Origin of the sequence: Mucilaginibacter sp., assembly GCF_039207105.1 — a bacterium.
Taxonomy (GTDB): domain Bacteria; phylum Bacteroidota; class Bacteroidia; order Sphingobacteriales; family Sphingobacteriaceae; genus Mucilaginibacter.
In genome coordinates this window covers 1-57671 of the sequence record NZ_JBCECK010000009.1, presented here as the reverse complement: position 1 = coordinate 57671, position 57671 = coordinate 1, and the positions used below count along the sequence as shown (strand labels likewise).

The following is a 57671-nucleotide window of genomic DNA, read 5'->3' as shown; positions in this document are numbered from 1 at the left end:
ATAAAAGGCACCAAAAGCGGCATATCCTGCCAGGCTTGTAATTCCCTTGGTAGGGTCGTGCGCCAAAATGATAAAAGAACTTCCTCCTAATACGGATTGGGCTCCACTGATGATCATAGGCCATTGCCCGCCTAAAGTTTTCCGGCGGCGTAACCCTAATATTAATTGAATTAGCCCAGTTCCAATTGCCCAGATACCAAAAACTATCAAAGCCTCAGGAACGCCTTGCTGTAAAGCGAAGCCTACCGCTATGGTAGTGATGCCGCTAATTACAGCATTTACATATTGAGGTGTTTTAGAAGAGCTGTTTTTATTAGCACGAATGTCCAGGAAAGTGCCCACTACATCCCAGGCCGGGTAAATGATGAGCAAAACAGTGGCAATGGTTATAGATGTTTTTGAAAGGAGCGCGATAAGAATAACCCAGGCTACAGAAAATGTGGCGCGTATGAAATATAGTTTGCGTAATGATGTGGCAGTTTCAACGGCTTGTTCGTTTACTGATGCGTAAAGTTGAGTGCTTGATGTTGATGTCATGATTTTGTTGCTTTTGTTAATCCAAAGGTCTGAGGTATTGGTTGATAGGTTTTTAACTTAAGTTAAAATGCAAATGAAGATTACATTTCAATTGCATTAGTATGGCTCATAAAAAAAATATGATTATTAAACACTTCCTTTTAACTTAAGTTAAAATTTAGCATATCGTTAATGCCGAACTTTACCAAGTTTGAACTGTATGTTTATAATTATTGTATAATTAATTGATGATCAAATGGCCGAGAGTAGCAATATTGTATTTGAGTATCTTAAGAGTTTTGCCCCGCTGAACGATAAAGATATTAACGATAGCCAACCATTTTGGAAAGCGCGGAAAATGAATAAAGGAGATTTTTTTAATATGCAAAGCATGGTTTGCAATGATCTCGGCTTAATTGTTAAAGGCATATTCCGGATATATTATCGTGATCCTGAAACCAAAGAAGATAAGAACATATTCTTTTTCTCAGAGAATCAGTTTGTCGTTTCGTTCAGAAGCTTTGTATCACGCAACGCCTGCTGGTATTTCATTGAGGCGATGGAAGATTCAGAAATCTTTTTCATCTCATATCAGGATCTGAATAGCCTTTATGAAACCCATCCCAACTGGGGAAAATTTGGCAGGCTGCTGGCCGAGACGTTTTTTTTCGCTGCGCAAACACGTACCGAAGAATTTATATTTTTCTCGCATGAACAACGTTATATCAGGTTGCTGGAAGCACATCCGGATATTGTTAACCGTATACCCGCATACCATATCTCGTCTTATTTGGGTATTACCAATCCTTCATTAAGCCGTATCAGGAAGCGTATTGAAAGCAAAAAAGCTCAGTAGGTTATTTGGGCGATGTTGTTTTGAAACATCAGGTGCCGGCATTGTTTTTCTTACGATAATTAGAAGGCGATAAGCCCATCAGCCGGGTAAATATGCGCGAGAAATAGTACTGATCGGTAATGCCCAAACTCAGCGCTATTTCCTTTACCGGCATTTGGGTGAAGGACAGGAACTGGCACGACTTCTGGATTTTTAAATGGTTAAAATACTCAATAGGCGAATAGCCGGTTTCGGCTTTGAAAATGGCCGAAAAATGGGAGACAGATAAATTGGAAGCTTTGGCAAAATCGCTTAGTTTTATCACTTCATCAACCTTTTCCTGCATCAGACGTATGCTTGATGATACCACGTTTTTCTCCCGCTGCGGTGCGGTATCATTAAACTTTTCTTCATATATGAGCGAGGATAAAAAGTGTGAAAATATCATATTCACATACCGTAGTACATCCGTACTGTAGCCCCGCTCCAGGTTTTTATAAATATTATCAAACAACCGGATCCGGTGATCGCTGTATGACAGGTTGGGTTTGTATCCATCCGAATTATTCAAAATAAGTTCAGAAATATAGGCCGAAAGCTCGCCTTTAAAATGCACCCAGTAAATGGTCCAGGGTTTATCGTTCCCGGCTCCATACCTGTGGGGTACGTTTGCGGGTATAATGATAAACTCAGATGGAACTACAGTTATCTTACGTTTATTGATCTCGAGCCAGCCTGTGCCTTCAGTACAATAAATGATAATATATTGGCTGATGCCAGCGGGCCTTTCCGCGTAATGAAAAGCCGCTTTGGGGTAATAGCCAATGTCGGTAATGTAGATCTGCCGTGTTACGGGATCTTTGGTCAAAAAATCGGCAATAACCTTTTTGGGCAGTACAATAAGTTTTTGTCCTTCAAAGCCCTCTCTTTTCCTTAAGCCTTTATCTTTCATGTTTTCTAAAATCTAACAATCAGAAAATAATCCATCATTTCCATAAAATAAACCATTTTTTATGAACCGGAAATCTTGAAATTTTACGACAACCAATTCACGCCGATCATAAATTATTAAAAACTGAATGCCTTGTGGGTAAATATAGGAAATTACTAAACTGAGAATTATCAAAATTTTAAAATCAGGGCATTTTAATAATGCCGGAATTTGATAGATGTACTCAATAAACTATGGTCTTAATTTAAGAATATAGTCTATTTATAAGTATAACCTTGACACCTCGCTGCGGAAAGCATTCAGGAAAAAATAACCAGAAGTATAATTAAACCAACTATAAAAATGAGAAAACTGTTACTATCATTAATTATACCGCTAACATTTATGGCCCAGGCACTTGCCCAGCAAAAGCAGGTGAAAGGGGTTGTAAAAGATGCGGTTTCACACCAATCGCTGCCGCTGGCAACTATTACGGTGAAAAGCGGCGGAACTATTAAAGCCCGCGCGGCTGCTGATGTTGATGGAAAATTCAGCATCAATGCCACCGTTGGTTCAGTGCTAACGGCCACATATGGTGGTTATAAACCTAAAAACGTTACTATAACCGGTAGCGAAACCGAATTGGTGATCAGTATGGAACGTGGAAGCACCGACCTGAACGAAGTGGTAGTTATTGGCTATGGTAAAGAAAAACGTACCGACCTTACCAGTTCGGTATCAACCATATCATCCAAAGAAATAGGGGAGCTTCCAATAACCAACCTCGCCAGCGCTTTAGCTTCTCGGGTACCTGGTTTGGAGGTGCATGGTACAGGTTATGCACCTGGTTCCGGTTCGGTAGTTAATACCCGCGGGTTAAATTCCATCACGCAAAGTGAGGGTCCTCTGTTCGTTGTTGATGGTGTGGCGCTGGTTGGCGATATCCGTTCTATCAACCCGAACGATATTGAATCTATCGAAGTTTTAAAGGATGCGGCTGCTGCCGGTATTTACGGCTCAAGGGCTGCTAACGGTGTAATCATCGTTACCACCAAAAAAGCTAAGGCAGGTGTATCTACCATTGATTTCAATGCCTATTTCGGTGTGCAAAAACCGGTATCAGTTTATAAAATGCTGAATGGTCAGCAATATGCCAAACTCAAACAAGACGCCTTTTTTGATGCCGATCCCGGTATGTTTCCACCAGATTCCATCAAAAAAGTATTTAATAGTTATGAGCTGGAAAGCATCAATAATGGTTACAAAACTTATGATTGGCAAAAGGCCATCATGAACCAGAATGCACCTACCCAAAATTACTCGTTGTCCGTATCTAACGGTACAGCAAAAAACAGGGTGTATTTTAGCGGTAATTACTTAAACCAGAGTGGTATACTGATTAATACCGGATATAAAAAATACAATGCTTATTTCAGCGAAGAATCTACCCTGTCAAACATCATCAAATTGGGCGGAAGCGCAAATATTACTTATGATAGAACGCAGAGCCCAAGCCCGTCAGAGTATCAGCAGGCGCTTACGCAAAGTCCGCTGATGCCAATTTACGGTGCTGATGGTCAGCCACTGGTGATCACCGATCAAACCACCGGAACGCTCACCATCCGTAACCCTTTAACTTCGGCATTGTACTCGGTTCATAATAACAGTACTACCAGAACTATTGGCAATGTTTTCCTGGAAGTTACACCGGTTAAGAGCCTGACCTTGCGTTCAAGCATCGGGGCCGATATTTACAACGGAGAAACAGATACTTACTACCCGCGTAACACCGGCGAAGGCTTTTCTTCAAATGGCCAGGCCGAGATATACAACTACAAATCAACCGATATACTTTGGGAAAATACAGCTACCTACAACCTGGTTACCAAAGATCATGAATTGAACCTGTTAGGTGGGTTTAGTTATGAGCGCCATCAGAACGTGGCTATGGATATGCAGGGTACACAGTTCCCGACCGACTTACTTACCTATAAAAACATAGGTAGCGCGGGTATCAAAACTCAGGATAACTCTAATTACGATGGCTGGTCTGTACGCTCATTGCTGGCCAGGGCTATTTATAAATACAAAGGCCGCTATATCCTTAACGCAACAGCACGTCAGGATGGTTCTTCACGTTTTGGACCGAACAGCAAATTTGGTTTCTTCCCTTCGGTGAGCGGTGCCTGGAGAATCATTGATGAGCCTTTTATCGGCGCAAAATTCCGCAGTGTAGTAAACGACTTGAAGTTGCGTGCCAGCTACGGACTTATCGGTAACCAAAACCTGCCTTACGATGCCATATATACCCGTTATAACCAGTCGCAATATCCGTTTAATGGCACATCCAGCACCAGCGGCTACCAGGTTGGCGGCACAGCGGGCAACCCCGATCTGCAATGGGAGCGCCAGCACCAAACTAATATTGGTGCGGATATAGCACTGTTCAGTAATAAGGTACAATTCTCTGCCGATGTGTATAACAAAGATATCAGCAGCCTGTTGTTACCATTCACTCTTGCGCCATCATCAGGCTTTGATAACGAGCAGATCAACGTAGCTGCCATGAACACTAAGGGCATCGATCTTACCTTAAAGGTAACCCCGGTTCAGAATAAGCACTTTACCTGGCAAACCTCACTTAACTGGTCAAAATACCAGAGCCGGATCACCAAACTTTTCCCGGGACGCGATTCTATAGGTCTTACCTTAAGGGTGGGCCTGCCACCAAGTGGAACATTTGCCAATTATGTATATAATGGCCTGTATCAAAAAGGCGATGATTTTACCCTTAACCCTAATGGCAAACCAGGTGACATCAAAATAAAAGATGTGAACGGAGATGGTAAAATTACCCCGCTGGATCAGGTTGTGGTAGGCTCCAGTATCCCGAAAGGCTGGGGCGGTTTCTGGAACTATTTCAGGTGCGATGCCTTCTCGATGACGGTTTTCACCACCTACGAATACGGCCAGCAACTGAATAACCTTACTTATACCAACCTCACTTATTATAACGCCACATACGGCAACACAGGTAACGTGACCCAGGCAGGGGGTAATTACTGGACACCAACCAATACTAACACCAACATCCCGAGGCCTAACTCGTTCGGAACGTCGTTAAAAACCCTGCCCGCAGGTCCCGGCCCCAATCAGGATGGCAGCGGAGGTTCAAGTTATTCTATACAGAACGCGTCATACGTACGCATCAAGAATATTACCCTCGGGTATGATTTTCCATCCAAATTGCTGCAGCATATCAACGTCAGAAGCCTGAATGTGTATGTACAGGCCATTGAGCCCTTCCTTTTTTCTAAATATAAAGGCCTTGACCCGGATGTTGCAGGCAGCTACGGTGTTAACGAAACATACCCAAGATACAGAACCTTCCTGTTTGGCGTAAAATTAGGTTTATAACAATCAAAAATATTGAATATGCAATTCATCAATAAACTCAAAATATTCCGGGCAGTTGCCTTTATGCTGGTGGCGCTGGCGCTGGGAAGCTGCAGAAAGCAACTTGACTATACACCGGAGGTTTTTCTTTCGGCCCAGCAGGTATATAAAGACCAGGCTGGCGCTACTGCCGGTGTAACCGGTATTTACCGTCAGTTACAAATTCTTAAACAATCAGATTACGCTTTAATAGGTATTATTGGTACCGATGAGGCACGGTGCACCTACCAAAGCCAGGGTTATGGTGCTTATTGGGCGGGTGTAACCGGGCTTGATGTTTATGATATACAATTTAATAGCCAAAATGCCGATATTAAGGGCTATTGGACTGTTAGTTATCAAGGTATCGTGAACGCAAATAATGCCATACAATACATCCCTGAGATCAAGAGCTTTTCTGATGCCACCATACAGCAGCGTTTGTTGGGCGAAGCTCATTTTATGCGTGCGTTATTTTACTTTCAGTTAGTACAGCTTTTTGGTGATATTCCGTTGCGTTTAGAAAATATGTCGGTTTCTAACGGCGTACCGCGTTCTCCTCAGTCCAAAATTTATGAGCAGGTTATCGCCGATCTGAAATTCGCGATAGCCAACTGCTGGATCAAAAGTAAAAATCCTGATCCGGGCAGGGCAAGCGTTGAGGCTGCCAAAGCTTTGCTGGGTAAAGTGTATTTAACACAGCACGACTATCAAAATGCCAAAACTACGTTAGAGGATTTGATACAAACAGGTAATCCAACCCTGCTAACCAATTATGCCGACCTATTTGACGGCAAGCATGAAAACAATGCCGAATCGCTTTTTGAGATCCAGTATGCAACTGATGCCGGAAACTCTCAAAGCTTACAAAATTTGTTTGGCTCTTATGCGGGTGCCCCTATAGCCGGAGAAACTTTTGATAAGCACACACCGGGCTATGGCGGTACTGTGGTAATGGCTACCTCTTTTTACTCAGATAGTGTATTTAACAAAACTACGGATAAACGATATTTAGCATCTATTAATCATGACCGTTACGACAGCAACGGCGCCACAATGGGTTGGTGGATTGACCCGGGATTGCCAACTGTTAAGAAATATGATATTTCAAATGCCGATGTTGATGCCTATACTTCGGGTAAAAACCTGTACGTACTGCGCTCGGCCGATGTGTTCCTGATGTATGCCGAGGTATTGAACGAACTGAACCAAACAAGCGCGGCGCTGGTACCGCTTAACAAAGTCCGCAACAGGGCCGGTTTATCAAACCTGGAAACAGCGCTTGGTGGTGTACCAGATCAAACCGCTATGCGCAACGAGTTATTGAACGAACGCAGCAGGGAATTAGGTGCCGAAGGCTGGCGCTGGTTTGATTTGAAAAGAACCAATACGCTGGTGCAACGGGTAATGAGATACAATAACCCGAAAGCTGATTTTATGAAGTTAAACAATTCAACCACCGATCCGCACCCGGCCCAGAACGTAACGCAGAAAAACAACCTGTACCCTATACCATTGAGTGAATTACAAAACAATCAGGCGCTGAACCTGAATAGTCAAAACCCGGGATATTAATAAAGAATATATGAACCTGATTGCCCGTTTGCTTCGTGTTAGTTTCATTATTGCACTTTTACCGGTATGCTCTTCTAATGCACAACAGGTAACCAAAAGCAATGATAGTTTGGTGGTGAGCACCGCCACATCTTCCGTGACCGTTAATTTTAAAAGTGGCCATGTTTCCTATCGCTTTACTAATGGTGTTATGTTGAATAATACCATCGCTTATATCAACGAATTGAATGCCGGTTACCTGTCAACCGCAGATTGCTCGGTACATCAGGCCGCGACAGACGCGTTTGATAATAGCTTTGGAAAAGGTGTGCGCATAGTGATCAAACACTCAGGCAATAGTAAAGGGATTACGCTGGTACAACAAATCACTCTTTATCAAAATCATGCTTATTTATTGACCAATCTGGAAGCGCTGGGAACCGCACCCTTGGAGTCTCGCGATGTTTGCGCTTTAGCTGTACTGCCGTCACAAAAAGCGAACCTCATACAGCCTGGTGCAGAACCACGGTTTTTGGACGTGCCCTTTGATAATGACGATTGGGTTAATGTGCTGGAACGCAAATGGGAGGGAAACGGCAAACCGGCATTCAGTGGGATAGGCTATGAGTACGCAGCCATTTATGACAACGCCAAAAATTCCGGGTTGGTGATGGGTAGCTTATCCCATGATTTCTGGAAAACGGGGATTGTTTACCATGCCGGAAAGCAAACGGGCATCATTGACTCCTTAAAGATATATGACGGCGCGGCAACGGCAGATGACCCGTCGCTCCCTCATGATTACGGAGGACAAGATGGAACACATGACCAGGCGCCTCATGGCACTATGAAAGGTAAAGTGATCAGCTCGTCGGTCATATACTTATGCGGCTCTGCTGATGTGCGCAAAGCCTTTGTTGATTATGGTAATGCGAACGTATTGTTCAACGGTCGTTCTGACTGGAAAGGAACTGCTCCCGTTTACTGGAACAGCTTTGGCGTTGAGGGTGTGTTGGGTTACGAGAAAGTAATGATGCCCCCAGGTGTATTAAAAATCGTTGATTTTATTCAAACGCTTGATAATTTCAATAAGTACAGCAAACCGGTGCTGAGTATCGACTCTTATGATCAGAATATTTACAACACCGAGATGCTGGCATCTTTAGGTCGGTACGCTAAAAAGAAAAACCAGCAAATGGGGTTCTATTTTATTCCCTTTGCCATGTGGACCTGGAAAAACAATGTGAACAATACCAAAATTGCCGGCTCAGATTATCCGATAGGAGATGTGCTGTTGCACGATAAGAACGGCCAGCCGATTGCTTATAAAGATGGTGATTGGGGTGCTTTTGCGATGGACCCCACCCACCCGGCAGTGCGTTTGTATGTTATTAATCAATTAGAGAAAGCCAAAGCTATTGAGGCTAAATTTTTGAAAATAGATTTCCTGACAGCCGGTGCGCTGGAATCAACCCGGCGTTATAATCCCGAGATCAGATCTGGCCTGCAAGCTTATAACTACGGCATGAAAATGCTGCGTACCCTGGCCGATTCTATCCTGGGGAAAGATATTTTTATTACTCAGGCTATATCGCCTATGTTCCCGAGCCAGTACGCGCATACCCGTTTTATCTCTACCGATGTTTACTCGCACCTGCGCGACGACCAAAAAGGTTTCCCGCATTACGGTAGTACAGAGGCCTCACTGGCAACGGGATCTCATAACTGGTGGGTACAGGGAACGCTTTGGCCTTATACTAACCTGGATGTGAGCATCATGAAAAACTTCCAGAAAAATCCAGATCTGACGGAAAAGGAAGTAAAGGTGCGTTTGTTCGCCTTAATGTCAATGGGCAGCATTTTGGGCGATGGCTCCGATTTCAGGAGTAAATTGGCCTCCGATCGTGCAAAAACTTATCTCAATAATAAAAATCTGTGCGCTTTTTTTAGCGATCCGAAAGCATTTACACCGCTCAAATTTGCCGATGGCGAATCGCTTGATCAACAGCTGGCTTTTTACCTGCCGGGCACTTCGCCGCTGTTATCCCTGTTCAATTTTGATAAGCAAAAGGTATACGGCGAACAATGGCACCGAAAGGATATTGGCCTTGATGATAAGGCATACCTGATCAAGGATTTCCTGACAGATGCTATCATTGGTAAAATAGCCAAAGGGCAGGATACATTTTCGTTGCAGGTAGGTACCGAGGATGCGCAGATGGTAAGATTGGTACCGGTAAATTAAGATCAGTTAAAGGAAGAAAAGAAATCAATAAAATATAATATCAACTATGAAAGTTACAGCCTGGATAGAAAAGATTAGCATCCCTACCTACAAAACAGGAACACCCGAGAAAAATCCGATGTTTATGGAAAAACGGGTTTATCAGGGAAGCAGCGGGGTAGTGTATCCGCATCCTGTCATAGAACAGATAGCCGACGAAAAAACTGAACAGGATTATACCGCGGTATTCCTTGAAAATGATTATCTGAAGATCATGATATTGCCCGAGCTGGGTGGCCGTATCCAGCGTGCATATGATAAAGTACAACAACGCGATTTTGTGTATTATAACCAAGTAGTAAAACCGGCGCTGGTAGGTTTAGCCGGGCCCTGGATATCTGGGGGAATTGAGTTTAACTGGCCGCAGCACCATCGCCCCAGCACTTTTTCGCCTATTGATTTTGCTATTGAGGAAAATGAGGACGGCAGTAAAACCGTATGGGTTAACGAGATCGAGGTGATGTTCCGTACAAAGGGCCGTGCAGGTTTCACACTCTTTCCGGATAAAGCTTACCTGGAGATCAAAGGAAAGCTGTTTAACCGTACGCCATTTCCGCAAACCTTTTTGTGGTGGGCCAACCCGGCGGTAAAAGTGAATGAACATTACCAATCAGTATTTCCGCCTGATGTATACGCCGTGTTTGATCATGGCAAAAGAGATGTTTCTGATTTTCCTATTGCTACAGGAACCTATTATAAAGTAAACTACGCGCCGGGTACCGATATATCCAGGTATGATACCATACCTGTGCCTACATCATATATGGCCATCCGCTCAAACTATGATTTTATGGGCTGTTATGAACATGATACACAAGCCGGTATGCTGCACGTGGCAGATCATCACCTATCACCAGGTAAAAAACAATGGACCTGGGGTAACGGTGAGTTCGGCTATGCCTGGGACAGGAACCTCACCGAAGAGGACGGCCCTTACATTGAGCTGATGACCGGTGTATTCACTGATAATCAGCCTGATTTTTCATGGCTGCAGCCTAACGAAGAGAAAACATTTGAACAATACTTTATGCCCTATGCCCGAATAGGTGTAGTAAAAAATGCCACCAAAGAGGCCATGCTGAACCTGGAGGTTGAAGATAAGCGCATTGCGTTGAAAGTTTACGCTACCTCAATTTATCAAAATGCAAAAATCGCGCTTTGGTATAACGGCAGCCTGCTCAAGGAATATATCGCGACTATTGCTCCTGATGCCATTTTTGAGGAAGTATATGAAGCGGGTGAACAACTGATAGCCGATAAACTACACATGGTAGTTATTGATAGCGAAGGACGGGAACTGGTAGCTTACCGCCCGGAAAAAAATGAAAATAAGGAGATCCCTTCGCCAGCTTCTGCGGCACTTGCACCAGCTGAAATTGAGCAGGTAGAGGACCTGTTCCTGAATGGTCTGCACCTGGAACAATACCGCCATGCTACCTATAATCCCATTGACTATTATGAGGAAGGACTGGAAAGGAGCCCGGGCGATATCCGTTGCAATAATGCTATGGGCTTGCTGCTACTTAGAAGAGGCCAGTTTAAACAGGCCGAACCTTACTTCCGGACTGCTATACAAACCTTAATTAAACGCAACCCTAATCCGTACGATGGTGAACCTTATTATAACCTTGGCTTATCTTTAAAGCTACAGGGCAGGCATAACGAAGCCTATGAAGCCTTTTTCAAATCAACCTGGAATGATGCCTTTCAGCATAGCGGCTTTTTATCGCTGGCAAGGATAGCTTCGTTGCAAAATAAATGGACGAGCGCCTTACAGCTTGCAGAAAAATCATTGGTGCGCAACGCACACAACCATACCGCGCGCCATTTAAAAACAGTGCTGCTTCGCAAAAACGGCAAACTGGAAGAAAGCCTGACTTTTGCTGATAGTTCATTGGCGATAGACCTTTTTAACTTTGGTTGCCTGTTTGAAAAGTATCTTGCTTACAAACAGTTAAATAACGAAGCATTGGCCGCAGATACGCTGGCTCAATTAAAAAACCTGATGCGTGATGACCTGAATAATTTCCTGGAATTAGCGCTGGATTACGCGCAGGGAGGTTTATATACCGAAGCACATGAAATATTGACCATCTATAAAACCGGCAAAAATGAAGTTTCGCCGCTGGTTTATTATTACATGGCCTGGTTTGCATCTGAATTGGGTAAAGAAGAGGAGGCGCTTGATTTGTGTAAATCAGGTGCTGCACAATCGCCAGACAGGTGTTTCCCGAACAAAATTGAAGAGATTATTATCCTGCAAAATGCCATCCGGTTAAACCCGGCAGATGCTAAGGCACCCTATTACCTTGGTAATTTGTGGTATGATAAGCGTCAATACGCTGATGCCATTGCCTGCTGGGAGCTTTCGGCAAGTATTGATCAGACTTTCCCTACGGTATACCGCAACTTGTCATTGGCTTATTTCAATAAGTTAAATGATCAGGATAGGGCGCTTGAGGCTATGGAGAAAGCATTTGGTTTGGATGAAACCGATGCCCGCATTTTAATGGAGCTGGATCAGTTGTATAAAATTACGGGGAAGGATGCCCAAAGCCGGCTTGATTTCCTGAATAAATATCCTAACCTGGTAACACAGCGCGATGACTTGTATCTGGAAACCATTACCCTTTATAACAACCTGCAGGATTTTGAAGCCGCCAAAAAATTATTGTCAGAAAGGAAGTTCCATCCCTGGGAAGGCGGCGAAGGTAAGGTAGTTGGTCAATTCTTATTATCACATATTTCCCTGGCCAAAAAGGCTCTTGAAAATGATGATTTTAATACCGCATTGGAGCTGTTGACCGCCGTTCAAACCTATCCTGAAAACCTGGGCGAGGGTAAACTTTACGGTACCCCTGAAAATGACGTAGATTATTTAATAGGTTGTGCTTATGAAGGTTTAGGCTTAAGCGATAAAGTGCGGGAGAAATTTACTGATGCCACCAAAGGAAACAGTAAACCGGTGCAGGCTATTTACTACAACGATCCGCAGCCGGATAAGATCTTTTACCAGGCGCTTGCTTTACGTAAATTGGGCGCTTTTGCCCATGCCGATGCGATATTTAAAGATTTCCTGGAATTTGGAGAAAAACAAAAAGAGGTTGCGGTAAAGATAGACTACTTCGCCGTATCACTTCCGGATATGCTTGTTTTTGAAATAGATATCAATAAAAGAAATGAGATTTTCTGTAAATACCTGATCGGTTTGGGTTACATTGGTCTGGGTGATTACCAGTTGGGTCAGGAATACCTGAGCGCTGTGTTAGCTATGGATAAAAACCACCAGGGAGCCGCAAGCCACCTGAGGATGATACCTACGCTGCAACAAATGAAAGGTAAATATGCAGGAAGTTAATCAAGGTAATTTATCTGTATCCTGCGCTATTCAGGAGCATTGGGCCGAAGGGGTGGTTTATTTGATCACCCTGAAAAACGGCAACATGTCTGTTTCGATTACCAATTACGGTTGTATCATAACCGCTATCTATACGCCATCAAGGGATGGTGACCTGAAAAATATCGTAGCCGGATACCCGTCGTTGGATGGGTACCGGCAAAACGAGCATTATTTTGGTTGCCTGCTTGGCAGGTACGCAAACCGTATTGCAGGGGCACAATTTAAGCTGGGTACTGAGGTTTATCAACTTTCGCAAAACGACGGAAGCAACCATTTGCATGGTGGTTTTGCAGGTTTTAATAAAAAGCTGTTCGGGCTGAGCAGTCTGATACAAGAAGAGCAGGAAGCAGGTGTTATATTTGAATACCAAAGTTTTGATGGTGAAGAAGGTTACCCGGGGAATCTCAGCATTAAAATAAAATATGTGCTGAATAAAAATAACCAGCTGGTAATGAGTTATGAGGCGGTTACCGATAAGCCTACGCCTGTTAACCTGGCCAATCATTCGTATTTTAACCTCACAGGTTTTGAAACGCCTGATATTTTGAGTCATACATTACAGATCAACGCGCAAAGCTACACCGAAACAGATCAGGATATTCCTACCGGAAAAAGCCTGAAGCTTGCCGGAACGCGTTACGATTTTTCGGCTCCCCGTAAGATCAGAAATCCTGAAACCACTTCACAGGATTACAACCAAAATTTTATTATTGATGGCTTTATTCCAGGCAAAATAAAAAAGGCGGCTACAATGAGCGATCCTGGGTCAGGGCGATACGTAACCGTTTATACCGACCAGCCGGGCTTGCAGGTGTACAATGCAACTATCTGGGATGGTACAATCCTGGGTTCGCAGGGGAAGTATTACCAGCAGTATGGTGCTATAGCGCTTGAAGCTCAAAACTTTCCTGATGCACCTAATCATCCCGGCTTTCCTAACCCGATACTTTACCCGGCAGATACCTACCGGGCAACAACCATTTATGAGTTTGGTAATGAATAACAGCACACAAAATAATCATAGCATCAACAAAAAATAATGATCAATTCATCTTTTAACAAATTCTATATCCTCGGTATCTCGCTCATCTCGGCATTGGGAGGCTACCTGTTTGGTTTTGATTTCGCGGTTATTTCCGGTGCGCTGCCATTTTTGCAAAAGCAATTCGCGCTGAATGCTTATTGGGAGGGTTTAGCTACAGGTAGTCTGGCCCTGGGGGCTATAGCGGGTTGCCTGGTGGCCGGTAAGGTTGCCGATAAGTATGGCCGCAGGCCGGGGCTCATGTTAGCCGCAAGCCTGTTCGCGTTGTCATCGCTAGCAATGGCGCTGTCGCCCAACCGGGATATATTTATAGTGGCTCGTTTTGCGGCTGGTATTGGTGTCGGTATGGCCTCTATGCTATCGCCCATGTATATTGCTGAGGTATCGCCTGCGCATTTGCGGGGCCGTATGGTGGCTGTTAATCAATTAACGGTTGTTATTGGCATCCTGGTTACCAATTTAGTAAACTATACCCTCCGCAATTCGGGCGATGACGCCTGGCGATGGATGTTTAGCCTGGGTATGATACCGTCGGGCCTGTTTCTTATTGGGGCTTATTTCCTGCCAGAGAGCCCCCGTTGGTTGATGAAGGATGGTAAAGATGAAAAAGCGAAACAGATCCTCCACAAAATTGGCGGGCAGGACTTTGTTGACGAGTCTGTTGTGAGTATCAAAAAATCATTAGAGGGAGTTACCCGCACCAATTATGCAGATGCTTTTAAGGCGGCGGTGCTCCCTGCTGTAATTATAGGTATTGGTTTGGCTGTTTTTCAGCAGTTTTGTGGTATCAATACGGTATTTAATTATGCGCCAAAAATATTTGAACGCATTGGCTCAACCAAAGATGATCAATTGCTTCAAACCGTTTTCATCGGAGGGGTGAACCTCGTATTTACAGTTCTTGCCATGACGTTGGTTGACAAGTTAGGGCGCAAACCGCTGATGCTGATCGGTGCCGGCGGATTAGCGGTGCTTTACATTATTGTGGTGAGATTGCTGGCAATTAACTCGGCCGAGGTTTCTTGGTTTTTACTCGCGGCCATTGGGGTTTACGCGCTGTCTATAGCGCCTGTAACCTGGGTACTCATCTCTGAAATATTCCCGACCAAGGTACGTGGGGCCGCTATATCTATTGCGGTGATCAGCCTTTGGGCGGCTTATTTCATTTTGGTGTTCACCTTTCCGATGCTTTTTGAACGGTTTAAGGAAAATACCTTTTACATCTACGCGGCTATTTGCACCGCCGGCTTTTTGTTTATCTGGCTAAAGGTTAAAGAAACCAAAGGAAAAACACTGGAAGAAGTTGAAATGACCATGATGGGCCATTAAATAAAGAAGGAAATAAGATAATAAAAAAGCGCTATCTGGCAAAACCGGATAGCGCTTTTTTATTATTAGCGATTTACTGTTTAATCATCATCGCCATCTTTTTCAACAGCTTTTACAAAGGCGGCACGTACAGGGGTAGGTACTTTAGCATTTTCGCCTTTGACAGCCTTCCAGATCATGGTGTTCATGATCTGGTCTGGTACGCGGTCAACGGCGGTAAAATCAAGTCCTTTAGATAGCGCGCCCAATCTGGTGCCTTTAGGGTTAAGCTCATTAATATTGATGTTTGCCGGTAAGCACTTAAACGGTGTGGCATCCGGCGTTTTGGTAAAACAACGCCACATAGAGGCGGCCGAAGCATCATACTGGGTCATTGGCGGCATACCTAAAATCAACTCAATAGTGCGCAGTACCGATGAGGTAGAGTACATGGTATGATCAACAAAATTGCGCTTTACAAAGCCGCCTGCAATATAAGCTGGCGAACGGTGGGCATCTACATGGTCGGGACCGTTTTGGGCGTCATCTTCCAGAATAAATATCACGCTGTTTTCCCATATCGGGCTTTTAGCAATGTGTTCAACCAGGCGGCCAACGGCAAGGTCGTTATCGGCCACATGGGCGAATGGTGTAGGCCTTCCGGGAGTGGTACCCTCGGTATGGTCAGACAGCATGCGCATGGTGCTTAACCTTGGTACGGCATTGTTACGTACCAATGAGTCAAAATCATGTTCCCAGGCCGTGTAGCGCAGGGTATCCGGATCGCGGAGGTCATGTGTTGGGTATGCTTTGGCAAAATGATCTTTTAATACCGATATCTGGGGGGTATTATCAGCGTTGATAAACTCGCCATAGGTGCGGTAAGATACGTTGGAACGCTTGGCCTGATCCCAGATGTACAGTTTGTTTTTAGCTGTTGGGCCAACGGCGCCGGGGCCGCGGTTGCCATAGCTGGTAGGCCAGTTTTTTTCTTCATAATCGGTAGCGTAGGCACCCAGGCTCCAGTTATGCCCATCGGCACTTACCTCGCCATCTACATAAAAATTGTCCAGCAGTACAAAGTTTTCGGCCAAAGCATGGTGATTAGGTGTAATGTGTTTGCCGAATAGCAGCAGGCTGGTATCGCCATTACCTTTAGGCATGTCAGAAAGTACCTGGTCATATGTCCTGTTTTCCTGAATAACATAGAAAACATATTTAATAGGCGATGTACCGCCTACTTTAGCCGGGATAGGGTTGCCTGCTTCACCATCAGCCATTTTTTCCTGCTCACGGTGGTATGGGGTGTTATGTATTACGGCCTGCGCGTAAACCGGTAATTGTTTTTCGGTTGGTACAGGAATAATGCTCAGGGCTCCCATCAATAAACCGCCGCCAATGTACTCGGTACGTAATGGTTTAAATGGGTCGCCGCCGTGTAATATAACGGTCTGGCCTTTTGCCGCAGGGTTGGGTCCGTGCGGGTTGGGTAGTGATGATAAGCCTTTGGCATTAGCTACGTACAGCTTGTTATCTATAACGCGCACAACGCTCGGAAACCAGCCTGTAGGCACAAATCCAAGTGATTGGCTTGCGCCGGGTTTTGCTACATTAAAAACGGCCAGGCAATTATTATCGGCATTAGCAATGTACAGGGTTTTATCGTCTTTGCTTAAGGCTACTGAGTTACTGGTGGTTCCGCTTAGCGGGGTAGGGTTTACTGCGGTGTTCAGGGTTTCCAGTACCTTATTGTTACGGGTGTCAATTACTGATACGGTATTATCATTGGCATTAGCTACATACAGGAATTTACCATTGCGGGAAATGCACAAGTCGTTCGGGTTATCACCAACCTTAACAGAATCAGTTAATTTGTTTTGTTTGGTGTCAAACATGGCTACTTTATCGCCTCCCCAAAGGCTGATGTACAGTTTTGACATATCCGGCGATAAAAGGCAGGTGTAAGCCTGGTCGCCCAGTTTAACCTGCTGACGGATGGTTTTAGTTTTAACATCTACCATGTACAGACTGTTGTTTAGTTTGGTAACCACGTAAAGGATACCTTTTTTATCATCAAGCGCCAGGCCGGTTGGCGAGATAGATGCATCGGGCGACCGTCTGTTCCATGTTTCGCCCAGCTTAATGGTATCGGCGGCAACCAGTTTATCGTTGCTGATATTGTAGCGGATGATCCAGTTATTATCGCCGCCGGAAGCATATAGCGATTGCTCATCGGCGCTGAACACCAGGCCACCCCAGGCTTTGCCAATCACTACTTTGTCCAGTTCGCGGTCTGTGCGGGCATCCAATAGTTGGATGCTTTGAACGCTTTGACCATTGTTGGTAACGGCCGCGTAATGGTGGTTTTTGCTTACAGCAATGTTTAAGGGCAGATCGCCCAGGGGCAGGCTTTTGCCAACCGGTGTTAACGACCAGCCGTTGGGTAGCCTTACCCTGTTGTGTTCAACAGTGGCAAGGTCCTGCGCCTGTGCGTACTTGCCGCAGGTTAATAATAACAGGGCCAGGTAAAAAATTCTATTCAATGATGACATAGCTTATGGATTAAATTTTTGATTGCCTGGGCTTGAGTAAACGTGGGCAATTGAGTATGCCATAAACGATACAAAACCCGGCAACATAAAACATTTGTGTGCCGGTAAAAGTAGACCGCCAGTATTAATACATTATTAAGTCGTCGCAGAGATTGCCGCCGCTATTGTAACAAAGTGAATAGGAAAATATTAGTGCTGAATCTACAATATTTCTATATACCCATCTGTTCCGTTTACCCTGACCCGTTGTTTGTCTTTGATTAATGTTGTGGCATACTCCACCCCAACAACTGCAGGTAGGCCATATTCTCGTGCTATAACGGCGCCATGCGTCATGAGGCCACCAACTTCGGTTATCAGGCCTTTAATGGAAACGAACAAGGGTGTCCAGCTGGGATCGGTAAAGGAGGTTATCAATATGTCGCCATCTTCCAGCTCAGCATCTTCCATGTTTAAAATTACACGGGCCCGGCCTTCTATAACTCCGGATGAAACAGCCAGTCCCGCGATAGCGCCTGCCGGGAGATCATGATGACTGTACCTGCCCGAAATAATCTCGCCATCGGAAGTGATCACACGGGGCGGATTTAATTTTTCATGCAATTGGTGCTCAACTTTCCGTTGGTTGATAAGCTGATCGTCTGCTTTATTAGTGCCTATTACCTCCCGGAGCTCTTCAAAAGTGAGATAGTAGGTATCTTCCGGATCTTGAATGACTTTAGCTTGAACAAGCTGCTCCACTTCTTTCAGCAAAGCCTGCTTATAAACAAAGAAACGGTTAATTATACCATATTTAGGATATTCCCGATAGCCGGCGAAATTGCGGATGAGGCTGATCATATCCTGAGTTTCCTTTGCCTTTTGTTCACCATCCGGTAATTGCTTCAATTTGTCTATCAGGTCATGCTCTTTTTTTAAAGCTTCCTGTAGCCCTTGATCAAATTTCCGGGTGCTTTCGCCAGGCTCAAAGTTTTTGATATTACTGAGAATGATAGGGATCAGTATTTTGGGGTTTTCGCTCCAGCGGGTTTTGGTAATATCAATCTCTCCGGCACACCGCATTCCGTATTTGTCGAGATAGGTAATGATAGCGTTTCGTGTTTCCTCCCCACCGTCAAACGTAAGCAGCTTATCCAGAAAGTTATCCTCTTTTACTTGTTGTAGATATTCGATTACTTCAGGATAAGGGCGGATCACATCAGCCACATCCAATAGTGCCAAACCCATTTCTGAAGTAACGTTATTTGATACAGATTGGGAAAGTATATCTGATACATTGTTTTCACCCAACCAATCGCTCATGTTTTGATTGAGCCATGCCGCCGCATTCATGGCAGCTATGATCACGGCCAAATGTTGCGTATTAAAAATCATTCTTTTGGACTGCTGGATGTCGTCCAGTATAAAATCCATTACATCAGTGCCAGATTTAGTTCGGATGTTTTGTTTCAGCGTTTCTACCGATGCTTCGCTATGTTTGATCAGATCGGAAACGATTGCCGGGTCATTGCCTACATGCGCCAAAATATCGGCGGCCGACAAACTTTTATTGCTTTTAATATGCTCCGGTACTTTTCCATCATTGGGTAGCAATTTTATAAAATCGCCCCGATCAATAATGGATAGTAAAACGTCTTTTATGAGTGGATCATGCTGGCCCATTGCCTCTAACAAACTTTCCCTGCCTGCAGGTGTAGTCAGATCATTAATCACATCAACAAACAACCTTCCGCCAGCCTTAAACATAGGCCGGGCAGCTCTTAATTGCCATAAAGACAATCCCAGTGGTTTCATGGCGTCGATCATCATTTGCTGGTGGCCGACAGATATGTAGATATGATTTTTCTGATCATTGCTTTCAGGAACTGGGTATAGGGTCGTGATCGGCCTGCTTTGTACTATATAAAATGTATCATCGGCCAGGCACCATTCAATGTCCTGAGGCTGGCCGAAATATGCTTCAATCTTCCGGCCTATCTGTTCAAGTTGTAATATCTGGTCGTCTGTGAGGGTTTGTTCATCCTGTTGCTCAGTAGCAATAGCCCGTTCTTCGGTACCGCCATTTGTTAAGGCATATATAGCCAATTTTTTGGCAGATATTTTTTTGTCGATAACCTTGCCATCGCGTGCTTTATAGTTATCGGCATTTACCAGGCCCGATACCATAGCCTCGCCAAGACCGTAGCTGGCATCAATGGATAATACTTTACGGTTGCCGCTTACCGGATCGGCAGTAAACAAAATTCCTGCTGCCTGTGGAAAAACCATTTTTTGAATAACTACAGCCAGGTAAACTTTACGGTGATCAAAGCCATTCCTGATGCGGTAAATTACAGCCCGCTCGGTAAACAGCGAGGCCCAGCACTTGCTGATATGTTTTAGGATATTCTCGATGCCGATAATGTTCAGGTAAGTATCCTGCTGGCCTGCAAAGGATGCCGTTGGCAGGTCTTCAGCCGTAGCGCTTGACCGCACGGCAAAGGCATCATCGTTACTAAACTTTTTAAGATGATCGGTAACCTGTTCTCTTACATCATCAGGAATAAGCGTACCTTCAATAGTAGCACGGATCTTCGTGCAGATCTCGTTAATGTTTTTTCTATCATCTGCTTTTAAACCGCTTAGTTCATTCAGCAGGTTGTTCAACTCAGGGTTGTTGCCGATTATGGTTTTATATGCTTCGGTAGTAACACAAAAGCCTTCAGGCACTTGTATTCCGTCAATTTTAAGCAATTGGCCCAGATTAGTGCCTTTGCCGCCGGTTAAAACAAACTTTGATTGAGCAATTTCTTGAAAATCAAGTGTGTAGGTATTCAGGTGTTTTGCTGCTTTTTTGTTCTCCAACATCATATTTTTGGTTTTTTATAGGTATATAAAAATCAAAAATATAAGGTATGGAGCATCAAAATGCCGTTTTGTGACTATATTTTTTTAAGCGCAATATGATGAAAGTAAGGGCGTTATCTATACAAATAACCTGTTGATTTCCTTTTGAAAAATTATTGGGTAAGCTGCTGAAATACTTCCCACGAGCTACGCTCAACCCGGTTATGCGCCAGTTTGTTATCCCTGATCTCCCAGATAGCTATCCCGGTTAAATTTATGGGACGGTTATTAGGCTCAAGCCCGAACATGCCATTGTGAAAACCGGTAAACTTCCATCTGGATACTACTCGGGTGCCATCCTTGCTTTCAAAAATATCCAGGTTCTCTAAATTGGCCTCGTTGATGGTTTTTAAAAATGCGGCAACCCATTGCTTAAAATTTTCGCGGCCTTTAATTTCTGCCCCGGCGGTGGTGATCATAAAATCTTCTACCATGAGTTCATCGATCAGATCTAAATTGTAAGGGGCGCTCCATACGTTATTCCAAAAGTATAATACTTTATCTACCGGAGATAGATCTGAGATAGGCTGTTGGGCAAGTGCATTTATTTTCATTCTACAAATATATATCGGTTTTTCCCGATATATCAATGGTTTATTTTAAATGACACTCAATTAACTGATGTAGTGATAGAGCAGAGCTTTAAAACACCGATTGGCCTATGTCGCAATTTCCCTCTTTTTTGTCCCAAATGGCCCCGGTATTATTGGGAAAATAGGTGGAACTTTAATCATGGAAAATTTAACATTCAGCGCTGCTATTGCCGCGCCCAAGGAAAAAGTATGGGATATCATGCTTGATCCCGAATCGTATAAAGTTTGGACGGATGCTGCCTGGCCTGGTTCTGATTACATAGGTGAATGGAAAGAAGGTAATGAGCTTCGTTTTGTCTCGTCGGAAGGTAGCGGCACCTTAGCTAAATTATTAATTTGCCAGCCGTATGATCACATTGTTGCCGAACATATTGCCATGCTGCTTCCGGGAGGGATAGAGGACCGGGATAGCGAAGAGGCAAAAGAATGGATAGGCTCTATTGAAGAATATTCCTTCACGGAAAAAGATGGCGTAACCAATCTGCTTGTTACGATGAAGGTTTACCCGAAATGGGAAACAATGTTCAGCACAGACTGGCCAAAGGCTTTGGCTAAACTTAAAGAAATTTGTGAGTAGTGAGTTTAAATTCCACCAGTTGAAAAATTGCCTGTGATCGTTAATTCTATTCTTTCAAATAAACTCTGTCTTTTAAACAAAGCAAATAAGCCTTCTAAACAAAACGCGCCATTGCTTTTACCCCGAATTTTGCTTCATCAAATTTTAAACAGATGACAACAAATTCAAATCAGGATAAAATAGTATTGGTTACTGGTGGCTCAGGCTTTATCGCGGTACATTGTATTTTAAAACTTTTAAATGATGGATATACCGTCAGGACTACGGTGCGTTCGCTCAGCCGTGAAACCGAAGTGCGGGATATGCTGCGGGTAGGAGGTGTTGAGGCCGGCGAACGGTTAAGCTTTTTCGCGGCCGATTTGGGCTCAGATAAGAATTGGAAACAAGCAATAGCCGGTTGTACCTATGTATTGCATGTAGCATCGCCAACACCTATAAAAAGTTATGATCATGAAGACGAGATGATCATTCCCGCCCGCGAGGGTGTGCTTCGGGTGCTGCGCGCCGCAAGGGATGCAGGCGTAAAACGTGTAGTGCTTACATCTGCTTTCGGAGCTGTAGGCTTTGGACATCCTCAGCAAACGGCTCCTTTTCGTGAAACCGACTGGACAGCGTTAAACAGTAAAACACCTGCCTACCAAAAGTCAAAGACCCTGGCCGAACGTGCCGCATGGGATTTCATTGCTCAAGAAGGCGGCGGATTAGAACTGGCCGCTATTAACCCGGTGGCTGTTTTTGGCCCGGTATTAGGTCCGGATTATTCGCATTCTATTTATAATATTAAAAGGCTGTTAGTAGAGAAGGGGCAGGGTATCCCCAAGATTAATACCTCGGTTGTTGATGTACGTGATGTGGCAGATCTGCATGTAATGGCCATGACCAATCCTGCTGCCAAAGGCCAAAGGTTTTTGGCTACAGCCGGCCAAAGTATCTGGATGGTAGATATTGCCGAAATATTAAAACGGCGCATGGGCGCGGTTGCCGCGCATATTAAATTGCGCGAAATACCCAGCTGGTTGTTGCATGTTGCTTCCTGGCGTAATCCATCCCTTAAAATACTGTTGCCAATGCTGGGCAAATTGATGAATACCACCAATGAAAAAGCGGTACGTTTGTTAGGCTGGCAATCACGATCGGCCGAAGAGGCTATTGTGGCCACCGCCGAAAGCCTGGTGAGGTTAAACCTGCTGAATAAATAAATACTTAATTTTACGGGTATGGAAGCCGTGAATATTGCAGATATATTTATCTCCTGTAAAAAGGAAAAGCATTACAGCCGTGAGGTGATGCTACCGCAGCCTGCCCTGGTTAGGGTATTGTCGGGCGAGATAAGGATTGCCTACGCGGATCGCTCAAAGCATTTTTACGCGGGCGATACCATGCTGATACCCCGTAACCAATTAGGCCGGTTAAGTAAGCTGCCCTTAAACGGGCAGCCTTGCATAGCTGTATCTGTTTTATTTAGGCAGGAAACACTACAGCAATACTACACTACCCACCAGATAGCTCCTGTACAGCATCATATTCCGGAGTTGGTGGAGCTACAAAATCATCCCTTACTGGATAGTCTGTTTGATTCATTGCAGCCCTACTTTAAACTGGCAGATGCCTTACCTGCCGATATTGCACGCTTTAAGGTAGAAGAAGCCATACGCATACTTAGGGCTATTCATCCTAATGTTGATAACCAGCTTGGCTACTTTGAAGAACCTGGTAAAATTGACCTAGTAGATTTTATGGAGAAAAACTACATGTTCAACCTCCCGCTTGAGAAATTCGGGTATTTAACCGGGCGCAGCTTAACCACTTTTAAAAAAGACTTTGAAAAAAGCTTTAACGGGCCGCCCGGTAAATGGCTCACCCGTAAGCGGCTTGAACTGGCCCATTACCAAATTTTTGAAAAAAAGCGGAAGCCATCAGATGTTTATTTTGATGTAGGTTTTGAAAACCTGTCGCATTTTTCTTTTGCCTTTAAAAAGCAGTTTGGTTATAATCCTACCACCGCTTTTGAATAGGTAAATAATGTCACAACAGCCCTTTATTTATATTAACCCAATAAAAACTAATCATTAACATTGGTTTTGCTTTTAATAGTTCGCCTTAAAAATTCATATTCTTGTGCAAGATTTGTTTAAAGGTGAGCGATTACAGTACCCTTAGTGATCAGGAATTATCACTCCTACTCCAGGAAGATGACCATGACGCGTTTGCCGAAATTTATAACCGATATAAGCGGGTACTTTATATACACGCGTTTCACCGCCTCAAAAATCGTGAAGAAGCCCGCGACCTGATACAGCAATTATTTGCCACACTTTGGGATAACCGGAAAACAATGGAGTTGAAGTCGCACCTGTCAGGCTATCTGTATACCTCTGTGCGCAACCGTGTGTTTAAATTCGTGGCACGCCAGCAGGTGGCATCAACCTATATTACTTCCATCGAAGAATCTGTCAACTCCGGCGATTGTATTACGGATCATCTGGTGCGCGAACGGGAATTACAGCTCATTATTGAAAAAGAAATAGCGGCCCTGCCCGATAAGATGCGCGAGGTTTTTGAACTTAGCCGAAAAAGCCATCTCAGCCACAAACAAATTGCCGAACAGCTTGACCTTTCTGAAAAAACAGTGCGCAACCAGGTAAATAATGCGCTTAAAATACTCCGTGTAAAGCTTGGCGTACTTGGTTTTTTACTGCTCCTGATAAAAATATAAATTATTTTAAAATTTATCTGGGCCATAGGCATGGCTTAGGGGTCTATAGCTGTAATAGGGCAATTATTGGCCCTGCTTAACTATGGACAAACAACAGATTAAGGCTTTATTACTAAAATATGAATCAGGAACGTGTACTGAAGAAGAAAAAGCCTTACTCGAAACATGGTTTTTAAGACAGCAGGCCGATGAGCTGCCGTCATCATCAGAAATAGATGAGGACCTTGATGAGGTTTGGGAAAATTTAAGCCGAAGCAATCGTAAGCCATCACGCTTAATCCATTGGCCGCGCATAGCGGCGGCAGCTTCTATAATTTTGTGCTTAGCTGTTGGCGGGTATTTTATGCTGCAAAAACAGCAGCCCGTTCAGCAGGTTGCTCAAAACCAATCAAATGATATATTACCGGGTAGCAACAAGGCTGTGTTAACCCTGGCCAACGGAAAAAAGATAAACCTGAGCGATGCCGGCAACGGCAAGCTTGCCCAACAACAAGGCATCAGTATTAGTAAATCCGGCAATGGGCAAATCACTTACACAGTTAGCGATAACAAGGACGCCGGCAACACAGTTGCGTACAATACTATTGAAACGCCGGTTGGCGGCCAGTACCAGGTAAAGCTGCCTGACGGAACACGGGTATGGCTAAATGCGGCTTCTACCTTGCGTTACCCCGTATTTTTTATGGGCAAAACACGCGAGGTACAATTAGCCGGCGAAGCTTACTTTGAGGTAGCCCATAATAAAAAAATACCTTTCAGGGTGATAAACGCCCGCCAGACCATTGAAGTTTTAGGTACACATTTTAACGTGATGTCCTATCCTGAGGAAGATGCTATAGAAACAACCTTGCTGGAGGGCTCTATCAAAATAAACAGCGGCACACAGGTTAAAATCATAAGTCCGGGTCAGCAGGCACAGGTTACGTCATCAGGTATGAATATAGCGGATGATGCCGATCTGGATGCGGTTGTAGCCTGGAAAAACGGCAAGATTCAGTTTGCAGATGCTAAGATTGAAACCATTATGCGCATGCTTGCACGCTGGTACAATATTGATGTACAATACAGCGGAACATTAGTCAATACAAGCTTTGGCGGCTCTGTTTCCCGCTCAAAAAATCTGTCAGAAGTATTAAAGGTACTGCAAGCGACAGGGGATGTTCACTTTAAAATTGAAGGAAGGAGGGTAACCGTTATGCCTTAAGCTTTACCAGCTGAGTAGCGGTTAACCAAAAAGACCGGAAGTGTACCACCACTCCCGGCCAAATATCTGGGCCCTACTCAATAAATTATTGCGATATAACTGAATTCAGCTCAACCCAAACTAAACAAATATATGAAATTCTTACTTGTTCGCCCGATCATGCGATCGGGGCGAAAAGCTTTTCGGGAAATAGGAAACCTTATTTCCGGCATTGATCCGGCCTTAAAACGTAAAATTGTCATGAGGATTAATTTAGTAATCATCCTAATTACAAGCGCTTTTTTGCATGTAAGCGCATCTTCGTACGCCCAAAAAATAACCTTGTCAAAAAACAATGCCAGGTTAGTATCCATCATTAAAGACATTCAGGCGCAAAGCGAGTATGATTTTGTGTACTCCAGCCGCCTTATTAAAAACGCGCACAATGTAAACGTAACTGTCAATAACGCTTCGCTGAAGGATGTGCTTGACCTATGTTTTAAAGATCAGCCTTTTACTTACGTTATAGAAAACAAAACTATCATTATAAAGGCTATTGAGCTGGCACAGCCTGATGTAAATAAAGCCATTGCCGATATTACCGGTAAGGTTACTGACGATAACGGAAAGCCATTACCCGGGGCTACCGTAAAGATAAAAGGAAGTACAAATGTTGTTGCCTGTGATTTGAATGGTAACTTCCTGATCAAAGGTGTAAGCAGTTCTGATGTGCTGCTGGTATCATTTACCGGCTATGTTACCCAGGAGATTGCATTAGGTAAAACAAATTCATTATTGGTTATTGCATTAAAAGAAGAGCAGAAGGCGCTAAGTGAAGTAGTAGTTGTAGGCTATGGCAGCGTACAAAAGAAAGATTTGACCGGAGCTGTTTCAACCGTTTTAGCTAAAGATCTGGACAATATGCCCGTTACCCGGGTTGACCAGATGCTACAAGGCCGTGCTGCAGGTGTTGATGTAAAATCATCAAACGGCGCACCGGGTTCAGGAACAAGCATCCGTATCCGTGGTTCGCGTTCCATCAGTGCCAGTAACGAGCCGCTTTATGTTATTGACGGTTTAATTGGCGTGGCTGATTTAAACACCATAAATCCATCAGACATTGAGTCTATTGACATTTTGAAGGATGCTTCCGCAACGGCTATTTATGGTTCAAGGGCGGCTAATGGTGTAATATTGGTTACCACCAAAAAAGGACAGGCCAATAAGGATGCTACCAATTTTAACGTAATATATGGTGTTCAGCAACTTCCGCATACACTTGATCTGATGAATGCCCGCCAATTCGCGGAGTTTATTAATGAATCACGGATTGACGAGAACCGGGCTCCTGTTTATCCCGATGTAAACGCAGCGGTAGCCAAAGTAGGAGAGGCTGGTACTAATTGGACGGATGCCACCACGCGCCCTGCAGGTTACCAAAGCTACAATTTATCCACTTCGGGCGGTACCAAAGGACTTACCTATTTTATTTCAGGTAACGTTATTGACCAGGATGGTATTATTAACGCTACGGGTTATAAAAGATACCAGGGCAGGGTAAACCTCAATAAAACCTTTAATGATAAGCTGAATATGGGCCTTACCCTAAACGCCAGTCATTATGTGGTAACCACCGGAAACGTAAATTATGGAGCCAACTCGGGCTGGGTAGGTTCTATGATCACCCTGCCGCCAACTATGCCTTTGCGCAAAGCTGATGGCAGTTACGAATCATATAACCCTATCTGGTATTCTGGTGGTGATATAGATACCCCGCCGGTTGTTGCCGAAAAAACAGAAAACTATAATACGGTAAATAATTTACAAAGTAATTTATTCCTGGAGTATCAGGTAATTAAAGGGTTGAAGGTAAGGTCATCTTTTGGTACCAGCATTTCCAGCAACCGCTCAAATTACTTTCAGCCATCTGATATGCCAAGTAAGATCGCTACCAAAACTGAAACCGCTAACGCATCATCATCAACAGGAACATCAGTTTATGTGCTGAATGAAAACACGGTTACTTACGACAGAAGTTTTGGCGATCATCATTTGAACGCGCTAGCCGGTTTTACTTATGAGAACACAACAAGCAACAGCATGTCTATTTCGGCAACGGGTTTAACAGATGATATTCTGAAATATAATTATTTTGATGCTACGCCGCAGGCAAACAGGGTTACCAGGTCTGGATCGGATGCAAATACAAGACTATCGTACTTAGGGCGCATTAATTATGATTATAAAAGCAGGTATTACCTCACATTGACCGGCCGTAGTGATGGCGCCTCAAACTTTGCTGCTGATCATAAATGGGGTTTCTTTCCATCATTCGGAACCAAATGGCGGGTATCCGAAGAACCGTTCTTCAAAAGTATTAAGGCCGATAACCTGATTAATAACATGGCCTTCCGTTTTAGTTACGGATTATCAGGTAACCAGGGTATAAAAAATTACCAGTCGCTGGCAGCACTTTCAACAGTAACAACAGTTCCGGCTAACGGTTTAAATGTTGGTACCGGTTATATATTTGGCGGCACTCCTGTGTTAGGTTATACACAGTCATTATTAGCTAATCCGGACCTTACCTGGGAGACTTCCTCGCAAATGGATGTTGGTACAGATCTTGAACTGTTTAACGGTCGTTTATCCGTTGACGCGAATTATTATAAAACCAAAACTAAAAACCTGCTGCTTAATGTGCAGATCCCTACACAAACCGGTTTTGGCTCCAGATTGATCAATTTAGGCAAAACGGAATCGCAGGGTTTTGAGTTTTTAGTTTCCGGAGATGTTATCAGATCAAGAAATTTTAAATGGACATCAACCCTAACAGTTTCAACCAATCAGCAAAAAATTCTTGATATCGGGCCGCTGGTAAAAGTATCTCTTGATAATAATGGCTACGGTGCAAATACCAATTACCTGGAAGTGGGTGTGCCTATAGGCGCCAATTACGGTGTTGATTATAAAGGTGTATGGCATAACCAGGCCGAAATTGATGCTGAGCTTGCCAAACCGGCTGGTCAGCGCACATTGGTGTCGGCATCAGGGTTTTACAAACCGGGAAAGCCACGCTATGGCGACGTTAACCATGATGGTGTACTTAACGTAGATGATTATCATTACCTGGGTACACCTAACCCTAAATTGTTTGGTGGTTTTGGCAATACTTTAGCCTATAAAAACCTGTCACTTGATTTCTTTTTTGAATATGCATCGGGTAGTACCATGTATAATGATATCGAATTTTTTATGGGTAGTGGCGCAGAGTATACCAACCAGTTTGCTTATATGACTAACCGGTGGACACCAACTAATACCAGCTCAGATATTCCGGGAGTTAACTCAAGAGATAATGTGCCTAACTCCAGATTTTTGCATGATGCCTCGTTTATACGTTTAAAAAGCCTGCAACTGAGTTATAACCTGGCTAAATTTATGCCTAAAACGTTCAAAAAGTTCGAGGTATTCTTTAGCGGTACAAACCTGTTGTTGTTTACCAAATACAATGGTTTTGATCCGGAAGTAAACAAAGGAGCTGAAACACGGGGTGATGAATCAGATGGCGGTACCAGCTCAACTATAAGGGCTAAGGACGATGGCGTTTACCCCAATGCGCGCACTTATGCGCTTGGCATAAATGTTTCATTTTAATATTATTTATCAAGCATGAAAAAGCGAAAAATTTTATCATATATAAGCCTGTGTTTGGCGGCAGTACTTTCAAGCTGCACCAAAGACCTGGTTGAAAAACCTAAAAGCGTAATTGCTCCCGACCAGTATTTTACTACCGCGGCCCAGTGTACGCAGGGGGTTAACGGAGTTTATTCTTTCCTGAACGATCTGTTTGGCCAGGAAGACATCTGGAAATCAATTGAAGAAGGTACCGATCTGGTGATGTACGTACCTACCAATGATTCCAATAACGAATATACCTTTTCGGCTGCTGCTCCTGGTAACGCCGGCTCGCTTTGGGCTAAATGCTACAAAGCAATCAATAACGCCAACCTGGTGATAAACCGTGTGGGTAAAGCAGATATCGATGTTACTTTAAGAACCCGCTTAGTAGGCGAAGCTAAATACTTAAGGGCTTTACACTATTATATACTTTCCAATACTTTTGGTGCTATACCGATGTGGACTGATGAGCTTGACGTTGATGTAGTAAGCAAATTATCCAGAACACCCTTAGCCGAAGTTCGCACGCAGATCAAAAAAGACCTGACCGAAGCTGCTGATGCTTTGCCATTATCATATCCGGCATCGGATGTGGGCCGTGCAACCAAAGGCGCTGCACTTGGTTTGTTAGCTAAAGTATACCTGTTTGATAAAGATTGGGCCAACGCGCAGAAATATGCTCAGATGGTGATTGATGGCGGGCAATATCAGTTGGTAAACTATGCAGACCTGTTTGATATCAACGATAAATTCCCGAACAACAAGGAATCTATATTTGAGATACAGTTTAAACGGGATAACTCAACCAATACCAACATTAAGGTAAACTATTATTATACCTGGTTTTTCCCGCTAAAGGATGCCAATAATAAAACTTATGCCGGTGTTGATTTCGGTTCAACAGTATACAGGGGGTATGAAAACTTTTATCCTTCGGCGGTATTTGTTAACATGTTTGAAAATGGCGACAAACGGAAAGATATTACCCTGGCTACATCTTATAACAAACAAAATTTTACCCGTTTCCTGAAACCTAACCGTCCCTGGTTTGGAGCCAAATTTTGGGACTTGCAGGCTAATGATCGAAGCAGCGGTAAAGACATGTATTTTATGCGCTATGCCGACGTATTGCTCATCATGGCCGAGGCCTTGAACGAGCAGGCTAAACCAAGCGACGCCCTGACCTGGATCAACAAGGTAAGATCAGAGCATGGCGGCCTTGCTCCATTGTCAGGTTTATCACAGGCTGATGTACGTACTTTGCTCATGAGGGAGCGTGCCATAGAGTTTGTAGGCGAGTTTCAGCGCAAGTGGGATTTGGCCCGCTGGGGAACGCTGGTACAGGCTGTACAATCTGTAAGTGCCGATAACCCGAAAGGAGCTGCCAATGTGAAAGCCACTCACAATATTTTCCCTATCCCGGAAGCCGAAATTGTAAAAGATCCGAATTTATTACCTCAAAATCCAGGTTATTAATTCAACCTAAACCTTAAATGTCATGAAAAAAACGATCTTGTTTCTTTGTACAGCAATATTACTTGGGGCCTGTACTAAGGATAATAAAATGGCCAAGAGTAAGGATAATAATTTACTGGCTGGCAAGGCTAAAACTGAATCAGTTGCAGTGGCTGATGACTGGGTTTCTGTAACTAACCAGGCTACCGGTAAAATTGAGATATATGACCCTGCCGTTGCCGATTGGGATAGCGCCACGGCCTTAAAATGGTCATGGAAGCCAACAGCGGCCGAAGGCTACAGCAGCTACGCGCTCACTTACTGGGATGTGCCTAATGATTTCAGGGTACGTACCATAAGCGCCTGGGGTGGTAACTGGCTGGTATCATGCGCAAGCGGTGGTTTGGTAACTATCGCGTCATACCCGGCCGGGGTTAAAAGATGGGCATATAATGTGGGTGCAACCGTGCACCCACATTCGGTAGAGCTGCTGCCTAACGGAAATATCGCGGTGGCCTGTACAGATCAGGATTCGGTAAAGGTTTTTGGTTCGTCATCATCTGCTACAGATAACATCACCCACGCTTCCTTTCATTTGGTAGGTGCGCATTCTGTTCTTTGGGATCCTAATACATCAACCCTGAGGGCTATCGGTAACGATCATATTGTTGCCCTTACCGTTGGCGGCACCTCTTCACCAACCATCAGCGAAAATGTGGCCCAGCGCGGTTACCTGGTAGCTGGCGGCGCAAGCGTGTACGGCCATGACTTGTCTTCGGACCCGAACGATCCTAACATTTTGTGGTGCAGTACCAACGGAGGCGTGTACAAATTTGATAAAACCACGCTGAAGTTTACCGGCGCGCCCGGAACGTTGAATAAATCGTTTGTAAAATCTATCAGCATCCAGCATTCGGGCATATCTGTTTCAACCAGGCCTGATAGTGAGAAATCGCCGATGCCTGCCAACCCAGTGTTAACCCCGGCGTGGTGTACCCGTTTGGTTGATTTTTACTCAGCCGATGGCATATTCCAATATTCCAGAACGGTAAGCGGCGGCAAGTTTTACAAAGCCAAAGTTTTTAAAACACCGTACTAATAAAAAGCAACACCCGAATAATGATGCGGTTTATATTGATGTTGATTTTGATGCTCGGCTTGCAACAGCTGGGCCACACGCAGCAAAAGGAGGGTATTGCTGTAATACCTGCCCCTGCATTGGTGAGCATGGCAAATGGGAATTTTATTTTTAGCCAGGCTACACTGATACAAACAGATGTACAGGATAGTAAAACGGTGAGTTTTTTTACTGATTACCTGCTGCATAACTGGAAGTTTAAAAACAAAACAGTTATAGGCAAAGGAGCTGTTAAAGCATCGTCGGTATTGGTAATTACAGATAAGGGAGCCGAAAAGCTGGCTGCCGAAAGTTATGAGCTATCAGTTTCTCCGGCTAAAATTACCCTGGTTGCAAAAGGGGCAGGGCTATTTTATGGTATTCAAACATTAATACAGTTGTTCCCCAATCACATTGCGGGGACAGCTGTATTACCTTGTGTTACGATAAACGATCATCCGCGTTTTGGTTACCGCGGGCTGATGCTGGATGTATCGCGCCATTTTTTTACGGCGAGCGAGGTTAAAAACCTGTTAGACCTCATGGCTCAATACAAGCTGAACCGTTTCCATTGGCATTTAACTGATGATCAGGGCTGGCGTATAGAAATTAAAAGCTACCCTAAACTGACCACGATTGGCTCATGGCGCGTTCCGCGAATAGATGATGCCAGCTATATAGCCCCACCGCAGCCCGGCGAAGCCGCTACCGACGGTGGTTTTTATACCCAGGCCGATATCAGGGAAATTGTACAGTACGCTGCAGACAGATATATCCAGATCATTCCTGAGATTGATGTGCCGGGGCATTGCATGGCTGCTTTAGCAGCTTACCCTGAGCTGTCGGTAACTAAAAATTCCAACACAAAAGTAAACGCGGGCAATAGCTTTGCCCGGTGGTTTACCGGAGGCTTTGAAATGTACGAGGATAATACCCTGAACCCCACCGACGAGAAAGTATACCAGTTTCTGGATAAGGTTTTTGACGAGGTGGCACAGCTTTTTCCATATGAGTATATCCACATTGGTGGCGATGAATGTTTTAAAGGTTTCTGGGAAAAGGATGCCGGAGTACAGGCTTTTATGCAAAAAAACAACATCAAAACCACACATAATCTGCAACGCTATTTTACCTCCCGTGTAAACCAGATCATTGTATCCAAACACCGTAAAATGATAGGCTGGGACGAGATCATGAACGATAGCCTGAACAGTACCGCCGCGGTTATGAACCGTTTTGGCGAAAAAGGAGCGCTTGAACAGGTTAAGAAAAAGCTGAACATTATACTGGCTCCCGGTGGCAACGGTTTATATTTTGATTACGCGCAAAGCCGATCAGATATGGAACCATCAAGCCACGGTGGTAACGCCCCGCTATGGAAGGCTTATAATTACAATCCCGACTATAAAAGCTTTAGCCAAGACGATAAAAAGTATGCTTTAGGCATTGAGGCCTGTGTGTGGACAGAGCATATCCCTTCGGTATCTAAGCTGTATTACATGGTTTTACCCAGGATGCTTGCCCTGGCCGAAACCGGATGGACTATGGCTGAAAATAAAGATTACAAGCGTTTTTCTGATTTGGCCTTATCCCGGCATCTGGAAAAATTTGATAGGGCTGGCTATAATTATTGGGTGCCACCTGCCTTTAATTATACCGATACCACACTCACTGGCAGTAAGTTCAGGTTTGAGCTGAAGCCGGTAGTACCAGGTTCAAAAATTTATTACACGCTGAATGACCGTTTCCCGGGCGAAGCCGACCATGAATATAAAGAACCTTTGATCCTCACGCTTCCGCCTAATAAAAAGTATGTGTTAAAAACTATAGTGGTTACTCCGGCCGGCCGCAGAAGCGTGGTTACACGCACCGTAATGCAGAATTGATATTTGGTTATGGGTAAAAACTTGCGAAGTTTTTAAAACTTCGCAAGTTTGTTAATATGCGGTAAATTAGCTTTGTTTTAATAATGTTGATGATCATAACATGAAAACAACTTTAGATAGCAAAGCCATTGATACCCTTCGCGATCTGCCTGATATGATACCGGTATTGCGCGATTATTTTGAGGATTGGACAATCAGGGTGTTTAACCGCGAACAGCACGAGTGTCGTAATTATCTATCGCCTAACAGACGGGAGTTTTATAAGGTGCTGTTGGTTTCAAAAGGAGCGGGTGTATTTACAATGGGGCTTAATACCTATTATATTGAAGAGCCCACACTGTTATTTATTCATCCCAATGATATCATTTCCTGGAAAAACCTTTCGGATGAGCCGGGCGGCTATTACGTGTTATTCAAAAAAACATTTATCAACCGTCATCCGCAGTTAAAAATGGTGATTGATAAGTTTGGATTGTTTGTTGATAAACCGAAAAGTGTTATCCGTTTAACGGAGAATGAGGTACCGCAGATATGCCAGTATTTTCAAAAAATGCAGGAAGAGGAACAGGGTAACAGTGAATTTAAGGAAGATGCAATGCAGGCTTACTTACAATTGCTGATGGTTGAAAGCATGAAGGTGGCCCGTTACCCCAAACCCGACGGGGTAACTGACGATTACAGGCATGTTCATCACTTTTTTGATTTATTGGAGCGTGAAACATCGGGCATTAATTACAGTACGCCCATCCGCATAAAAACCGCTAAGGAATTTGCCCACAATTTGGATGTACACCCTAATTACCTGAATGCACTGCTTAAAAAACATACCGGCCAAAACGCCAGTACCCATATCCGCAACCGCTTGCTTGATGAAGCCAAGGCACTGCTGGTGCAAACCGACTGGAGTTTGCAGGATATCAGCTACAGTATAGGTTTTGCAGAACAACCTAATTTTAATCTGTTTTTTAAAAAGAATACCGGCGTAACTCCTGCAGAGTTCAGGCGGAACTATTGATACATGCTATCGTATTTACTGTATCTTTGATATTCATAATATAACCTGTGTTATTGCTATAAGGTAGGGTCTGTTTTGTACCGAAATTTGAACTATCAAATAAAAACAAAAGCAATAATAACATGAAAACTCAAAAAACATGGTTTATTACCGGCGCTTCCAGAGGCTTCGGTTTAGATATCACCAAAGCAGTATTAGCATCAGGCGATAGGGTAGTAGCAACAGTTCGTAGCAAAGCAAATGAACTGGCAGCACAATTCAATAATAACCAGGATTTATATGTAGTTACAATGGATGTAACTAACCAGGAACAGGTAATTGCAGCCACCCAGCAAGCCATTGATCATTTCGGCCGTATTGATGTATTGGTTAATAACGCAGGTTACGGCTTATTATCAGGTATTGAAGAAGCTACCGACCAGGAAGTTAAACGCAATTATGAAGTGAATGTGTTTGGTACACTGAACGTGATCAGGGCGATATTGCCCTTTATGCGTAAACAACGCTCAGGCCACGTGATCAATATATCATCAGTTGGTGGTTTAGGCGGTTATGCAGGTTGGGGACTTTACGGATCAACTAAATTTGCCATTGAGGGTATCACCGAGGCACTGGCAACAGAATTGGCCCCATTAGGTGTTCATGCTACCGTAGTTGCTCCGGGCTTTTTCCGTACCAATTTTCTTGACGAATCGTCATTGATCAGCAGCGCGCAGATCATAGATGATTATGCAGAAACAGTGGGTGCTATGCGCAGCTTTGCATCTAAGGCAAACTACCAACAACCCGGTGACCCGGAAAAGCTGGCCCTTGCCTTTGTAAAACTGGGTAATGCTGAAAATCCTCCGGTACACCTGCCTTTAGGTAACGATACCCTGAAGCGGTTCCGCGAAAAAACAGCCGCTTTTGAAAAGGACATTGAAAACTGGTATGATACCGTTACCGGTACAGATCATGATGATGTTGCCGCAAAAGCCTAATAAATTATTCATAAGCACAAAAAGCCAGGCAACATTGCCTGGCTTTTTGTGCTTTTTCTCATTTTTACTCGCGCTGAGGTAATTAACATTAATATCATATTAAAATGTTTCCTTTGTGTGCTATTTTTATGCTTTTAGCTATTGGTACATCAGTGTTTAAAACAATTATATTTGCTTGATAATGATCATTATCTGTTCAGATTTTTTTATATGAATCATTTCCTTGTCAGGCCTGCCCGCTCATTGGTGCTTTTATTTTCCTTTTTACTCCTTATTATCAGTACATCCGCAAAGGCTCAGGCAACAGCTAAGAAACAGTTTGAGCAATTGCAATTGTTAGGGCAGCAGCACCCGGATTCTGCGCTGATACTATTAAAAAAACTGCATGCCAAGGCTGTTCAGGATAATGATAACCAAACAGCCGGTATCTACTTGCAGCAAATGGGCCAAATCTGTTTTAACCAGGGGCACTATGCACAGGCCCTGGAGTTTTATTTACATGCCGATAAGGTATTTGGCAGCGATGGCAATAAAGATCTGCTGGCCGAAAATATGGGTAAAATGGGCATACTGTATTACTACAATAAGCGGTCGGATAAATCATTCCAGTTATATAAAAAAGCTCTTTCACTATATAAAGCAACCAATAACAGGCACGGGCAGGCCGAAATATTTGGCGCTATAGGGCACCTGTATGAGAAACATCACCGCTATGATAGTTCCTTTTACTACCAACGACTGGCTTTAAGCACCTATAAGCAAGTGGGCGATAACTATGGCCAGGCCAAGATATATGAAAACCTGGGCAGCATCCATGAGGATCTGGCCAACTACGATTCGTCATATACCTGTTTTAAACAATCACTTGAAATTTACCGGCAGCATCATGATGAGGTGGCCAGTATTGAGGTGATCAATAACATCGGCGATATTTTACGTAAAACGGGCAAATACCAGGAGGGCATTCAGCAATCGCGCCTGGCTTACGCGTTGTCGTTAAGAAACAATAACCTGTACCAGCTGGCTGCATCGTGCCGCGATCTGGGCAAGGGGTTTCAGTTAATGAACCGTTTGGATAGTGCCTATCATTATCTGGAGCTGAGCCGTAAATATTCGTTAGAGATATACTCGCAGGAAAGCCTGAACCAATCAGCCTTTTTGCAGGTGCTGTATGATATGGATAAAAAAAGCGATGAAATAACCCGTCTTAATAATATCCGTAAAACCAACCAGATAGTAACCATAGCGGGCATAACTATTGTTTTATTGATCATTGGCATTGGTTGGGTAACCTTTAGCCGGCAACGCCTTAAAATGCGAGACGCACGTGTTTTGGCCGAGCAGGATAAATCAATATTTGAGGCCCAGCGCGCGGTAATGGAGCTCGATCTAAAAAATAAACAGCTGCAGGAAGAGAGCCTGAAACAGCAGCTGGATATTAAAGGCCAGGAACTATCAGCCCATACGCTTAATCTGATCAAAAATAACCAACTGCTGGAAAGCATGCGGAATACCCTGCAGGATATGGTGAAGGATGATAAGCGCGACCAGAAAAAGCAAATGCAGCAAATTATACAGCAAATAAATCAAAGCTTTAACCACGAGCAGCACTGGAAAGAGTTTACCGCAGCTTTTGAACAAGTACACCAAAGCTTTTTAGATAAATTAAAGCAGCACAGCAGTGAGCTAACCTCTGCCGATATCCGCCTGATAGCCCTGCTCAAAGTTAATATGGACTCCAAAGATATTGCCGGTTTGTTAGGAATATCCAACGATAGTCTTCGCGTTGCCCGCTACCGCCTCCGCAAAAAGCTCAACCTCGAGCAGGGCGATAACCTGTCTACTTTTATTCAGGCGTTGTAAGTGAGTGGTGAGTGGTGAGTGGTGAGTGGTGAGTGGTGAGTGGTGCCCATTATGTTAAATAGGAATTGTCATTGCGAGGTACGAAGCAATCGCGAACAATATATTCACCTCCTTTTATCTGAACCAGGATTAAACAGATTCATTGGATTTCAGGATTTTTACTTTCTGCTCATAAATAAATCGCGATAATCCATTAATCCTAAAAATCGTGGCTCTGACAATTACGTAACAAACTAACCTCCCAACTCACCATCAAAACTTACTTAACATTGGCTTAATGTAACGGTAAAGTAATGATAATGGAGGTTTTTAAAATAGTAATTTAATTGATAATCAGATATTTATAATTTTGTGTTGCTGTTGTATATATGCTGCTTGTAACGCTGTTTCCTTTTTGTAACGGTCAAATGTATCTGCCGGTGTCAGTTGTTTAACACTTTTGCGGCGTCAAAAAAATCAATCACAATTGAATTAATCGTTTACAAAATGAGTAAATATTTACAAACCTTATTATTCCTGCTGTTGTGCGTTACCGCAGCTAACGCTACAAAGCTAAAGGGAAATGTTTATGATCGCAAAACGGGTGAGCCTATGGTTGGAGCCACCGTTAGCCTCGACAAAACCGGCAAAGCAACCACAACCGGTTTAGATGGTTCTTTTGAACTGAAAGATGTTCCAAAGGGACACTTCACCCTGAAAGTTTCGTATATCATGTACAAAACCGATGTTCAGGAACTGGATATTGAAAAAGGAGATAGCCCCAAACTTAAAATTTATCTGGAAGAAGGAGGCAAGCAACTTCAGGAGGTAACCATATCTACCAAAAAGAATGCCTCGACCGAAACTACCGCAAGGCGTTTGGAGCAGCAATCTGTTCAGGTGCTGAACGCGGTATCAGGTAAAGCTATTGAAATATCGCCCGACCTTACCGTGGCCAACGTGATTGCCCGTGTATCTGGCGTATCGGTTGAGCGTAATAGCAATGGCGATGGCCAGTATGCCATTTTACGTGGTATGGATAAACGCTATAACTACACGTTGGTTAACGGTGTAAAGATCCCAAGCCCCGATAACAAATATCGCTACGTACCGCTGGATATTTTTCCGTCAGACCTGTTAGCACGCCTGGAAGTTTATAAAACGCTTACCCCAAACATGGAAGGTGATGCCGTGGGCGGCGTAGTTAACATGGTGATGAAGGATGCGCCTGATCGTTTTGAGGTGAATGCCAATATAGCCACCGGTTACAGCCAGCTGTTTTTCGATCGTAAATTTATGAGCTATGATTATGGCAGCATTAACCATCGCTCTCCATCTGAAATAAACGGTAAGGCCTACCAGGCTACCCAGGCCGATTTCCCGAAAGGAACATTTAACTATTCATTGAAAAAACCTGCGCCTAATGTGGTAGGTAGCCTTTCATTAGGTCAGCGCTTTTTTGATAGTAAACTGGGTGTATTAGTAGCCGGTAGTTACCAAAATACCTATCGCGGCAGCAACAGTATTTTTTATGACAGCAAGGTTGTGCCAACAGCACAGTATGCTGCTATTACCAGCAGAAACGACAGGGAATATTCTGAACAGCAAAAACGTTATGGTTTATTCTCTAAAGTTGATTACGTGATAGATAGCCGTAACAAATTGAGCCTGTTCAACACCTACGTAAACCTGCAAAATATCCAGGTACGTGATGAGCTGTCAACCAATTTCTCTACAGATTATGATCCGGTTAAGGGTAATGCTCAGTTAGGCTATTCAACCCGCAGCCGCTTTACCGAGCAGCAAATTTACAGCGGCATGCTTCGCGGTGATCATAAAGTGTTTAATGATAAACTGAAGATTCAATGGTCGGCGGTGTATTCATCGGCAGAGAATGAACAGCCTGATAATACCACCATTGACGTAAACGGTGTGCGTGAAAATTTTGTCGACAGGCGTACCCTGCTCAGCAATGGTACCCCGGTTAACCACCGCTGGGAGCGTAATACTGATGAAGATAAAGCAGGTTACCTGGACCTGACCTATACCGCGCCAGTTGCCGGTGTAAATGTTGATTTCTCGGCCGGTGGTTTATACCGCGATAAACAACGCAGCAGTTTTTACAACAACTATTCATTAACACCGGTTAACCCTAACGCGGTTTACGGTACCGATTTCCAGAACTATAGCGACCTGCAGTTCACAGTAACTAACCCGGGTGGTGCGGTAAATAATCCGTTAACGTATGATGCTTCTGAAAAAACAACTGCAGGTTACGGTATGTTTAAGTTCAAAGCCGCCGACCTGCAGGTTGTGGGTGGTGCCCGTGTTGAACACACGGATCAGGGATACAATATGTTGTTTCCGCAGGGCGAATCGCGCCCGAAAGGTAACCAGGTGTATACTGATGTATTGCCAAGCTTAACCTTAAAATACTATTTAACAGACAAAGAACAGTTACACGCCTCTTATTTCAGGTCGCTTAACCGTCCTGGTTTTTATGAAATAGTACCCAGCAAAGTAGTTGAAGAGGAATATCAGGAACGCGGTAATCCAGACCTGAAACGTGCCATTGCCGATAACTATGACCTGCGTTATGAACTGTTCCCGGATGCCAGCATGCAATTATTAGCCGGTGCATTTTATAAAAATATCAAAGACCCTATTGAATATACTTTCCAGGCCGATGCCGTTCGTGGTCAGGATACTTACTATACCCCGGGCAACTTTGGTACAGCCCATAACTACGGCGCAGAGATTGATTTCATTAAGTTTTTCAACAAGTTTGGTGTAAAGGCTAACTATACTTATACCCATTCGCGCATTACCACACCTAAGGATACTTACGTAACCGATCCTAATGGTGATACCCGTAAAATATCGGTAAATCAGAGCCGTCCGCTGTATGGCCAGTCAGAGCATATCGCTAATATATCGTTCTTATATAAAGACACTAAAAAAGGTTGGGACGCTCAAATTGCCGGTGCTTACACCGGTCCGCGTATCAATACGGTATCACAGTTCCTGAACAACGATCTGTGGCAGCAGGGCTTTATCCAGATGGATGCATCAGCCGAAAAAAGATTTAAAAATGGCCTGAGCATATTTATTAAAGGCGGTAACCTGTTAAACACCCCGAGCAAACTGTTTATTAAAGGTACCAACCCAACCAACGCGGCGCTTAAGGATGATGATATTGAATCAAACGGACATACCCTGATACGTAGCGATTATTACAAACAAACGTACCTGATAGGTGTACGCTACAAACTTTAAAAAAATTATTAATCATTATTAATTGAAAATATGATGAACTTAAAACCAATATTCGCGGCACTGTTGTTATCGGCTATAGCCTTTACCGGTTGCAGAAAAGCCAATTTGGATGTAGATACCAGCTCGGGCAACGGTTCGGCAAGCGGTGAGGTATCAGGCGTATGGGCCAAAGGCAGTATACAAATGATCAAAGGCGATATTACCATACCTGCCGGTAAATCGCTTACCATTGAAGAGGGAGTAACCGTATTGATGGATACCACCGCCAAACCTGAGATCATAGTAAAAGGTAACCTGTACTCGATGGGCACCGCAGAAAATCCGGTAAAATTCACGGTGAATGATGCCTATAAAACCCCTGCCAAAAAGTTTGGTAAAATGTGGGGCGGTATACTGGCAGCACCAACCTGTGCAGAACTGGTGCTTGACCATACCATTTTAGAGTACGGGGGTAACACCACATCAGATGCTTCAACCTCGGTAAAGCAAGGTTTATACAAAGCTGTTGCCGGCGAAAATCTGCCTGCCCTGTGGTTCTCAAACATAAACGGTAAACTGATTGTGGTTAACTCCATCGTAAGGAACTTTCAGGAAGATTGTACTTACATAGAAGGCGGCCAGATCATTTTTGCCAACAACGTATTCTATACTACCGGTGTAACCGGCGGCGAGGCTATGAACTTTAAATCGGGCTGTTTAGCCGATCTGGGTTTTAATATTGTTTACAGTGCCAATACCAATGCCTTTAAACTATCAAACTCCGGCGACCGTAACCCGCAGGCACACATCATCGCTTATAACAATACGATGGTAAATACCGGCTGGCGCAGGCCATCGGCCAAAGGTGGTTCTGTATGGGTAGAGAACAACGTGCATGCCGAGATCTACAACAACCTGTTTGCCAATACCCGTTTCGGTATCAAAAGGGATACTAAATCTCCGGAGGATAAACGTACTGTTGTCAGCAATAACCTGTACTATGGTTATGATCAGCTTACTGTTGATCAGTTTCAACCTTCAAAGGATATTGTTGGTGGTGTAAACGAGATCATCAGCAAAAAAGCAGGTGATAATGATCCTAAGTTTGTGAACTATCCTGAATCAACCCCGGTATTGAATGCCGATTATAATACCGCCTGGGATTTTCACCTGCAAAGTGGTTCACCGGCACTTGGCCACGGCAGAACCGATTTTACCAGGCACCATGCGGCGGGTATAACTATTGCCGGTGTGGGTGTAACCTATACCTCGCCAGATCCGGCTAACTATATAGGAGCTTTCGGTACCAAATAATTTAACGTTACATTTTTTGCAGCCCGGCTGTACAGCCGGGCTGCTTTTTATCATCAATTTTTAATGAATAAACTTAATAGCTATTTCTTAATATCAGCAGGCATTATTTTGCTTAATTCCGCCTGCGGTCAAAGCCAGGTGCGCGACAGCAAAGGGACTATCATACCGGGCAGCGCCGCGCCTGCCATTAAACCGGTTGTTGTAACCGAGCCCGTATTGTTTGATACCGATGATCCGGCCATTTGGATAAACCCTGCCGACCCTGCTAAAAGCCTGATCATTGGCACAGATAAAAACAGTGAAGGTGCTTTGTACGTGTTTGACCTGCAAGGGAAAATTGTAAAAGATAAAGTGGTACGCGGTTTAAAGCGCCCTAATAACGTGGATTTGGCCTATGGGTTGATGCTGGGCGGCAAACGTACCGATATTGCCATCACTACCGAGCGTATGACCCACAAGCTGCGCATATATTCGGTGCCTGATATGAAACCGGTTGATAATGGCGGCATTGAAGTATTTACCGGCGAAACCGGTTTTGAATACCGTGATTTGATGGGTATATCTATTTACACTTCAAAAAACGGTAAAATGTATGCTGTGGTTGGCCGTAAAAGTGGTCCGCAAACAGGTGGGTATATTTGGCAATATTTGCTGGAGGATGATGGTACCGGAAATGTGAAAGCTACCCTGGTACGTAAGTTTGGCAAATACAGCGGTAAAAAGGAAATTGAATCTATCGCTGTAGATAACGAGCTTGGTTACATTTATTACTCTGATGAGCAGGTTGGTGTGCGCCAATACTATGCCGACCCGGAAAAAGGCGACAAAGAATTAGCCATATTTGGCACTACGGGCTTCAACGCCGATCATGAAGGTATATCCATTTATAAACTGACTGATAAAACCGGCTATATTCTGGTATCTGATCAGGGGGCTAACCGTTTCCAGATCTTCAGCCGCGAGGGTACCAAAGCCAATCCGTTTGAACACAAACTGATGAAAATTGCCAATGTGGCTGCGCAGCAAAGTGATGGATCAGACGTAACCAACACCCCGCTGAACAGCACTTTTAAACATGGCATTTTTGTGGTGATGAGCAACGACAAAACTTTTCATTATTACCGCTGGGAGGATATTGCCGGCAAAGAGCTGAAAATTAAAGCAGCTAATTAATACCCCTATATAATAACTACTTTGTAATAACTATTGATTAAACCCCTGGCCGTTCAGATCATTGATTTGAGCGGCTTTTTTGTGTTTGGTTGATTTGTTTAAACATCCACAAACTTTTGTTAACAAGTTGATTGGAAATAAGCCAGAATATTATTGATTTGGTAATGTAACGGGGAAATTACCTTAACAGGTTGGCTATAGTTTCGCAGCCAATCTAATCACACAACAATGTTACAAAACCTACGAAAATTAGCAACTCTGCTGTTGCTATTAACAGTTGGCTTCCTGCGAACGGAGGTCCATGCGCAAACATCCCAGGCTGGTATCATCGGTACCATTACTGATGAAGAAAAGAAAGCAATTGGCGGTGCCGCGGTTCAGGCACGCAATGAATCAACTGGATTCACCACCACCACAACCACCAACCCTAAAGGCGAGTACACTTTTAATCAGTTACCATTAGGCGGGCCTTACACTATTAACGTAACCTCTATGGGTTTCGGCGCTCAAAAACGCAGCGGATACACCCTTAACCTGAGCGATGTACTCAGGCTGGATATCCAGATGCAGGCAAGTACCAAAACACTAAACGTAGTTGAAGTGAGGGGAGCAAGCATGCAAAATAATATACCTAACCTGGGTTCGTCGACAGCGGTAAACGCTAAAAACATCAGCAAACTGCCGGTTAACGGCCGTAACTTTACCTCACTGATAGACCTTTCGCCATTAAGCCGCGGTGGCAGTATATCAGGCCAACTGGGTACCTCAACCAACTTTACTATTGACGGTATGACGGCTAAAAACGCCACCTTTGGCGGTACTGCAGGTACCGGTTCACCTTACTCCATCTCTATTGAGGCGGTACGGGAATTTAAAGTAGTAACTAACCAGTACGATGTTACCTATGGCCGCAGCGGCGGCGGTACCATTAATACTGCTACCAAATCCGGAACCAATACGTTAACCGGTAGCGCCTTTACCTTTGTACGTGCCAATTGGTTATCATCACCGTATGATACCCGCGGTAACAAACGTAATGTGCCGTTTTCTACCTATCAGTATGGTTTCTCTTTAGGCGGGCCAATTATTAAAGATAAAGCCCATTTCTTTGTAGCTTATGATCACCAGCGCGACGCGCGCCCATTGCAGATTGCCGACATACAGGGCCCTACCGATGAGGTACGCTATAACACTACCCAAAGCACGCTGGATACCTACCTGAATATTGCCCGCAGTAAATATGGCGTTGCCAACTCGCCTCAGATAGGTTCGTTTGATAAAAAGGAAAACACCACCGCGCTTTATGCCCGGGTTGATGTGCAGTTGAACAGCAAAAACCTGTTAACCGTAAGCAACAATTATATTTATGATCTGAACAACCAAAATATTGGCGATAATACTGCTATCAGCCTTTATGAGGTATACGGTACCAGCCGTAACAAAAGTAACAGCACGCTGGCAACATTACGCTCAACCTTGTCGCCACGCTTAACTAACGAGTTAAAGGCACAGCAATTATCAGCTTCGGTTGAAAGCATCTCGGGCAGCCAGCTTCCTTCCGGAACGGCTACCATACCGCGTGCCATTGTTGACAGGATCCAATCAACGGTGGGTGGTAAAACCGTGTTTACATCTATACAATTGGGTGGTCAGCGTTACGCGCCTGAATACTTTTTCAGCAACGTATCGCAGTTAACGGATAACTTGTATTTCAATACCGATAAGATCAATTTCACCTTCGGAACAGATCTGATGTACACCCACATGAAATCAAGGTACGGTAGTGAGCTTAACGGCCGTTTCTATTTTACGGGTATGGACAACTTTAACAACCTTACCCCATACCGTTACGCGCGCGAAATTCCGCTGGTTGATGATCCGAGCGTTAGGCAAAACTTCACCAACTCTGGTTTATACGCGCAAATGCAAACCAAGCTGGCCGAAGGTTTTGAAATGATGGCAGGCATCAGGGCCGATTATACCAATTATATGGATAAGCCCAACTTTAACCAGATCGTATTTGAAGATCTGAAACTGCGCACTGATCATTCCCTGAATACTTTCCAGATTCAGCCAAGGGTACAGTTTACCTGGGATATTGGCGAAAGGCAAAAAGACATCATCCGTTTTGGCGGTGGTATCTTTGGGTCAGATATCCTGAACTATACCATGATCAATAATATGGTGTTTGACGGAACAAAATTAACCTCTGTTGATATTACCAACCCATCTACCGGTCCGGGCCTGGTGCCAACACCAAATTTCCCGCTTTACCGTAAAGATCCATCTAAAACACCAGGTACCGAATTGTTCAATATTCCGGGTGTAGATCGTTTATCAACCATTAATCTTAACCGTGAAAATGTAAGGATTCCGGTGGTTTATAAAGGTAACTTCTCATACAATCGTTTTATTAATGACCATTTAAGGCTTGGTGTTACGGCTTACTTCAGCTTTGCCCGCAACAACTACATGTATACCGATGCCAACATGGTTGATGATCCTTATTTCAGGTTAACCAATGAGGATAACCGTGGTGTATATGTACCTGCCAATACTATTAACACTGCTAATGGCGCTGCCGACTGGACAAAAGGTCGTAAAACCAATCGTGTAGGCCGTGTGCTTGCCCTTAACAGCGACGGTAAGATAAATCAGTACGCCTTTGTATTTGATGGTACTTACCGTTATTTTAAAGATGGCGAGGTATCTTTCAGCTACACTTATAACGATACTAAGGATAATACCTCATATAACGGTAACGTGGCCAACACCGCTACTTTAGCGTTACCGGTTAAGGATGACCCGCGTGATCTGAGCAAGATGAGCTACTCTGATAACCAATTCAGAAACAAAATTGTGATTTACGGAACCCTGCCATCTTTTTATGGTGTTAGCGTTGGTGTAAGGTACTCGGGTATTGGCGGTACCAGGTATTCGTTGGTTGTTGCCGGTAACGTGAACGGCGATTTTGTGGCTTCAAATGATCTGGCCTACATCTTTAACCCTACCGATCCTAATGTTCCGGAAGCTACCCGCAAAGGCATTCAGGCTATATTAGATAATCCGCTGGCGAGCAAAAGCTTAAAGGATTATGTAAAGAAAAGTATAGGTAAGGTAGCCGAAAGAAACGGTGGTGTAAATGGTTTTTACGGCCAATGGGACATCCGTATAGCCAAACGTTTTATAACGTTCACCAAAAAACAATACATCGAGTTTTCTGGCGATTTGTTTAACGTAGCCAACCTGTTAAATAAAAACAAAGGCGTTATTAATACGCTTGGCAGCCAAAGCATTTATTCAATAGCCAGTTTTAACGCGGCCAACCGCGTTTATAACTATAGCGTTAACCCTAACACAGGTGTGGTTACGCCCTCGGGCAACCCGTATCAGTTTCAGTTAGGCTTACGCTACGGATTTTAAGTAAAACCAATCAATACTTGTATGATAAAACATGTTGTTACAACATTCATGCTGTGCCTTGCCCTTTTAGGGGTTAAGGCACAGTCTGTTCCGGTGGCTACGCAAAAAAGCGTGTATTCGCCCGAGGTTAAGAAAGATGGCCCGGTAACTTTCAGGTTCCTGGCGCCTAATGCGCAAAAGGTATTACTCATTATGGATGATGCCAAACCCAGGCCAATGACAAAAGATACCGCCGGGATCTGGAGCCGCACCGAAACTTTTGCGCCAGATGTTTACCGCTATACATTTTCTGTTGATGGTACAGTACTGCCCGACCCGAACAACCCTTACATTAAACCCTTGTTTAAAAGGGCGCTGGGGCAAAGCCTGGTGCATGTGCCTGGTCCCTCATCGTTAAGCTGGGAGTTGAACGATGTGCCGCATGGTGTGCTGAGCCAGCACTTTTTCAGGTCAAAACTTATCGGCGATCAGCGTGATATTCGGGTTTACACACCGCCCGGTTATGACCCTAAGCGTAAAGAACCTTATCCGGTATTGTACCTTTTTCACGGTATTACAGATGAAACCAGCGCTTGGGTAACAGCCGGCCGCGAAAACATTATTATGGATAACCTGATTGCCGAAGGCAAGGCCAAACCCATGATCATTATCAATACGCTGGGCTACGGCGCTCCCGAAATGTTTGATCCCGGTACTGGTGTACGCAACAAAGAGGCTTATAAAAAGAACGAGGAACTATTTATTGCCGCCTTATTAAAGGAAGTAATACCAATGGTTGAAGGCTTGTATAATGTTGGGAAAGACAAAAAATACCGTGCCGTTGCGGGCCTTTCAATGGGGGGAGGACAATCATTAGATGCAGGTTTAAACAACCCCGATGTATTTGATTACGTGGCAGGTTTTAGTCCGGCGGTTATCTTGCTCGATCCGGATTATACGAAGGCTTTCCCCAAACTGGATGAATCTATCAACAAAAAGCTAAAGCTGGTTTGGATAGCCATTGGCAAAGACGATTACCTGTTGGCATCGGTACGGAAATATATCGATTGGATGCACTCCAAAAATATCAAGTTTGATTATAAGGAGACCGAAGGGGTACACACCTACCAGGTATGGCGCAGGTATCTGACCGAGTTTGCACCGCTTTTATTTCAAAAGTAACCTACATAGCTAAACAAAAGCCCCACTGAATTCAGCGGGGCTTTTTTAAGATCTTATCATTTCGAGCGATAGCGAGAAAACTTATACGATTGACATTAAGTTTGCTAAGTGAAGAAGATTTCTCTTTTGCCCCTGCGCTCAATCCGCTCAGGCTCTATCGAAATGATAACTTTTGTAGGTATTATAATCAGACAATAGTAACCGTAACACCGGCACTTTCCAGGGTGTTTACTACGTGGTCCGATACCTGGTCGTCGGTAATAACCTGGTCTATCTCATCAATATTGCATATTTTGCCAAAACCGCGCTTGCCAAACTTGGTCGAATCGGCAAGTACAATGGTTTTGTTGGCAATAGCCATCATTTCCTTGTTCAAATGCGCCTCCATAGCATTGGTAGTAGTGAGGCCATATTCTATATCAATACCATCTACCCCGAGGAACAGCATACTGCAAAAAAAGTCTTTCAGTATGTTTTCGGCATAGGCGCCCATGACCGATGATGAGCTTTTCCTGATCATACCGCCCAGCTGCAATACTTCCACACCGGGAATATCGATCAGCTCAATAGCTACATTTAACGATGAGGTTATTACGGTAAGCGCTTCACGGGCCTGTATGTTTTTAGCAAAAGCCTGTATGGTTGTGCCTGATGCCAGGATAATAGAATCATCAATGCCGATCAGGCTTGCGGCAGCCGCGCCGATGCGCATTTTTTCGTTTGATTGTATCTTTTCCTTTTCATTTACCGGGCGATCTGTAGTATAGGGGTTGCTTTGCGTGGCGCCACCATGTGTACGGTAGAGCAGGTGTTTCTCTTCCAGATACTTAAGGTCTTTACGTATGGTTACAGACGATACCTTGAGCTCTTTACAAAGGTCAACTACATGCACATAGCCTTCCTTTTGCATTTTATTAATAATGTGCTGATGCCGTTCTGTTAAATTGATCATAAATTATCCGGTAAATTTATATTACCAAATTACACAATAACAAATTCAATCGGCACTATATTCCTAAATCTTGTACATCGTTAACGTAGATACCGGTTCGTAACAAAATTGTTCCATTTTTATTTTAATGCAGGCAACCTATTAATAATTACCTTCGTAGTTAGTTTAGATTGAGACTAAATACGTTTAATGATTGATATAGTTATTGCAGATAATCAGGCGCTTACCCGCGAGGGTATAATTTCTGTTTTAACCCCACTAAAAGATATTCATTTATTGGGATACGCCTCCACGCCCGCTGTATTAGATCAGATGATCAGGGAGCATGAGCCTAAAGTGGTAATTATTGATTATGATTTTGACCATAATTTTGGCCCCGATGAGGTTAAAGAAATTAACGCGCGTTTTAATTTTACCAATGTGCTGGTGGTATCAAACAGCCAAAACCGCGGTAATATTATGCAAATTATTGATAGTGGTGTAAAAAATCATGTAAGTAAATATTGCCCTGCTGATGAGTTTATTGAAGCCGTTTATGCTACCGCTAATGGGGTGGAATACTTTTGCGACAGTACCTCAAAAATACTTTTTGGCGATAAGCAATTAATGCACGCTGTCGAGAATGCTGCATCCTTATCATCGCGAGAGACTGAAATTATTCATTTGATAGCCAAAGGGTTAACCAATAAGGACATTGCAGATAAATTGTACCTGAGCGTTCATACTATTAAAACGCACCGCAAAAATATCATCAAAAAACTGGGCTTTACATTTAAGAATGCCGCTGAACTGGTAATGCTGATCGGTTACATGAACGACTTTTTTATTTAGACCAATTCTAAATATACCTCCCTGGGGGTATTGTTCCGCCTGCTTGCTAAAGCTAATTTTGAATCGTTCTAAATACATTAAACAACGATATGAAAAAAACTTTTACTGCGCTAAGCATGCTTTCGGCTGTGCTGATTTTCGCTTCAAGCTGCAAGGATGACAAGAAAAACAATCCAACCCCAAACTACACCGTTCCAACAACTTATAACTTTACTAATGCCAATTTTGCCGATGCCACTACCCGTTTAGGTATGGTTACTGAAATGCAAAATGTAATGAAAGCTGCCCTCACCGGCCCGGTTGACGGACAATTGTTAAAGAACATGTTTGCTAATGCAAATTCGCCTTTTACAGGTGCAGCTGCAACTTATAATACTTCAGGTTTACAGTTAAAGGATCAAACACCTGTACTTTTCCAAACAGATGTATCAAACTTTATTGATAGTTTGGTAAAAGTGAGCAAAAGCGGTACAGCTGCCAGCAGGGGAGTTGCCGGTGTTGGAGCAAGCGCTGCCTCTCCAAACTCTAAATATGCTTTAACTGCAACAGGTGTTAACTATGCACAGGTATTTAACAAAGCTATTATGGGTGGCCTGATCACTTATCAGATAGTGAATAACTATATGACTGCCGGTATTAGCTCATCAGTTGATAATACCAATGCTGTTGCCGGTAAAGGAACCGCGATGGAGCATAACTGGGATATGGCCTTTGGCTACTGGGGTGTACCTATCGACTTTCCGACCAACAAAACTGGCGCTAAACTTTGGGGAAGCTACAGTACCCAGGTTGATTCTGGTTACAAAGCCAATAAAATTTTAATGGATGCATTCCTGAAAGGCCGTGCCGCTATCAGCAACAAAGATAACGCCACCCGCGACGCGCAGGCTACCATTATTTTACAAGCATTTGAAAAGTTAACAGGAGCAGCTGCCCTGCAAGAGGTTAAAGAGGTAAAAGAATCTATCAGTGATAACATTGCCCGTAACAGCCGCTTATCTGAGTGCTATGGTTTTGTTTACTCATTAAAATACAATCCTAAACGTAAAATTTCTGATGCGGAAATAGATAAAATTTTAGGCATGTTCCCGAAAAACTTTTACGATCTGACGCTTGATCAGCTTAACGCGATCAGAGATGAGATAGCCGGCCAATATGGTTTCGAATCTGTAAAAGATGTTCTGTAAATAACAGCCTATAGAAAAACAAAAACTAACCACCCGTATAATTATGCGGGTGGTTTTACTATAAAAACCATACTATGCGCAAATTAATTTATACAGCTACTATAGCTGTTTCGGCTTTTGTACTGATCCAGTCTTGCTCAAAATCAAATCCGGGAAACAATAACGGCAACGGTGGAAACACAGGCGGCGGATTTGACCGTAAAGGCATGCTCACCAACATGAGCACCAATGTTATTATACCGGCTTACACCGCTTACCAAACGGCTACCACTAATTTAGATGCCGCGGTTACTGCTTTTACTACCGCGCCTGATGCTGCCAAACTTACTGCTGTGCAAACCGCGTTTAAAACAGCTTATTTGCAATGGCAATCAACATCTGAGTTTGAGTTTGGCCCCGCGGGTGATGCTAACCTGAGCGCCGGTGTTGATACCTATCCAACAAACGTAACACAGATCAACAGCAATATATCTGCAAATACCTATAACCCTGATCTGCTGGCCAACCTTTCAGCAAAAGGCTTACCGGCTATGGATTACCTGCTGTTTGGTATTGGTGCTGACAACAACGCTATATTAACCCAATATACCACCGATGCCACAGCCGGTAACAGGAAAACGCTTTTGGGTAAGCTATCTGCTGAATTGAAAGCTAATGCTGCCAAAATACTTACCGCCTGGAATGGTACCTATAAAAACACATTTTTAAATGCTACAGGTACAGATGTAGGCAGCTCGGCCGGACAAATGGTTAACGAGCTGGTTTTTGATTACGAGTTACTGAAAAACGATGAGATCGGTATCCCGGCAGGTGTACAGTCAATGGGTACGGTGTTCCCGGAAAAGGTTCAGGCTTATTATTCAAAAATATCATTACAACTGTTATTAGCGCACCTGCAGGGTGTACAGGATGTTTACACAGGTAAAGATGGTCTGGGCTTTGATGATTACGTAGCTTCAACCACAGCTAAATACACCGATGGTACCCCGCTGAATGATGCAATAATAAAACAGTTTGCAACCGCGAAAGCAAAACTGCAAACCTTAACAGATCCGTTATCTGATAATATCAAAACCAACCCAACCGCTGTAACCGCTGCTTACACCGAGCTGCAAAAGTTAACGGTTATGTTAAAAACAGATATGCCATCGGCACTGGGCATCCTGATCACTTTTGGCGATAACGACGGAGACTAAAAACATGTTCATTTCCGTAAAGGAAAAATTTACTGCACAAAAGCATATTGCTCCCCTTGCCGTTTTGCGTATGGCATTCGGGAGCATTATGCTTGTTAGCGTAGTTCGTTTTTTATTAAAGGGATGGGTGTATGCTTTTTATATAAAACCCAAACTTCATTTTACCTTTTACGGCTTTGATTGGGTTAAGCCTTTAGGAGTATTGGGTATGTACGCCATGTTTGCCTTGCTCATTTTAACCTCTGTTCTGGTAACAATCGGTCTGTTTTACAGAGTAGCTATCACCGGTTTTTTTCTGTGCTTTACCTATGTAGAACTGATTGACAAAACCACGTACCTGAACCATTACTACTTTATAAGTGTAATGGCTTTTTTAATGATATGGGTTCCCGCTAATCGCTATTACTCGGCCGATGTTTGGCGCAAACCCGGTTTGCAGGTTACTACCGTACCCGGCTGGTGTATCAACATATTTAAATTGCAGCTGATATTGGTTTACTTTTTTGCAGGTGTATCCAAACTTAATTACGATTGGCTTATCGCCGCTATGCCGCTCCGGATATGGCTGCCGGCTAATAACCAGTTGCCTGTTATCGGTAGTTTGTTGACCCAGGTTTGGGTAGCCCACGCCTTTAGCTGGTTTGGGGCGATATTTGATCTGTTTATAGGGTTCTTACTGTTAGATACCCGCACCCGCAAACCGGCTTATTTCCTGGTGGTGCTTTTTCACCTGTTTACGGCATGGTTTTTTAAAATAGGCATGTTCCCTTACATCATGATCTTTGTAACCATTGTTTTCTTTTCGGAGCAAACACACCTCAGAGTCATCACTTATCTGAAAAAAGTAATACCCATAAAAAGCGAGCAGGAACTGGGCAGAGCCTATGTTTTACCGCCTGTTAAAAGCGGGCTTATTTATTCTTTGTTGATCATTCATTTTACAATTCAGCTGTTGCTGCCTTTCCGCTACCTGTTGTATCCCGGCAAGCTATACTGGACAGAGGAAGGCTACCGTTTTTCGTGGCGCGTGATGCTGATGGAAAAAGGCGGAACCGCGTTTTTTCATGTAAAAGACCCCACCACCGGTCATAAAACCGAGATCGTTAACTCCCAATATCTTACCCGGTTTCAGGAAACACAAATGAGTACCCAGCCCGATATGATATTGCAGTTTGCGCATATGCTGGCAAAGGATTATCAGCAAAAGGGTATCGACAACCCCATAGTTACCGCCGAAAGCTATGTAACCTTAAACGGCAGCGGCACACGCCTGTACATTGACAGTACAGTTAACCTGGCCACCCAGGAAGAAACCTTTGGACATAAAAAATGGATCCTTCCATTTCATGATAAAGCACAATGAAAAAAACTTACTTATTGATCTGTTTACTATTATTAACCGCCGCTTTCAGATCAGCGGCACAAACATTTACCATTAGCGGTACCGTGCGCACCGCAGCAGGCCCTGGACTGGCGAATGCTACCGTGGCTTTAAAAAATACAGCTTACGTGATCAAGTGCGATTCGGCCGGTTACTATCAGCTAAAAAATGTACAACAAGGCAAATATACCCTGAATATAACCGATCTGGGTTATGAGCCTCAATCGCGCGAGATTAATGTGAATAAGGATCTGGTTATCAATGCCACGCTCAAATCATCCGTATATCAACTGGATAACGTGGATGTGAGCACCCAAAAAGAGAAAACGTTCGGCGTTACCCGTTTAAAGGCAGTGGAAGGTACTACGATTAACGCCGGTAAAAAAAGCGAGGTTATTGTGATGGATGATGTGGTTGGCAATAAGGCCTCAAATAATACCCGTCAAATTTATTCGCGTGTAGCGGGTATCAACATATGGGAAAATGACGGTGCCGGTATTCAACTGGGTATTGGTGGCCGCGGATTAAACCCTAACCGGGTAACCAACTTTAATACCCGCCAAAATGGGTATGATATCAGTGCCGATGCTTTGGGTTATCCCGAAAGCTATTATTCGCCCCCGGCCGAGTTGACAGACAGGATCGAGATATTGCGTGGCGCATCATCATTACAATATGGGACACAGTTTGGCGGCCTCATCAACTTTAAATTAAAGGAGGGCGCTACCGATAAACCTTTTGAGTTCACCTCCCGTGAAACGGCAGGCTCCTGGAACTTTTTTAATACTACCAACAGCATAGGCGGTACGGTAGATAAGGTTCAGTACTATGCTTTTTTCCAGCATAAGCAAGGCGATGGCTGGCGTCCAAATTCGCAGTTTAATGTGAATACGGCCTACGCGGATATCATCTATAAGGCTACTAATAAATTATCGCTTACGTTTCAGTATACCTTTATGGATTACCTGGCGCACCAGCCGGGCGGCCTAACCGATGCCGAATTTGATGCCGATCCAAGACAATCTACCCGTACCCGTAACTGGTTTAAAGTAAATTGGAATCTGGGCGCATTTATACTGGATTATAAAATAAACGATAACCTGAAATTTAACTCCCGCTTCTTTGGACTGTATGCAGGCCGGGATGCGGTTGGTTTCCTGGATTATATTAACAGGCCCGATAACGGTGCCGACCGTAACCTGTATAAGGATAAGTATAAAAACTATGGCAACGAGAGTCGTTTGCTATATACCTATAAATTGGGCAGCAACCCTCAAAACCTGTTGGTTGGTTTCAGGTATTATCGCGGCCATACAGATCGTGAGCAGGGCCTGGGCAATAATGGTTCAAGCGGTAACGCTTCTGATTTTAATTACGGCACATCGGAAACAGATGTGAATAATTATTCAAACTATGTTTTCCCTAACTATAACGTAGCTGTGTTTGCCGAAAACATTTTCAGGCTTACCTCCAAATTCAGTATTATCCCTGGTGTAAGGTTTGAAGATATTACCACCAAGGCCAATGGTTCGTACATTTTTTTCAATACAGATCGTGCCGGTAATGTGATACTGCGCCAGCCGATGACAGATAATAAAAATAGCAGCCGTCAGTTTGTGATTGGTGGAGTAGGCTTAAGCTACTTTAAAAGCGAGGGCATGCAGTTTTACGGCAACATATCGCAAAACTATAGGGCCATTAACTTTAGCGATCTGAACTCGAACATTAAAGGTTTACAGGTTGACCCTAACCTGAAAGACGAAACCGGTTATTCTGCTGATATCGGTATGCGCGGCAACCTGTCATCGGTATTTAATTATGATGTGAGCCTTTTCATGATCCATTATAATAACCGTATAGGTACCATTGATACTACCGATGCTAATTTTAACGATCTGCGTTACCGTACCAATATATCGGCATCGCAAAGCCTCGGTTTAGAGTCATTTGCCGAGCTGGAATTGCTGCATTTTATTGCGCCCCAGGCACATGATACCAAGGTTTCTTTATTTACTAACCTGGCCTTGATACATGCCCGCTACACCGGCAGTAAAGAAACAGCTTACCATGATAAAAAGGTTGAGCTGGCTCCTGATGTGATATTTAAAAGCGGCATATCATTCCAGCGCAAAAGGTTTTCGGCCAGTTACCAGGTGGCTTATACCAGCAGCCAGTTTTCTGATGCCACCAACTCTACTTTTACCAATAATGCCATTAATGGTATAATACCGGCCTATACAGTGATGGATCTGTCGGCGCAGTACAGGCTGAGCAAAATATTTACGCTGGAAGGCTCGGTAAATAACCTGGCCGATAAGCGGTATTTTACCCGCCGTGCGGATAGTTACCCCGGCCCCGGTATTATCCCGGCCGATGCCCGCAGCTTTTTCCTAACATTACAGGTAAAATTGTAGGCTGATGCCCGGAGCCTCACCCAACCTTCTCCAAAGGAGAGGGCTTTAAAAATGCTTTTAAAGTCTCCCCCTTTGGGGGAGATTTAGAGGGGGCTTTTACTTCATACTTGCACCAGAAGTGCGTAAGGTTTCTCATTGTTATACTTCTAAATAGCAACCTCATATTTCCTATCCATACTTTTTATCACTAAAATTGGACAATGTTGAATAAAAAGTTAATAGGTTTAAGCAGCATCCTGTTTGTGATGATAGTTTGGGGGAGCAGTTACCCGGTAACCAAAATCATCATTAATGATGTGCCGCCTTTAACCCTTGCTTTTTTACGATGTTCCATAGGCGCGCTTACCCTGTTGGGCTTGTTTTTCATCAGCAAAGATAAGCCGGTTAAGGCCTATTTTAATGATGTGCCCTGGCTGGCTATTGTGTGTATGGGACTAACCGGCGTAACGGGGTTTTATTTCTTCTTCAATCTTTCAGCACAACTCACATCAGCGTCGGTAGGATCATTGATACAAGGGTTTATACCGGTGTGCATTGCCCTGTTCGCGGCTATATTTTTGAAAGAAAAGTTATCGGCCGCGCAAATTAACGGTATTATCATTTCATTGATCGGGGTAGTCCTCATTGGTTTTTTAGCACCCAATAATAACGATGTACCCAACAGCACCAGGGGCAATTTATATATGATCGTAGCCATTTTGGCCTGGGCTGCTTATACCATTATCTCAAAAAAAGTAGCTCAGCTCAATCCTTTTTTAATAACCAGCTTAAGCTCATTAGCTGGCGCGTTGTTTTTGTTGCCTGCGGCCTTGTTTGAAAACCGGTTACATGGCTGGCCTGTTATTCATTTAAACTCGTGGCTGGTTATCCTTTATTTAGGGATAATATCATCAGGCGTTTGTTATTTGCTGTATAACCAATCGTTAAAGGTTTTGACAGCGGCGCAAGTGGGCAACTTTGCCAATCTTGATCCGGTGGTGGGCCTTTTCATCGCCCTTGTTTTTTTACATGATAAGGTTAACCTTTTACAAATAGCCGGGGCGGTTTTAGTTTTAGCCGGAATTGTTTTGAGCACCGGGAAAAGCCGGTCGGTCCATTGATTTTTACCGGAGTATGGCTACCCAGCCGGGCAGTGGCTTACCGTGCAGCTAAGTTGCCCTCCTGATCCATAGTAATGCTATTGATTATATTGAATTTTGCAGCTGTATTGGTCGATAGCTGTTAGTGTTACTTGTGTAGGCTGGTTAATGTTCAATTTAAAGCGCTACGAGTAATTGAAAATGTGCAAAATAAGAACTGGTTTAGTATGAAAGTATCAATTATTTTACAATTGTTTTGAATGGTTCTAAATAATTAACTTTCTTTGCGGGTAATTTAGACTAAATCAAAATAATACATGAACAAGTTTACCCTGCTGTTACTTACTTTCACGCTATTCTTATCCACCAAAATTTTACATGCACAACAAACAGATGCTACGATAACCGGGAAGGTTATCACTAAAGATAACAAACCAGCCGAGGCCGTTTCTGTTGGCCTTGCCGGAACAACCAAAGGCGCCATGACAAATCATAAAGGCGTGTATACCATTACCCG

37 protein-coding genes (1 of these 37 running past the window's edge) are annotated in these 57671 nt (G+C 43.7%); 31 read left to right on the top strand and 6 right to left on the bottom strand.

The annotated features are described in order from the left end of the window. Positions 1-537 carry the 5' portion of a hypothetical protein gene (locus AAGC65_RS03415; RefSeq protein ID WP_343111004.1) on the bottom strand. 57 nt of this gene lie to the left of the window's left edge, so only the first 537 of its 594 coding nucleotides appear in the window; the start codon lies at positions 535-537; its stop codon lies beyond the left edge, outside the window. Between the two features lie 235 nt (positions 538-772). On the opposite strand from AAGC65_RS03415, the gene AAGC65_RS03410 reads away from it, so the two are divergent. After that, positions 773-1372 (top strand): Crp/Fnr family transcriptional regulator, encoded by a 600-nt coding sequence (locus AAGC65_RS03410; protein WP_343111003.1) that lies wholly within the window; start codon positions 773-775, stop codon positions 1370-1372. A gap of 28 nt (positions 1373-1400) precedes the next feature. Here the strand turns inward: AAGC65_RS03410 and AAGC65_RS03405 are convergent, their stop codons facing one another. After that, on the bottom strand, positions 1401-2303 hold the full coding sequence (locus tag AAGC65_RS03405) for a helix-turn-helix domain-containing protein (RefSeq protein ID WP_343111002.1): 903 nt from the start codon (positions 2301-2303) through the stop codon (positions 1401-1403). Positions 2304-2645: 342 nt separating this feature from the next. Between AAGC65_RS03405 and AAGC65_RS03400 the strand changes: the two genes are divergently transcribed. The 6 genes from AAGC65_RS03400 to AAGC65_RS03375 are packed head-to-tail and all read left to right on the top strand — an operon-like array spanning position 2646 to position 15326. Further along, complete coding sequence (locus AAGC65_RS03400; protein WP_343111001.1) at positions 2646-5699, top strand: TonB-dependent receptor; 3054 nt, start codon at positions 2646-2648, stop codon at positions 5697-5699. An 18-nt stretch (positions 5700-5717) separates the two neighbouring features. Then, positions 5718-7292, top strand: coding sequence for a RagB/SusD family nutrient uptake outer membrane protein (locus AAGC65_RS03395; RefSeq protein WP_343111000.1), 1575 nt, complete (start codon positions 5718-5720; stop codon positions 7290-7292). Positions 7293-7302: 10 nt separating this feature from the next. Then, positions 7303-9516, top strand: a complete 2214-nt coding sequence (locus AAGC65_RS03390) for a hypothetical protein (RefSeq protein ID WP_343110999.1) — start codon at positions 7303-7305, stop codon at positions 9514-9516. A gap of 46 nt (positions 9517-9562) precedes the next feature. Then, positions 9563-12913 (top strand): DUF5107 domain-containing protein, encoded by a 3351-nt coding sequence (locus tag AAGC65_RS03385; protein ID WP_343110998.1) that lies wholly within the window; start codon positions 9563-9565, stop codon positions 12911-12913. Further along, positions 12900-13958 (top strand): aldose epimerase family protein, encoded by a 1059-nt coding sequence (locus tag AAGC65_RS03380; protein ID WP_343110997.1) that lies wholly within the window; start codon positions 12900-12902, stop codon positions 13956-13958. Before AAGC65_RS03385 ends, AAGC65_RS03380 begins: the two co-directional genes overlap by 14 nt. A gap of 36 nt (positions 13959-13994) precedes the next feature. Then, on the top strand, positions 13995-15326 hold the full coding sequence (locus tag AAGC65_RS03375) for a sugar porter family MFS transporter (protein ID WP_343110996.1): 1332 nt from the start codon (positions 13995-13997) through the stop codon (positions 15324-15326). An 80-nt stretch (positions 15327-15406) separates the two neighbouring features. Here AAGC65_RS03375 and AAGC65_RS03370 read toward each other — a convergent pair whose 3' ends face one another. The 3 genes from AAGC65_RS03370 to AAGC65_RS03360 all read right to left on the bottom strand — a co-directional run bounded on the left by AAGC65_RS03370 (position 15407) and on the right by AAGC65_RS03360 (position 21297). Then, positions 15407-17857, bottom strand: coding sequence for a bifunctional YncE family protein/alkaline phosphatase family protein (locus AAGC65_RS03370; protein WP_343110995.1), 2451 nt, complete (start codon positions 17855-17857; stop codon positions 15407-15409). Positions 17858-18058: 201 nt separating this feature from the next. Continuing rightward, on the bottom strand, positions 18059-20707 hold the full coding sequence (ppsA, locus tag AAGC65_RS03365; RefSeq protein ID WP_343110994.1) for a phosphoenolpyruvate synthase: 2649 nt from the start codon (positions 20705-20707) through the stop codon (positions 18059-18061). Positions 20708-20856: 149 nt separating this feature from the next. After that, positions 20857-21297, bottom strand: a complete 441-nt coding sequence (locus tag AAGC65_RS03360) for an ester cyclase (protein ID WP_343110993.1) — start codon at positions 21295-21297, stop codon at positions 20857-20859. A 178-nt stretch (positions 21298-21475) separates the two neighbouring features. Between AAGC65_RS03360 and AAGC65_RS03355 the strand changes: the two genes are divergently transcribed. The 17 genes from AAGC65_RS03355 (at position 21476) to AAGC65_RS03275 (ending at position 48114) form a co-directional block, all read left to right on the top strand. Then, on the top strand, positions 21476-21913 hold the full coding sequence (locus tag AAGC65_RS03355) for an SRPBCC domain-containing protein (RefSeq protein WP_343110992.1): 438 nt from the start codon (positions 21476-21478) through the stop codon (positions 21911-21913). A gap of 152 nt (positions 21914-22065) precedes the next feature. Then, a complete protein-coding gene (locus AAGC65_RS03350; RefSeq protein WP_343110991.1) occupies positions 22066-23112 on the top strand; it encodes an aldehyde reductase in 1047 nt (348 codons plus the stop codon). A gap of 18 nt (positions 23113-23130) precedes the next feature. Continuing rightward, complete coding sequence (locus AAGC65_RS03345; protein WP_343110990.1) at positions 23131-23928, top strand: AraC family transcriptional regulator; 798 nt, start codon at positions 23131-23133, stop codon at positions 23926-23928. A gap of 101 nt (positions 23929-24029) precedes the next feature. After that, complete coding sequence (locus AAGC65_RS03340; protein WP_343110989.1) at positions 24030-24629, top strand: RNA polymerase sigma-70 factor; 600 nt, start codon at positions 24030-24032, stop codon at positions 24627-24629. 82 nt (positions 24630-24711) lie between these two features. Then, positions 24712-25833: a FecR domain-containing protein gene (locus AAGC65_RS03335; RefSeq protein WP_343110988.1), complete on the top strand. Its 1122-nt coding sequence runs from the start codon at positions 24712-24714 to the stop codon at positions 25831-25833. A gap of 132 nt (positions 25834-25965) precedes the next feature. Next, positions 25966-29469 (top strand): TonB-dependent receptor, encoded by a 3504-nt coding sequence (locus tag AAGC65_RS03330; RefSeq protein ID WP_343110987.1) that lies wholly within the window; start codon positions 25966-25968, stop codon positions 29467-29469. 15 nt (positions 29470-29484) lie between these two features. Further along, entirely contained in the window at positions 29485-30969 is a 1485-nt protein-coding gene (locus tag AAGC65_RS03325) for a RagB/SusD family nutrient uptake outer membrane protein (protein WP_343110986.1), read from the top strand. Between the two features lie 22 nt (positions 30970-30991). Further along, positions 30992-32047, top strand: a complete 1056-nt coding sequence (locus tag AAGC65_RS03320; protein WP_343110985.1) for a DUF6528 family protein — start codon at positions 30992-30994, stop codon at positions 32045-32047. A gap of 20 nt (positions 32048-32067) precedes the next feature. Next, positions 32068-33951: a family 20 glycosylhydrolase gene (locus AAGC65_RS03315; protein ID WP_343110984.1), complete on the top strand. Its 1884-nt coding sequence runs from the start codon at positions 32068-32070 to the stop codon at positions 33949-33951. A 100-nt stretch (positions 33952-34051) separates the two neighbouring features. Further along, entirely contained in the window at positions 34052-34966 is a 915-nt protein-coding gene (locus AAGC65_RS03310; protein ID WP_343110983.1) for a helix-turn-helix transcriptional regulator, read from the top strand. 122 nt (positions 34967-35088) lie between these two features. Beyond that, positions 35089-35946: an oxidoreductase gene (locus AAGC65_RS03305; protein ID WP_343110982.1), complete on the top strand. Its 858-nt coding sequence runs from the start codon at positions 35089-35091 to the stop codon at positions 35944-35946. A 210-nt stretch (positions 35947-36156) separates the two neighbouring features. Further along, positions 36157-37809 (top strand): tetratricopeptide repeat protein, encoded by a 1653-nt coding sequence (locus AAGC65_RS03300; RefSeq protein WP_343110981.1) that lies wholly within the window; start codon positions 36157-36159, stop codon positions 37807-37809. 486 nt (positions 37810-38295) lie between these two features. Next, positions 38296-41064, top strand: a complete 2769-nt coding sequence (locus AAGC65_RS03295) for a TonB-dependent receptor domain-containing protein (RefSeq protein WP_343110980.1) — start codon at positions 38296-38298, stop codon at positions 41062-41064. A gap of 30 nt (positions 41065-41094) precedes the next feature. Further along, entirely contained in the window at positions 41095-42357 is a 1263-nt protein-coding gene (locus AAGC65_RS03290; RefSeq protein ID WP_343110979.1) for a right-handed parallel beta-helix repeat-containing protein, read from the top strand. A 63-nt stretch (positions 42358-42420) separates the two neighbouring features. Beyond that, on the top strand, positions 42421-43530 hold the full coding sequence (locus AAGC65_RS03285; RefSeq protein WP_343110978.1) for a phytase: 1110 nt from the start codon (positions 42421-42423) through the stop codon (positions 43528-43530). Positions 43531-43758: 228 nt separating this feature from the next. After that, entirely contained in the window at positions 43759-46953 is a 3195-nt protein-coding gene (locus AAGC65_RS03280; protein WP_343110977.1) for a carboxypeptidase regulatory-like domain-containing protein, read from the top strand. 21 nt (positions 46954-46974) lie between these two features. Beyond that, positions 46975-48114 carry an alpha/beta hydrolase-fold protein gene (locus AAGC65_RS03275; protein WP_343110976.1) on the top strand — a complete coding sequence of 380 codons (1140 nt, stop codon included), beginning with the start codon at positions 46975-46977 and terminating at the stop codon, positions 48112-48114. A gap of 187 nt (positions 48115-48301) precedes the next feature. Here AAGC65_RS03275 and AAGC65_RS03270 read toward each other — a convergent pair whose 3' ends face one another. Next, positions 48302-49066: a DeoR/GlpR family DNA-binding transcription regulator gene (locus AAGC65_RS03270; protein ID WP_343110975.1), complete on the bottom strand. Its 765-nt coding sequence runs from the start codon at positions 49064-49066 to the stop codon at positions 48302-48304. Positions 49067-49255: 189 nt separating this feature from the next. Between AAGC65_RS03270 and AAGC65_RS03265 the strand changes: the two genes are divergently transcribed. The 7 genes from AAGC65_RS03265 to AAGC65_RS03235 all read left to right on the top strand — a co-directional run. After that, positions 49256-49897 (top strand): response regulator transcription factor, encoded by a 642-nt coding sequence (locus tag AAGC65_RS03265; protein ID WP_343110974.1) that lies wholly within the window; start codon positions 49256-49258, stop codon positions 49895-49897. An 89-nt stretch (positions 49898-49986) separates the two neighbouring features. Beyond that, positions 49987-51084 (top strand): DUF4856 domain-containing protein, encoded by a 1098-nt coding sequence (locus tag AAGC65_RS03260; RefSeq protein WP_343110973.1) that lies wholly within the window; start codon positions 49987-49989, stop codon positions 51082-51084. Positions 51085-51158: 74 nt separating this feature from the next. After that, positions 51159-52280: an imelysin family protein gene (locus AAGC65_RS03255; RefSeq protein ID WP_343110972.1), complete on the top strand. Its 1122-nt coding sequence runs from the start codon at positions 51159-51161 to the stop codon at positions 52278-52280. A 4-nt stretch (positions 52281-52284) separates the two neighbouring features. Continuing rightward, a complete protein-coding gene (locus AAGC65_RS03250; protein WP_343110971.1) occupies positions 52285-53643 on the top strand; it encodes an HTTM domain-containing protein in 1359 nt (452 codons plus the stop codon). Further along, positions 53640-56075: a TonB-dependent receptor domain-containing protein gene (locus tag AAGC65_RS03245; protein WP_343110970.1), complete on the top strand. Its 2436-nt coding sequence runs from the start codon at positions 53640-53642 to the stop codon at positions 56073-56075. Before AAGC65_RS03250 ends, AAGC65_RS03245 begins: the two co-directional genes overlap by 4 nt. A gap of 200 nt (positions 56076-56275) precedes the next feature. Further along, positions 56276-57175, top strand: a complete 900-nt coding sequence (locus AAGC65_RS03240) for a DMT family transporter (protein ID WP_343110969.1) — start codon at positions 56276-56278, stop codon at positions 57173-57175. 296 nt (positions 57176-57471) lie between these two features. Then, positions 57472-57671 (top strand): hypothetical protein (locus AAGC65_RS03235; RefSeq protein ID WP_343110968.1); only part of this gene is annotated, 200 nt, incomplete at its 3' end.

Coding starts and splice junctions, on each gene's coding strand:
- AAGC65_RS03410 (WP_343111003.1), top strand. CDS start 773: ATGGCCGAGAGTAGCAATATTGTATTTGAGTATCTTAAGAGTTTTGCC.
- AAGC65_RS03405 (WP_343111002.1), bottom strand. CDS start 2,303: ATGAAAGATAAAGGCTTAAGGAAAAGAGAGGGCTTTGAAGGACAAAAA.
- AAGC65_RS03400 (WP_343111001.1), top strand. CDS start 2,646: ATGAGAAAACTGTTACTATCATTAATTATACCGCTAACATTTATGGCC.
- AAGC65_RS03395 (WP_343111000.1), top strand. CDS start 5,718: ATGCAATTCATCAATAAACTCAAAATATTCCGGGCAGTTGCCTTTATG.
- AAGC65_RS03390 (WP_343110999.1), top strand. CDS start 7,303: ATGAACCTGATTGCCCGTTTGCTTCGTGTTAGTTTCATTATTGCACTT.
- AAGC65_RS03385 (WP_343110998.1), top strand. CDS start 9,563: ATGAAAGTTACAGCCTGGATAGAAAAGATTAGCATCCCTACCTACAAA.
- AAGC65_RS03380 (WP_343110997.1), top strand. CDS start 12,900: ATGCAGGAAGTTAATCAAGGTAATTTATCTGTATCCTGCGCTATTCAG.
- AAGC65_RS03375 (WP_343110996.1), top strand. CDS start 13,995: ATGATCAATTCATCTTTTAACAAATTCTATATCCTCGGTATCTCGCTC.
- AAGC65_RS03370 (WP_343110995.1), bottom strand. CDS start 17,857: ATGTCATCATTGAATAGAATTTTTTACCTGGCCCTGTTATTATTAACC.
- ppsA (WP_343110994.1), bottom strand. CDS start 20,707: ATGATGTTGGAGAACAAAAAAGCAGCAAAACACCTGAATACCTACACA.
- AAGC65_RS03360 (WP_343110993.1), bottom strand. CDS start 21,297: ATGAAAATAAATGCACTTGCCCAACAGCCTATCTCAGATCTATCTCCG.
- AAGC65_RS03355 (WP_343110992.1), top strand. CDS start 21,476: ATGGAAAATTTAACATTCAGCGCTGCTATTGCCGCGCCCAAGGAAAAA.
- AAGC65_RS03350 (WP_343110991.1), top strand. CDS start 22,066: ATGACAACAAATTCAAATCAGGATAAAATAGTATTGGTTACTGGTGGC.
- AAGC65_RS03345 (WP_343110990.1), top strand. CDS start 23,131: ATGGAAGCCGTGAATATTGCAGATATATTTATCTCCTGTAAAAAGGAA.
- AAGC65_RS03335 (WP_343110988.1), top strand. CDS start 24,712: ATGGACAAACAACAGATTAAGGCTTTATTACTAAAATATGAATCAGGA.
- AAGC65_RS03330 (WP_343110987.1), top strand. CDS start 25,966: ATGAAATTCTTACTTGTTCGCCCGATCATGCGATCGGGGCGAAAAGCT.
- AAGC65_RS03325 (WP_343110986.1), top strand. CDS start 29,485: ATGAAAAAGCGAAAAATTTTATCATATATAAGCCTGTGTTTGGCGGCA.
- AAGC65_RS03320 (WP_343110985.1), top strand. CDS start 30,992: ATGAAAAAAACGATCTTGTTTCTTTGTACAGCAATATTACTTGGGGCC.
- AAGC65_RS03315 (WP_343110984.1), top strand. CDS start 32,068: ATGATGCGGTTTATATTGATGTTGATTTTGATGCTCGGCTTGCAACAG.
- AAGC65_RS03310 (WP_343110983.1), top strand. CDS start 34,052: ATGAAAACAACTTTAGATAGCAAAGCCATTGATACCCTTCGCGATCTG.
- AAGC65_RS03305 (WP_343110982.1), top strand. CDS start 35,089: ATGAAAACTCAAAAAACATGGTTTATTACCGGCGCTTCCAGAGGCTTC.
- AAGC65_RS03300 (WP_343110981.1), top strand. CDS start 36,157: ATGAATCATTTCCTTGTCAGGCCTGCCCGCTCATTGGTGCTTTTATTT.
- AAGC65_RS03295 (WP_343110980.1), top strand. CDS start 38,296: ATGAGTAAATATTTACAAACCTTATTATTCCTGCTGTTGTGCGTTACC.
- AAGC65_RS03290 (WP_343110979.1), top strand. CDS start 41,095: ATGATGAACTTAAAACCAATATTCGCGGCACTGTTGTTATCGGCTATA.
- AAGC65_RS03285 (WP_343110978.1), top strand. CDS start 42,421: ATGAATAAACTTAATAGCTATTTCTTAATATCAGCAGGCATTATTTTG.
- AAGC65_RS03280 (WP_343110977.1), top strand. CDS start 43,759: ATGTTACAAAACCTACGAAAATTAGCAACTCTGCTGTTGCTATTAACA.
- AAGC65_RS03275 (WP_343110976.1), top strand. CDS start 46,975: ATGATAAAACATGTTGTTACAACATTCATGCTGTGCCTTGCCCTTTTA.
- AAGC65_RS03270 (WP_343110975.1), bottom strand. CDS start 49,066: ATGATCAATTTAACAGAACGGCATCAGCACATTATTAATAAAATGCAA.
- AAGC65_RS03265 (WP_343110974.1), top strand. CDS start 49,256: ATGATTGATATAGTTATTGCAGATAATCAGGCGCTTACCCGCGAGGGT.
- AAGC65_RS03260 (WP_343110973.1), top strand. CDS start 49,987: ATGAAAAAAACTTTTACTGCGCTAAGCATGCTTTCGGCTGTGCTGATT.
- AAGC65_RS03255 (WP_343110972.1), top strand. CDS start 51,159: ATGCGCAAATTAATTTATACAGCTACTATAGCTGTTTCGGCTTTTGTA.
- AAGC65_RS03250 (WP_343110971.1), top strand. CDS start 52,285: ATGTTCATTTCCGTAAAGGAAAAATTTACTGCACAAAAGCATATTGCT.
- AAGC65_RS03245 (WP_343110970.1), top strand. CDS start 53,640: ATGAAAAAAACTTACTTATTGATCTGTTTACTATTATTAACCGCCGCT.
- AAGC65_RS03240 (WP_343110969.1), top strand. CDS start 56,276: ATGTTGAATAAAAAGTTAATAGGTTTAAGCAGCATCCTGTTTGTGATG.